This window comes from Pedobacter sp. WC2501, assembly GCF_052682415.1.
Window position 1 is genome coordinate 2073610 of record NZ_JBQZFI010000001.1, and the last position, 57671, is coordinate 2131280.

Consider the following 57671-nt stretch of genomic DNA (forward strand, 5'->3'; position numbering starts at 1 on the left):
GGAGTTCTTACCACTATTCTGCTTTGAGCGTTCGTAAGTAAGACACTTGAAAATGCAATGCTGATCATTAAAATGAACTTTTTCATCATGTGTTTTTTATTAAACAGACAGATTAATTTAATGCGTGTTTCTGCTTTTCGGCGAAACAGAAAGATGCGGGGTTGAAGTGTGATTACCTTGGGTTGAACTTTCTGGCTTAAACCAGTTGATAAAGCCCTGAGCCACCAGGCGGAATGGATTATAACTTAAAAAACCGGTAGTCAGACCATACCGTACTTTCTCTGTTTCCGGTTGATAAGTGCCAAATAGTTTATCCCAGATAATCAAAACACCACCAAAGTTTTTATCGATGTAAATGGGATTACTTCCATGGTGAACCCGGTGCGATGATGGTGTATCCATTACATGCTCAATCAGGCCCAATTTTCCAACGGCTTCAGTGTGTAGAAAAAATTGGTAGATAAGGTTAAGCACATAAGAAATCACAATAAAATCTGTAGGCAAACCAAATAATGCAGCCGGTATAAAAAACAATGGACTCACAATTGCTGAAAACCAGTTAAGGCGGTAGGCTGCCGTTAAATTCATGTGCATGGCCGAATGATGGACCAAATGAAATGCCCAAAGCGGTTTCCAGAGGTGTGAAAGGCGATGGAACCAGTAATAAATAAAATCTGCGGCGATAAATGTTAAACCGAAAACCCAGGCATTATGCGGCAGTTTAATTGGTGTCAGGTTTGCAAAGAAACCCAGAATGGTTAATTGATACCCAGCAAATATGAATTTTGAAAACTGAAAGCCTGCAAAAATAGCGAGGTTGGAAAAAGTTTCCTTAACGTCATAAGTGCCTTTTTCTTTCTTCCAGCTCCAGATAATTTCGGCAAGAATGAACATAAAAAGGAATAACAAGATGTAAATGCGATATGGACCGAGGTGATTTTTCATTTTTATCTAGGTTAAATGCTGCCTTGTTAAGACAGTTAAAGTTGACTAAAAAAGAATTATGATGTAGCCAAAAAACAGGCGAAGCTGAAAAAGAAAGGGGTGAAACGATTTAAGTGTTCATCCATTTTTTAAACTCGGGCACACGGGCTTTGCTGATCAGGATTTGCGTTTCTGCTATTGGTTTTACTTTAACCAACAATCTTCCATTGAAATAAAATTCAACTTCGGTTATGGCCTGGCGGTTAATCAGAAACTGGCGGTTTGCCCGGAAAAAAGTATCCGGGTTAAGCTGCTGCTCCAGCTGTTCCATGGTGAAATCCATCACAAATTGCCTGTCGTCGTTTATTCTGGCATAAACGATTTCATTAGCCGTATAAAACCACGAAATTTTAGCCGTTTCTACCGGTATCAGTTTATCGCGGTAATGAATAAGGAAAGACTTTTTGTAAGATTTTGAAAGGTTGCCAATTTGTGCGGCTAAATCTGTAAATACAGGCAAAACCTGTGGTGTAGTACTGCCAATCCATCTTTTGTATTTGTTAACAGCACTCGAAATTTCTTCCTCGTCAAAAGGTTTTAGGATGTAATCGATACCATTGTTTTTGAAAGCTGTGATGGCGTAATCGTTATATGCAGTTACAAAAATTACAGGTTTATCGATGTTGATCCGTTTGAAAATATCAAAAGATAATCCATCGGCAAGCCTGATATCCATAAAAATTAAGTCGTACATGTTTTCACTGCCAGCAAGCCAGGTGGTTGCTTCTTCAACGGTGCTTAATGTTGAAACAATATCAATATCATGCGCTATTTCTCCCAGTAAATGGATTAAGTTCCTGGCGGTAACGGCCTCGTCTTCTACAATAACAGTACGAATGGTTCTCATGGTTCTAATGGGATTTTTACCAGAAACTCGTTTCCGCTTTTACTTATTTCGATTTCCTTTTTCACCATAATCTTAAAACGTTCATTCAGGTTTGCAAGTCCTATACCGTTGCTGCTTTCGGGCGTTGGAATTTCATTGAGGTTATTGCCCAGCACCAGCAAGTCATTATCCATATACAGCTTTACATTTAACGGCTTTGTTAAGGTTGCCGCATTGTGTTTCACGGCATTTTCTAATAAAGGCTGTAAAGTTAAATGCGGTAATTTATAATTCAACACTTCAGCGGGAATATTAATTTCCATTTTAAATGCATTTTCCAGGCGCATGGTTATGAGCCGGGCGAATGCCTTTAGCATTGTTAATTCATCGCTAAGTGTTACAAAATTATTTTTGGAACGGTTTAAAGCATAGCGAAAAACGGTAGACAAATCTCGGACATATTTTTGTGCCAGGGCCGGGTTTTCCCTGATGACACCTGAGAGGCTGCTTAATGAATTGAATAAAAAATGTGGGTTCATTTGCTCTTTCAAAAGCTCCAGTTCTGTTTGCATGTAGGCCATTTTGAGCTGCTCATTTTCTACTTCTTTATTTTTAGAGGAACGGACAAGCAAGACAATTTTAATAAGAATGGCCATTAAGATACTACTCAAGAATAACCGTACGAAGTTGCCGACTATATAAGCCTTAGGCCATTGCGGCGTAAGGAATAATTTGTTTTGGAGTACACCTCCCAAAAAAACAGCTAAAATGAATATTGATACATTTGAAATAACGTACAGACTAATTTTATTTTTTTCACGGTAAACGCTCAACTTTGAAAAGGGATTCAGGTTTAAATGGAATATCAATCCACAAAATACCAGATTGAATAAAAACTGATAGAGTAGTTCCAAAGGATTAAAATGCCAGTATTGCGCTACAATTCCCTTTTCGCGTAAAGCCAGCAGCTTCGGTGTATTTACTAATAAAGCAATTAACAGCGAACTATACCAGGAAATTCGTCGCTCATTTTTATCCATCGTTTAAACTTATGAAAAAAATATATAAAACAGTTTTCAATTATGGTGAAGCTGACAGATTTGGCGGTCAGTTGACTAAAGTATGCTTTGTCCTTATTTTCTATGCCCGGTGGAAGTTTATGTTACCATCCATTTCGAATGTTTAATTAAAGAAATAGCTTGTCCCAATTTATATTTCTAATCAGGGCTTTCGGATCTTAGATTATCTACAATTTCTTTATCAACAGGTCATTCATAAGATGAAGTAAAGATGGCCGGTTAATCGCCATGTCTCCTGTCCTGTACATCTGTCAATTTTTTCCTTAATTTAAAGATATGATTCGTATTAAACAGATTTTCTCATTCTGGTGGTAGCGCTCGCTAAGGCCCTGGTAAAATCAATTTATAACAAAAAAAGCCATCTTTCGATGGGCTTTTAATCAATAGAGTCAAGCTTCGAATATATCTAACTTTCATGAGCATTGTGAGGCGCGTTAATTAGGGAACTGTATTGTTAATATTTAATGTGGTATTGAGTAGCTTATTTGCAAGAACAATGACTGAAGCTTAAGCATTTTTTTATTTTGCTGCTTTAGGGAAATTTAGAAGTAACCAGGGAAACGTATGCTCACATACAATTATAAAAAATGTTAATAATTTAATATTCTTTATAAAAAAAAAGTTCTACACTTACATTACAATAAACTAACACTCAAAATGGGATTACTACAAATTAGATATCAGCCTAACAGGTTCAATTTTGATATTCCAATACTTTTTCGGTCATTTATCTTAAATAGACTTCTTAAAACAAATAATTTTTTATGATAAAGAAGCTGAAATGTGCAATTATTGATGATGAGGCTTTCGCAATAAAATTACTCGAAGAACAGTTAGCGCTTATTCCCAACCTATCAATTCATAAAATATTTACTAATCCTATAAAAGCACTTGTTGAGATTAGTCAGGAAGACGAAATTGATATTCTTTTTCTTGATATAGATATGCCTGAATTATCCGGTATTGATTTGGCGGCAAAATTAGTCGGGAAAGTCAGGTTTATTATATTTACTACTGCATATTCACAATATGCCCTCGAAGCTTTTGGTGTTTATGCTTTCGATTATCTCCTGAAGCCTATTGAGCCTATTAAATTAATTGATAGTGTTAACCGGGTTCTTCAAAATTACCGGCAGCCTCAGCAGTATTCATTAAGTAAAAATATTTTCTTTATTAAAGGTGAATTCAAAGGGAAATATATAGGCATTAAATCGGATGATATCATTCTCTTTTACACCAAAGAGCACTATATAATGATTGAAACAACAACAGGACAGTATCGAACCAATGAATCCCTTCGACACATTGAAGAAAAGCTTGTAAACGATGAACGTTTCATACGTGTTCACCAATCAAATATTATTAATATGGAAAAGATTCAACATGTTGATGGCAATACAATTTATTTATCTAATAAGTGGAAAGTACCAGTCAGTGATTTTTACAAGAAAAAATTTATGGAGTTATTGTCAAAAAACCTACTAAACCCAAGATAAATCTAAGGTTTAGTAAATGCTTAATAAATTACTGTTGTAATTGTGGCGCCTGTGATTGTGGGATCAGTGCTTCTTTTCTTTAATGATGAATTGATACTTTTTTTAAAAACAAATACCGTAGTTTTTTTAATTTTAGAGTGTTTCATATAAACGTTTTTTTCGAAACTTAGCCCAGATACAAATCTATTTATAATATTTAGCACAAACAGGATGATCCCTTTTTCAAAACCACGTATTGTTCCTGTATTTTATTTTAAGAAGTTCTTAAAAAAGAGATGGATTCATATAACGGGCTGGCTAATATTTATAATCTATGAAGCAATTATAGTTGGACTTATTAGAGGTAGTTTCGGAAAGTTTTCAAACTACATTATCCATTATAGCTTTAACATAAGCTTCTTTTATTTTCATGCACATCTATTATTACCCTACTCATTAAAGAAGGGAAAACATACCTTCTGGTTTGTGCCACTTTGCATACTACTCGAGATCTCGTTGTATATATTTATAGTATCATCCTTAGATGAGATTTTAGCTATTGATACTAATGTTCTTGGCATCCATGTTTTAGTTCTGGACAGAACTCAGCTTCTTGGTTACCTTTGGAGGGGTCTATATTTTTTAATTTTCTCTACCGGGTATTTTTTTCTGATTCAGTATTTAAAAGAACGAGATGAAAGAGAAAACGAACAAAAATTAAATCTGGAAGCCATAATTGAAAAATCGAGAATAGGGAAGGAGCTTGCCGAGGCTAAAAATGCCTTTTTATTGGCTCAGATAAATCCTCATTTTCTTTTTAATACCTTAAATTATCTTTATTACGCAACATACAAATCATCTCCTGAAGGTGCTAATGGAATAATGGCACTTGCAAAAATAATGAGATACTCTGCTGATGGCACCAACGCTAAAGAATCCATTTATGTCAGGGAAGAAATTGAGTACGTTAAGACCTTAATTTACCTGCATCAAATCAGGTATGAGAATAAGATAGATTTCAAACTCATCTTTGATGATAAAGTTCTGGAATTCAAAATTATACCGATGGTTTTAATATCAATAGCTGAGAATATTTTTAAACATGGGGATTTAAAAAACAATTCTTCATTTCCCTATATCCGCTTAGAAATTGAAAAAGATGATTTTTTGATCATAGAATCTGGTAACCAAAAAAAAGCAAGTTCCAATTCCATAGGGTTGAGTTCGGGTTTGAATAACATAGAAAACCGACTGAACTTCGCTTATGGTAATCTAGCCTCAATTGAGTACGGCGTTAATGAGGATTTATTCTTCCAAATTAGAGTATGTATTCCAAAAATTATGTTAGCTAAGAGTAATAAATCTTAATCTAACGAAAGGTCCGCATGTTGATTAACGATATATGATTTTGCGTTACAATCCCCTCAATAAAAGAAGGGTAAAAATCCAAATGTGTGTTTTTTGTACTCGGTATATTTTGATCCAAAATGTTGGGTAAGTACCCGTTCTTCAACTTTAATGCGGTTAATGAAAACAACTATAACGGCAGTGCTTAAAATGGTAAGTGATATCCAACTATTTAGGGTAAGGCCCATACCGATAAAGGATATAAGTGACCCTAAATAAGATGGGTGGCGGACATATTTATAAATGCCGTCTGTTTTAAGTTCATGAGAAACCCTGATTGTAACATCAACGGTAAAATACCTGCCAAGAGCCAAAACAGCATATAATCTAAGGGCTATTCCTGAAAAAATGATATATACCCCAATATACCTTCCGACAAAACCGGAATATATAGGGTAAGAAAAATGGTTGGATATCCATATTGAGAAGACGATGGCTAAGATAATTGTTATCCAGATTGTATTAAGGGATTTTCCATCTGTATTTTGTTTATCATAACTTTTTGAACGCAGCAACCTGTTTAACAATAACTCTGATAACCCTAAAACAACATATGACCCATTTAAAATTAAATTAAGCATAATAGAAGAATTTTATTTATATATGGTTAATCCTAATTAATTTTATGATGATTTCTGGAGCTTAACAATAATCGATACTGTGCTCCAAAATATATTATCCTTTGTTGATAATAATTAAAAAAATGTGCTGAATAGTCTTTGCTGTAATTGATTGTAGCCTCATTTTTTGTATTCAACAAATTATTGATGGAAAGATAGGTTATTAATCCATTTTTTCTCATTTGAAAAGACTTATTTATCGTAAAATCCAATTTTGAATAGCTCTTGAAGCTTGCGTTATTCAAGTCACCAAATATGGGTTCGTATGAATTTGCATCTATATTAAAAACTTTATCTTGTAAGGCCGTATAAAAATTACCAGGTCTGGTTGAAAAGGCCAATGAGGCAGTAAATAAGCCTGGATTAAGGTAGGATACCTGAGACTTAATGTAATACTTAAGATTTAAATTGCTTTTATATTTCTCGGCTCCTGCATACATATTTTGATTAACATATAAGTTGGAAAACCCTATTGAAAAGCGATTATTTATATCATAATTGAGTGAAAACTCCAGGCCAAATGTATTTTTAGAATTAAAGCTTTCAATTTGAGAAACGACGAAATCGCCAGCGTCCTCTTTATAATAAATTGCAGAGGTTAATCTTAGTTTTTTTATTGTATAGTAATAATCAAGTGCTAACTGCTTGCTTGAAAGTAACGATATTTCATGAGAGATATAATTTGGGGTTTTGTAACTATGATAGTTGCCCATACTGAGGATAAATCGGTTGCGCTTATCAATTTCATAATGCATGGCTAATTGATAACTTGTGAAGCTTTGTTGATTCTGCAAAGGAACGTTTTTTCTTGCCGCCAAAGAAAATCCTAAATTATTTAAAACATCATAATTAAAATATAAATAAGGCTCCAGGTATTGAAGGACACTCACCTCTTTATTTGGATAAATTTTAGAATTATTCTGCAGTGAAAAAAAATAAATTGGCCGAATTTCATCGTAATTGTATCTTGAAATGGAGTAGTCCAAACCGTATTGAACCGTTGCTTTATTGCTTAGATAATATTTATGACTTGCGGTTAAAAAAAACTGAAAGTATTTAGTATCAGAGTTAATCACCCCGAAATTATAATTCTGATTACTAACATCAACCAGCGTTGATATTTTAAAAACAGATTTCCGCTTGATATAGTCAAAACTGTTAATGCTGAAAAATCTCTTTTGTTTGGCGGATGCGCTATCTGAAAAGTTTAATTGATAATTCTGAGACTTATACCATTCATCAATAAAATAATTATAAGAATTGATGCTTGCTTTTTCCGACAGGGCAATATGAAGATTTATACCAAGATCATTCGTAGAAAAATCATGTAGGTTGGGAAGGTTATTTTTATTTAAATTTAAAAACAAGTTAGAGAATTGATGATTTCCGTAAAACTGAATAAAACTATTTCTGGATAGCTTCTTATTCATTAGTAATCCTGCATTTGATAAGGAAAGAGATAGCTGAAGATTTTCCTGTAACAATGATTTGTTGGTTTCGATCTGTACTATTCCTGCACTTGAATTACCGAAAGTAAGCGGAGGGTTACTTGCGTATACATACTGATTATCAATCAACTCTGTGTTAAATAATGAAAAATTTCCCAAGCCATTATCTTGTCCATTCCTTACCGGGTTCAGTATAGGAGCCCCATTTATAAATACCCTCGACCGGTCAGCATCCCCGCCACGAAGAGTGGGGTTTGCAGTTTCACTAGTATTGGTAGATGCAGGTAAAATCGTAATTGCTTTTAAGGGGTCAGCATTTGACATTGGATTAAAATAGATGTCAAGCTTATCCACCTTTACAACTGAGAATTTTTCTGAAATGGGGTTTCTGGAAACAATATTGATCTCATTAAGGGTATGCTTAACTGAATCTTGTCGTATTGAATCTAAACTAAAAGGTTTTTTTTTATCATCCTGGGCAAATGCGTTGTAATGATAAAAAGTCACGATAATTAAGATAACGCATTTACTTAATACTCGCATAATATAAATAAGTTAGTATTGGTAAGAGCACCATACACCATGAAATCGCAAAAGACAAATAACAAATGCCTATGTACAACGCACATATAAAGTTTTTATAGCCAATCTGCTCTTTCCTAAGAAAAATGTTTTTAGTTTTTTTCCAGGATGATTCAAAAAGGTTGGGTTTTTTGATTAAATCAGTAAAAATAAAATAGCCATCACTGCCAGGCAGGAAAATATTAATATTAAAAAATGTTCGTATAAAGATAGAGATCATTAAAGAATAGCAAAAAAATGATATTATAGGAAAGTTTTGATGGTATACTTTTGTAAAATAAACTAAAAAAATAACCTGCAAAAAGTCAAACAGAATTCCTCCAGAATTTATATAAATGCGATCTTTTGATTTTTTTATCAGACCAATCAATACTTTATTAAAAAACACCGGAATAAAAAAGAACAATAGGCCAAAACCAAAAACTGACGTTTTCCCTCCAAGCCTTTTATAAATAAAATAATGGCCAAACTCGTGAATTAAGGTAGATATTATAGCTGCTAAATAAATAAACCCGAAGATAGAGGAGAAGGAAACTGGTATTTGATAAAGGGTTGCCAGATAGTTTTCTTTAAAATTTAGTGGCTCAGAAAAAAGATTATAGAGAATGTAAGAAAAAAAAGTAATCAGTATAGCGATTAAACCGTTTGAAAAAAACCTGTTCTCAAAAATTCTTTCCAAAACATTATTGGTAAAGTCAAAATTTAAAACTTCGAACATCTTTTTATTACGCTTTAGGATAAAGTTTATAAAACCTCCTTTTTCTATTTTGGAGTCATCATTTATAAAAATTTTACTTTCATAAGCTTTCTTAATTAGCAGGTCCATTTGTTCTTTAATTATAAGAACATCATTTCTGAAATATTCCTGTACAATATAAAAATCGGGAGTTTTACTATAATAATTAATAATATCATATTCAATGGCTGACATTTTTATAAAGCCACCATTGCTCCCTATCCTGAGGATTACAAGCTCATTATCATTTTCTAAAACTGATAAATTTGGATTAATTTTCATCAAAATCTTATTAATTTACCCTCTAAATAATATTAGGCAAGTGAAATATCATTGGCTACTTCCTGAACCTTGTTTCCAATAGCCATATAAGTTAACGGAATGTGGAGAGGATTTTTTAGATCCAAATAAGCACTCATTTTATCATTGATCATACTGCCATAGGTACAGCATGCGATATCCAGCGCCGATGAAGCCAAATAGGCTGCATGAATAAACTCTCCTATTTCAATCAATGAAAGGGCTAAGCCAAAATCCTGGTATTTGAAAGAATGCTTATTCAATACGGAAGTGAAAATTAAAAAGACAGAGGCATTTTCAAAATCGGTTGTTGTACTCTTACCTTCTGTTTTCATTAATATCTTATGCAACTCATGCATTTCTTCCTCCGTCTCTATTTTATGGATAAGTTCTAACTGAAAATTAAAGACATTATATCGATATGCACCTTTTGGAAGCTCCGTTATTTTATTATTAATCATAAAAATCTCTGTAGGATACATGGAGCCTCCTGATGCTATATTCCTCTTTTTTCGTACAAGTGTCTGCTCCCGCATAGATTTTATCTCTTCTCCCGTTATGGTATAAAAAAGTCGAAAAAAATCACCTAGAATCTCCTGGGAAACCGGCTCACTGGAAAACTTCCTAATACTTTGGCGTTGTTCATTTATTTTCTCGAGATTGATTTGTTTCTCTGTTTTTTTATCGGAAGTTTTTAGGTTATAGGTATCACAAAAGCCAACTTCATAATAAGATTCAAAAATCTTCCTAGCCATATCAGGACTGTTGTTGACGTATGAAATAATTTCAAAACGTTCTGGCGTGTCTTTGTGAAATTCCTGAAATTTGATTGTTTCCAAAAAATCAAGTGAACTGTTGCTTAGCCTATGTTCAGATAGGAGATTTGATAGCGTTTCCTGGTTCATAATTAAAATTGATTAGGGAACTCATTTTTGGCAAGTTTTCTATATTTGTCTGCATCATCCTTTCGATTTTCGGCTTGCAGATACCTGATGAGGATTGAGTAAAGATGTGGCTTACCCCAGTAAGGGCTATAGAAATTCTCATCTAAACTATTTGGACATGCTAAGCCTTTGATTGCATACTCCTCTACCTTTGTCGAGCCGCCAAACATTTTTGGAGTGTAAAAATTATTTGAAGCTAAAACATAATAAGCTCTTATGTTTTTTACATTCAGTTCCAAGGATTTATTAGCGTTCTCACTTACTTGTGCGGCAATCTTACCTAACTGTGTCATATTTGCAAATTGCACAGAAAACGACTTACAGGCTGCGTAAAGTGCATAGTCTTCTGAGGTTTTAAGATTTTCCTCTAGCTCCTCAATTGCCTTATCTATTAATTTACTAGCTTTATCACTGTCCTTTAAAGCAGACTTATAATAAAGAGATTCATTATATAGGAGATAACTCTTCCAATACCTCTTTTCTCCCGCATTTATTTTAGGATCTTTTTCTATTTCGGATATTTTATCATCAACGTCTTTTGAATTTTTATTGCGGAACATACTGGCAAGGCTTTCTTCTATCCCATCTTCAAAATAAGCTTTATCGGCAATGACAGGGATGTCTCTCTTCAAATGTTGTTTTATCTTTGGAGTTTCTACTTTTTGTAGACTATCTGAAATTGACCTCAGTTGTTTGTCATTGTTAATTGATTTAACAATAACCTTAGGTCTGTCATGGCACGCTGTATTAAGGTTTAATAAGCCTAGTATAATAAGAAGTTTCATAATTATGTTTTTCATTAATTATTTAAATATCGATTGGTTTCATTGTAAAATTTCAGGGAAATGGATGTGGCATTTCTGTCATTAAATCAAGGCCTTCCTCAAATAAGCCCAGGTATGGATAATTGTAATTACCTGTAAGAAGGTGAAGTTTAGGCGTAATAACTTTTACAACCTCTAAACCAAATTGCTTTACGTCTTTTGTAGTGAGATCTGCAAAATAGACTTCATTTAGATTCTTTTCATTGAGTTCATCCTGTGAAATGTTTTTTAAATGGTGAGGATAGAAATCCTGCCACTCATGGCAAAATCCATCCTGGGTGAAAATACCCTTTAACAGGGTAGATTTATCAACCAATTCAGGATGAACATTATATAGGGCGTAGTGTCTCCTGAATGAATCAACGGTCTGAAAATTTAAATTTTCTATATCATCGGCTGCGTAAGTATTCTGCTTACAAACAAGCTCTATATACTCAATGCCCTGATAAGCTTCTATACAAGACTTTATCAAGGCCTCCTTGTGGATTAAACGGGTTGCCGAGCCAATACTTTGGTATACCCTATTTCTTTTTTTGAAAGAGATGAAGGTTACAAATGTTGGACAGTAGGCAAATTCACTAATATCAAAAGTTACAATCCTGATTTTTTTATTATCAAACAGTTGTTGAATTCTCTTATCCCCACGAAATTTATCAATAACAAATTCTGACGAAAATTTTCGAAACTTCTTAATTTTCTGGAGATACCAGAATTTACAGAAAGCATCTCTTTCTATACATTCCATTAAACCACTTTCAATAACCTTATCAGTTGAAATGTGGCAGGCCGTGCCAGTTGTAGTATTGATGTGAAATTTACCATCGGTACTTACATTTTCAACATTTGCCATAAAAAATGGCATTAAAATCCGCTCTGATGTTATATAATTTGTACACCAGATCCAATGTATTTCGGTTTCTCCATCCAATTTCCTGAGCTTGAAATTTGGATTTGAATATTGTTTTTCACTGAAATAATGAATTTGTTTTGGCGAATAACAATTGTATATTTTACTCAGTTCATTGAAGCTGCCAAATATCAAATTCTCATTACTTTGGAAACTCGAGGAATATCTTTCAACGTATTCTCCAAATGCCGAAATTTCAGCTTCTTTAAGATTGAACGAAATACCTCCTCCAGAAATATCTTTTTTGTTATTACCAACAATCAAAAGGTTGTTTGTTGTGATAACCCTCTCAAAAAGGTTTTTTGGCATGTAGATATTACTTGGCACACTCATCAGGGGCTTATTGATAAAACCAAAGTGGCCGTACAGACTCGAAATCATAGTGGATTATATATTATTTTAGGATTACATACTTCACAATTTGGAGCCTTAATAATCCGAAATTGGCTATTTTCGTATTTATCCAGATCAATGAATATCGATTTATTATAAGCAGACTTATTTTGTTTTAATAGAATTTTTTCCAATTCATTATAGATTAAAACATTGTTTGTCTTTGAATGTCCAATTTGAAGGACATTGACTAGGTTTTCATTTTTAATACCTTTATTTATAATATTTTCTAAAATGAGAGCTGGATTTGAGGAATTAAATATTTTTCTTTTCTCGATACAGTTTAAACATGCTGTACCTTTTGAACTATTCAGCAGAGGACCTAGAGCAAGTCCATTATTGTATAACTCCACATAAAAAAAATCATCTTCTGATTCCATCATCAACTCCGATATGGCAATTATTGTCTCCTGGTTGTGCCAAAATGGGGCTATTAATAAAGTCGTTTGACCTTCTTTAATAGTGATGTTTTTTGTCTCAGATAAGTTTACATAGTGATTTACCTCAATTCCGTCGGGGAGGTTATTTATAAAATCTATAATGGATTCTTCCTGATCTGAGAATTCACCAATAATATTGATGTATACAATCTCTTTTGTTCTAATATTATCAATGAATTTATTATATTCAAGCCATTCTAAGACATTTTCTATAAATTCATCATCATATTTGGTTTTCAGCTTAAGTTTAGCTTCTTGAAATGAGTGATTTGACTGTATCTCACTTAATATTTCAACTATACCAGGCGCATTGTTACCTTTAATTTTTTGACTATTGAAGCCGCTGGATAGCAATATATATTCAAGTTCTTCAGTTTGGAAGATTTTCCATTTTTCAGGTGAGATATTCATACTTTTTATTTAGGGTTAGCAATGATCTGCATTGCAGTTAGCGCAACACAGATCATTTGAAATTAACAGCAGCAGCAGCAACAGGCATATACAACGGTACTGCCATCACCACCTGATGCGGTACCACATTGATCAACTACAGCTGCTACGGTTGATAGTTCTTTGGTTTCAAGAACTTCTAGGGTTACTTCTAATGTTTTCATTTTTTTAAATTTTGTTGTTAAGTTTTGATTAAGGGATTATCTCCCGTTAGGTTGCCGGAAAAAATTAGCAGCAACAGCAGCAACATGCATAAACTACAGTTCCATTATCACCAGTAGAGGCGCTACCGCACTGGTCTACTTGTGCAACTACTGATGAAAGCTCTTTTGTTTCAAGAACCTCTAAAGTCACTTCTAAATTTTTCATTATAGAAAATTGGTTTTTATTAATCGTAAATCTTTATTCGTAGGCCTTTACACATTCCTCTTAATACTTTAAATGCAGCAACAAGTGCAACAGGAAGCTACTGGCGGTGGGTCGAGCGATGTCTCTCCTCCAGGATAATAAACTGTTCCGCATGCATCAACAATGGCCATTACTGTAGAAAGTTCTCTGGTTTGTAGAACCTCTAATGTTACTTCTAGTGTTTTCATTTTGATTTTTGAGTAAAAAAAATGCAAATCTTTATTTGTAGGCATTTGCTTCTTCCTTTTATTTAACTGATAGGCTATGCATTTGATCCTTTTGGGGTACATTTACTATTACATAAATCCTAACTTAAATAGCTATTAATGATTCTATGGGAAATTATATCTTTAATTATGCTGACTAAATTTTTTTTCTCACACAGGCTGATTCTTTCTTTAAATGAGTCAATTGCATAAGGACTTTGACTCTCTACACACTGTGCCAAAATTTACCTTTCAAAAAAGGCGAAAGGCCAATTGGCGTAACTAAATAGCTGTGTAAGTTTCCTCTGCTTATTTTGAGTTTATGAGTTATTTAAATTTTTAGAAAAGTAGGAGGCACTTTAGCCAGGTGTTAAATCCCCACTTTTTTCCGCATGAATTTTGATTAATAAAACGATAGGTCTTTGATATTTGGGAATGAAGCATTATCGGGCGGAAAGCCGGAAACCGAATAGTAAAGTTCAATATAACGCTGTGTATAGTCGATGGTAGTTTTGTGCCAAATATGAAATTTTAGCATTCTCAGTGTTAAAACAAAATTTAGGTGCTTATAGATCCGTCATTCACAATACACAGACCATTAAATCTGATAGTTAAATTTATCAAATTCCCCTTGTTAAATGATGGTATGTTGTAAGCAAAGCAACGTCCCTGATGTTAAGGCAAGTCCTTGAATATTTGGTATTAAATATCTTTTTTACTGGTTATTATAAACGCATTCCACTATTCAAATCAATTTTGTGGTTTTTGATGATGATTATTTGGTACTTTTTATAAGTAAGAGCCTGTTTAAATTTTATTCAATTACATTACTTCTCCTAGTTTGTCACAAGAGCGAAGTCGATTGCTTCTCTTAACTATAAAAAATTGTCTTCGACTACGCTCAGACTGACATACGAAATAAATTTTATATGCATTTCTTTAACAAGACTTCTGCTATTCAACGAATAATATCGATACTTATAGATGTTTATTCAATTCCGCTTCGCATTTGCTCAAAATCTTTAAGAAGGTCATCGATCGTTTTTAGCTGTTTTTTTTGTTTATAAAATCTGTTCCATAAAGAGAATGCTGCAATATAAGCGGTAGTAATGGCCAAGGCTGTCAGGGTAAAAAATAAACTTCCTCTTCTTGTGATTTCGACAATATATCCAACCAGCGCCAGATATAGCAAAACAGAATATATCCACATATATTTTGTCAGCATTTTCTTCTGCCATTTGAGTTTTCCAATCTGGTTGTTCAGGTATTCAATACCCGAAATATCGCGCTGATCTTTTTTGAAGTCATAACTTTTCCAGCTTAAGACGGCAAAAACAACCATCAGGGTAAAGGCCGAAGCAATGCTCATATCAAAAGGCCAGTTGTATTCGTTGTGGTAGGTAAAATATACCCAGGTAATTACCGAACCTGCAATGATAAAGCCAATACTCATGCAGATGTTAGATCTGCGCAGTTTGAGCTGATGTTTTTCCCATTTATCCTGGACAATATGAGCGGCATGGTCTATGGTATTGTTTTCAACCGGCTGCGATAGCCAGCTGTTTTGAAGCTCCTGAAAATTTGTCATTTTTTATTCTCCATGAGGTTAAGTAAACGTTCTTTAATGCGGTTTATCCGTACACCGGTATTGGTTAAACTTGCACCGATAATCTCGGCGATTTCTTTATAGCTTTTCTGTTCGAGTACAAGTGAAATGATAATGCGGTCCTGAGCGGCAAGCTGACTTATACAGAACCTGAGTTTTTCCAATTTTGCTTCCTGTTCCATCTTTTCGGGAATTTGTTCAATATCAGGAATTTGGAATGCTTCAGGAATGGGCAGATAATCATGGCGCTTGTTTTTGGAATTGAAACCAATGGCAGTATTCACTGCAATCCGGTATATCCAGGTGCTCACTTTTGATTTCCCTTTGAAATTCTGAATGCTCTTCCAGATCTGAAAAAGGATTTCCTGATACAGATCGTCTGCATAAGAAATATCGTACAGATAGGCTCTGCAAATCCGGTAAATACTTGCATGATTGGCCTTCACCAGCTCATTAAAGTATCCCTGCTGATCGCGATTGTTCTCTGGCACAGTTTTATTTATAATTTGGTTATAAAAGTATCCATTTCGGCTAACATCCAGTTTGGCTCATCAAACATGATAAAATGCCTGGCATTATTGCTCACCTTTATTGTACAGGTTTTGCATTTAGCATACTGCTTTTGAAAGGTTTTGCTAACATACTCACGGGTAAAGCCAATAAACTGGGGAGATTCTTTGAAAGCAGCAAGTACCAATACCGGCACATGTATTGATGCAATTTTGTCCTGAATGTCCTCGCTCATCATTTCTGTAAAAGTATAAGCCATTGTTTTCCGGTCTGAGTTTGCGCCCCATGTCGCGATTGCATCCCATCTGGTTGAATCTGCACACAGGCTTTTTGCAACATTCAACTGGTAGGCTTTGAGCTGTGCATCGTTCATCTTATTGTATTGCGCCAGCAATGTTTTTGCCTGTGTCTCGTTAAAACCACTTTGAGCATTGGGGTTCATCGCTGCAGCATAAAAAGGCATCGCATCAATCACGATAACCATGCTTAATGCATCTTTCATTTCGGCTGCAATATTGAGTGCAAGAAAGCCACCAATGGAATGTCCAACGAGAATGACGTTTTTAAGTTTATGGACTTTGATATAATTTATTAATGCCGATTTAAAAGTGCTAAGATATGGACCGCCACTTAATGGTGGAACACCTGCATATCCTGCGAGTGTGAAAACATGACACTCATATTTTTTATTGTAATGCGCTACTGTACTTTCCCATTCCTCACCACTGCAGGTTGCACCAGGTATAAATATCATGGCTTGCCCTTTGCCACTTACCTGTACTGTAAATGGTTCGTTTGAGCGGTTCGCATGTGTAGAAATGGCCGAGACTAAAATAAAGGTAAAAATCAAAAATGCTTTTTTCATAACCGGGTCTTTTCTTCTTTAGTAGACCATAACTTTAATTTCTTACATTAAAATTCAAATTTTATGAAAATAGGCTCTATTTTATCCATTTGGATGATAAAAGAATAGTGAGGAGTGCTAGATCAGAAACGGGCAGCACAGCGGCATGAAATCTTTCGTGAAAAACTTTCGCGCCCGGAAGCGGCTTATGTCAGCAACCGTAAACTGTGGCGTTTGCTTAACGAATTGAAAACAAATTTGAAAGGTAAAGCAGCTAACCCTTATGCGGCTGTGCTCGAAATCAGATGTTTAGCGAAACATAAATCATGTGGTTTGCATCAATAAATTTTACTGCGCCATCAACTTACTGTTTTGGAAGGTGAAATGGCTTCTGCAAAACAAATTGCGGAGGAGTGTGAGGGATGATGTTGGTGGGGTGAGTATTAGAAATAAAGTAAAGAATAAAAAATAGTAGACAATTGAGGATAAATATTGATGATTACAGTTTACCGTATTTTCAATTTACATTTTGTCTTTACTTATTGAATAAATAAAGACTATCTCAGTCTATTAAAAATTAAGGTATTACCTTTTTTTACCAAAATCATCTATCTCTCTTCATTTCTCAAATTGAAAATATTTTTCTATTTTTGCAAATTAAAATAAACATTTAATGTTTCTAAAAGCTCTCAAAAACACCTTTAAAATCGGATGGTTCAAAACTAGTATCGCAAGTACGATTGGAGGTATATTTTCGTATTTTACTTTTTTGAAATCACTAGGTGCAAGTGTGCCTATATCCATAGCATTTGGCTTTTCAACAATTATCGTTATTCTTATTATTAAATTCTCTTATCACTTAGGAGAAGAGAATAAGCAGGAAGAAACAGTTGTGATATTAGAAGAGAAAACAAAAGAACTAGGGAAGGATAAAACAGAATTAACTAATTCTTTGTTTAATTTAAGGAAGCATTTTACTAAATCAATGGAAACGCTAAATGAGTGTTTTAATTCCATTAATTATTTAAGGAATATGAAGTTTGCATCTCTTATTAAAGATGATCAGGAAAATCCAATTGAGGCAGAACTTTCCGAAGAAGAGCCAGTTAATGAATTTATGGATGTTTTAGGAGAACTTTGTGATCATTTAAAACTAATTTTTGATGAAAAGACAGGAAAAATTTATTCAGTATCCGTTAAACTACCTGTTATAGTAAAACAGCAACTTAATGCTGACTCTCGTGTAATGAATGTTTGCAGAGATAGGCATTCTGCATTATCAAGAAGTAATGATGTTTACAAAAGTACGGTCCACACTATATCTGGTAACACCTGCTTTAACAATATTTTTCAAAGTGTATTGAACGGTGAAAATATTGTTCACTATATAAATAACGATATTACGAAATCGTCAGATTACAAAACAACAAGTATTAGAAGTTATGCAAATAACGTTTTACCTTACAAAAGTGAATTAGTTTTGGCAATCAAACCACAAGCAAGTGAAGATTCGGAAATACTCCGAGTGCTTGGCTTTCTTTGTATTGATTGCAATGATGTAAATGGTTTTGAGGAGGATATAGACGTGGTAATGATAAATGGAGTAGCCGAAGGTATATTTGATGTGGTAGAACACTATTCAACCTTAATAAATTCTGCAAACCATATAGTTCCACAACGGCAAAAAAAAACAGGAAAATTACCTAGAAGAACACAACTGAATAGAAAAAAATGACAAAAGAAATTAACGATACCGAAATTGGAAATGAACTCCAAATGACAGTTAAAGGAAATGTTATGGAAGTAACAGTAAAAAATCAACCGACTGTATCGGCCAGAAAAATTGTTATGCACTTATTTAGCGAAGAAACAATCAATGCTATGAGTGATTACCAGGTCAAAAAATTAACATTAAAATAAAACTAACATTGCATGCTATTTTTATGCTGCTTTTTCAGTTACTCGAAAAAGAGATTTGATAACCTGTCAGTTTAAAAGCATCTTTAACAACCCCCATCTAGGTCGATTAAAAGCTAAGCTTTAGTTGAATTTTTTTTATCTATTTATAAACTATTCTCCAAATTTGCACCTTTGCCTTATTTGGTCCGGTTTGCAAAAGCATGACCCCACTATCCGTAGAGTTCCGCAGGAGTTCTTCATCTTCGTTACCCGGCTTGGTATCCGATTTCTAATCTTGTCCTGAAGTCGGTTGGCGTTTGGCCCAATAATTTCTTAACATACCGTGTAAAGAAAGAAGTGCTGCTGAACTGCATTTCTCCGGCAATTTCGGCGATATTCAGATGCCTGTTTTGTATAGCAGAATGATCCTTTCTTTAGCGTGACCATGTATCTCCCTTCGCTAGCACAAGCGTGCCGTGGCTGTTGCACAACTCACAATTGTTGAAAACGAATACCTTTAAAAAAGGTATTATTCGGTAAATTGATGGTATGCAAGGAAGAAAAAAATATCAGGAAAAGCTGTTCATGAGTTTCCAACTTTCAGACCATGTTCCTGAGGATAATTTTTATCGCAGGCTGAAAGATATTCTGTCTTTGGATTTTATATATAAAACAACTGCGGGATATTACGGATCAGAAGGCCAAAAAAGCATAGACCCAGTTGTGTTTTTTAAATTACTGTTAATTGGCTATTTAGAAAACCAGCCAAGCGATAGATGTATAATAAACACAGCCTCTATGCGCCTTGACATACGCTATTTTATTGGCTATGATTTGGATGAAGAATTACCCTGGCACAGCACATTAAGCCGCACCCGACAGCTATATGATGAAGATGTTTTCAACGCACTTTTTAAGCAGGTGCTAAAGCAATGTATCGAAAAGGGAATGCTTTCCGGTAAGAGACAGGCAATTGATAGTGTTTTAGTAAGGGCAAATGCTTCTATGGATAGCATTAAAGAAAAAGAGATTATTGATGATATGGCTTTATTCACTCAAGAGCTTAAAGACAACAATACAGAATCAAAGCCTATAGCTAAAGAATCCGCTTATAGAAAATATAGCAATAAGTGCCGTTCAAGCTCAACGGATCCAGATTCGAGAATGGCTACCAAACCAGGTAAGCCAACTAAGCTTAATTATCTTGGACAACTCAGTGTAGACACCTCAAGCTATGTCATTACCCATATCGAAGCTTTCCATGCGGATAAAAAAGATAGCCAATGCTTAGATGCCGTATTAGAAAAAGCCTCAAATAATTTATCAGAAAACCATCTTTGCATTGAAGAAGTTGTTGCCGACACAAACTATAGCAGTTCAGAAGCTTTAAAGGCATTAGAAAAGAGAAATATAAAAGGTTATATACCCAATACAGGAACTTACAAGCCAGAAAGAGAACACTTTACCTTTGATCCTGAAAATGACCAGTATGTGTGCAAGGAAGGGAAAGCGATAAAATTTAAAGGTTACAGAAATCATCACGGCATAACGAAAGTTTATTTAAGTAAATCCTCAGACTGTAAATACTGTCCATTCAAGAGTGATTGCCTGGGAAAATCTAAACAGAAAATGATCACTAACTCACTCTCAAAACCTTTGTTTGATCAGATGCACCAACGGATGCAAAGTCCCCTGGGCAAACAGATGATGACTATAAGAAAAAGTACCGTCGAACCTATAATCGGAACCTTGGTCGAGTATCTGGGTATGAAAAAGATTTATACTAAAGGCATAAAACTGGCCAATAAATGTATGTTACTGGCAGGAATGTGTTACAATCTTAAAAAATTATTAAAACATACTTTTAAAGAAATTATTCACAAAATAAATCAGGCTGAAAACTCAACAATATCTATCAGATTAGTATTCAGAATCCTTTTAGTTACAAATTAGGAATAAACAACCTCGAGGCAAGACTTAAGGTATTCTCTTCGGATAAAAAATATATATCCGAAGTAGAGAAAAACTGTTTAAATATATAAGTTGTGCAACAGCCACGTGCCGCGTGTGCAAATAATCTACCCCTTAAAAAAAAGCCCATCTTTCGGTGAGCTTTTACTTCGCGCCATGGAAATATATAGGAAAACTATTCAAAAAAAGATAAAAAATCGGTTCATAGCTAACGATGTTTTTTAAACAAAGGTTGTATAGCAAATATCCAGGCAATATCAATTGCCTGGATTGCGGTTTACTTAATCATTATGATCAGACCCTTGAGCAACGTCCTCATTCTTAATATTAAAATTCCCTCTTATCATTTTTGACACTATGCCCGGCTCACCGCCAATATCAGCAAGAAGAACACCACCGATATGCAGAACGATGAAGGAAAGCATATAATAAAGCGATTTTACATGGATGGCCTCCATAATTTCCTTTATTTCCTTCGGGCCGTTTACCACCATAAAACCGGTGAAGAGTGAGGTAGCAAAAAGAACATAAAAAATAATGTAGAGCCATGACTTGAACTTATCTTTAGGAGAGGTTTGTTTTGAAAAAGGGTTTTTGAAAGCAATTCCCTGAATAAAAGTAATGCCCATCCGAATCAAATATAAACCTATCAGAACATACCCGGTAATGACATGATAGCTCCACATCGGCCTGCGGATTTCTTTCCCGATTGCAGCGGCATCAGCTTGTGAAAGCTGAATTCCTTTTTTCTGGAGCGCTTCCCTCAAAATCTCTCCCATAGCATCCTTATTCATCCATCCAAGCCTTAAAAAAACAGTTAAAAGCAGGAACATGATGGCAAAGGCAATGGCCCAGTGGATCACACGGCTGGCCAGATTAAATCTTTTTTCTCTCATAACAATTTATAAATCATAAGGTTCAACATGAATGAGCGCATCTTTGATGTGCAACTCTGACGCCAGAAGCTCATCTTTAACCTGATGGGCGACCGAATGGGCGTGGAACACATTGATATTGCCATCCACCTCGATATGCATATCTACATAATAGTCAAGGCCCATTTTTCTTACAAAACACTTCTCCACTCTTTTCACTTCTACATGCAGAGAGGCAATATGGCTGATTGCCGAAACGAGTTCATCAGCAGGCGCCTTATCCATAATTTCCTCGAAGGCAGGGCGGATGATCTTAAAAGCGTTATAGATGATAAAAAGGCAGGCGATCAGTGCTGCCCAGTCATCAAGGCCTTCATAACCTTTTCCTAAGAAAATGGCTAAAGAAATTCCTATGAATGCAGCAATTGAAGTAATCGCATCACTCCTATGGTGGTAAGCATCGGCAATTACCGCTTGGCTGCCTAATCTCTTGCCAATTGAATAGACATAGCGAAAGAGGAACTCTTTTATTAAAACAACAATTCCAAGTACAATAAGGGTATATTTTTTGGGAATATCATGTGGCGTGCGAATGAATTCAACCGAATGGTAGGCGATCCAACCTGCAGCTGCAAGCAGAAAAAATCCGATAAGGATGGCTGCCACGGGTTCAGCCTTACCATGTCCGTACGGATGTCCCTTATCAGGTGGCCGCTGTGCATATTTAAGTGCAATCCAGAGCAGCCCTGAACTGATTACATCTGCTCCAGACTCGGTGGCATCGGCAATAAGTGCATAAGAATGGCCCAGGTGGCCAGAGATCCCTTTGAAAAAAATCAGCACAATACTGATGATAATGCCCAATTGGGTGGTGCGGATAGCTTCCGCAGATGAGCTTCTTTTTAAAGGCTCCATAGAAATTTAAGATAAATTACAAAACAGAAATACACCCAGGTGCATAGCTGAGCTTAGTACCAAATTGATGAACGATTAACTGAATAGCGTGGCTTCAGGTTTTGGTGGCCTGAAAAGTTTAATCGATGAGGCAAAAGCGAGTTCATCATCATATGGAAAACCTGATACAGGATGTACACTTATTGCGGCCAAAGGCAGATTTGCTTTCACCGGATGCTGGAAAAGCGTTTGATGGGAGCCATGAATAATCTTTTTGAAAGGTAGTTTGAGGTCCTTATCGGCATCATTATCCCTTATGTCTTTTCCAAGGTAGTGCATGGAAATAAAGTCTGCAAAGCTAATCTTATGGTTCAGGGCACGGTGTTCGAGGAAATGGATCGCGATATATGGCGCCTTTAGTAATTCCATCGTTCCGGGATTACTAAAAGAATAAAGAAAGACCATCAGGTATATCCAAACATTTCTCACCGGGCAAAAATAACCATTTTTATCCGGAGATAACATACCCAAAAAATCGATCGGGTAATTGCGCGCAAATAAAAAACAGCCGGAGCCCTTGAGTTTACCTGGTAAATGCTCTGCCACTTAAAAAGCGAAGCGTTCAAATGTTGATAAAAAAATCCTCCTCTTCGTTACCCGGCTTGGTATCCGATTTCTAATCTTGTCCTAAAGTCGGTTGGCGTTTGGCTCAATAATTTCTTAACGTACCGTGTAAAGAAAGAAGTGCTGCTGAACTGCATTTCTTCGGCAATTTCGGCTATATTCAGATGCCTGTTTTGTAATAGCAGAATGATCCTTTCTTTAGCGTGACTATGTATCCAATCGGAAGCGGTGCGATCCGAGTGGATTTTACAAAGATGGTTTAGGTATTTTGGAGTAATGTTTAATTCATTGGCGTAAAACTGTACTTCCCTTTTGGTGAGGCAATGCTGTTGCAGCAAGTTGATAAACTGTTCATATAGCGTTCCGGTTTGCAAACTGTGGCGGCGACGTTCATATTCGTTTGCAAAGCTATGCCACATCTCTAAAATAAATAGACGCATCTGTAATTTAAGGGCTTCCTCATAAAAGCGGTGATCAGTCTCTTGAAAACGGAGCAGTAGCCAATTGAAATTGTTTAATATTTTTTCTTTTTCAGCCTCAGTATTAATGTCTTTAACAGGGTGTACCCTGGAATGAAGCTGGGCATTGATGCTCCAACCCTGATCAGGAACGTTATCTATCAGGAAATTTTTTTCTACCAGTAAAACCGTTGCCTTAAAATCTCCCGATACTTCTATTAAATCCCATCTGCTATCGGCAAACCAGAATAAAAACTGACCAGAATTACAGGCCATAGATTGGTCATTGAAAATGAAATCCAGCCTCCCGCCATGACAATACAGGTGGACATGGTACTTTTTTAGCAGGCTTTCAGTCGCATCATCAATATTGCAAAGCGATAAGAATAATACTCTTGGAACAGGGGTTTCACTCATCTATTAAAATTTCATGTTAAATTAAGTAATATTTGACATTTTTGGCGTCATTAGTATCATAAATCAGAACTAAATTGGTCGGAAATTTGGTGTTGTAAAAACATGGAAAATTTAGATAATTCAATCTTTGATGATTTAAAAAATGGCGAAATGATAACCCCGGCTCATCCCCAAAGAGCCGAACTCAGGAAATCATCATACGCAACTATTCAACTGGTACAGCAGATGAATAGTAGTGCCGATCCCTTTACCATTAATGAAATTTTAAGTAAAATAATCGGGAAAAAGATAGACGAGACGGTAGCCGTTTTTCCACCGTTGTACATTAATAATGGCAAACAATTAAGTATCGGAAAGAACGTTTTCATCAACTTCGACTGTACTTTCCTTACTTTAGGCGGAATCGTTATTGAAGATAATGTACTCATCGGCCCAAAGGTAAGTTTGCTTTCCGAAGGTCATCCATTGGCACCTACAGAAAGAGGTGCACTAGTGCCTGGTAAAATCCATATTAAAAAAAATGCCTGGATAGGTGCCAATGCAATCATTTTGCCGGGAGTAACCATTGGTGAAAATGCTGTGATTGCCGCAGGTGCAGTGGTATCTAAAAATGTTGAAGATAATACGGTTGTAGGTGGGGTGCCTGCGAAGTTTATAAAACAAATCGATGCAGTTGATGATGAAAAAAATGATCATAATGGGCTTGATCACCTCCTTTAGTACGCTCCAGATGAAAGCACAAACAAAACTTGAAAAAACAGAAAACAAGATGAATATAGACATTCCAAAAATAAGCGATTTCCCAACGGGAGAAGAAAACACAGGCTTTGCCAAATATTTTACAGGCAAATCTTATCTGGCTCCATTAACCAGCAATAAAGATCTTAATGTTCCATTAGCAAATGTAACCTTCGAACCTGGCAGTAGAAATAATTGGCACAGCCATACCGGCGGTCAGTTGCTAATCGTAATTGGTGGCGAGGGCCTGTACCAGGAGCGGGGGAAATCAGTGAGACATTTAAAGGCTGGTGACCTAGTGGAAATTGCACCAAATATAGAACATTGGCATGGCGCCACAGCCAACAGCTGGTTTTCACATCTTGCCACCAACGGCAGTCCTGCTTCAAACGAAAACAAATGGCTGGAGGCTGTTACCGACGCAGATTATAAAAAGGCTAACGATCAAATCTTTAAATAATGAAAGTTATCAGCTGGAAAGTTGGATTGCTATTGGTGCTATTCAACATCATCATTCCTAAAACGAAAGCACAAGAAATGGCAATATTAACTAAACAGGAAAAAAGCCTTGCTGGTATTTCTGCTACAACGGCAACCGGCAAGTTAGACTTACTTAAAATTCAATTAATTGAGGGATTGGACAACGGACTAACGGTTAATGAAATTAAGGAAACACTTACGCAATTGTATGCATACTGTGGTTTTCCAAGAAGTTTAAATGCCATCAATACGTTTTCTGCCGTTTTAGCCGATCGCAAGGCCAAAAATATTATTGATCCTGAAGGTGAAAAGAATATCCAAAATACCGTAGAGGATAAATATGAACAGGGTCGCAAAACTTTGGAACAACTAACCAAAACACCACAAGCCAGGCCCGCGCCAGGTTTTGGCGAATTTGCCCCGCGTATCGATGCTTTTTTAAAAGAACATTTATTTGCTGATATTTTTGCAAGTAAAGTGCTCGATTTTCGCAAGAGAGAATTGGTTACCATTTCTGCACTTGCTGCTATGGAGGGTGTAGAAAGTCAGTTAAAATCCCATATCAGTATGGGCAGAAACACGGGAATTACAGATGCGGAACTGAAAGAACTAAGTATTATTATCCGGAAAACAGTGAGTACGACCCAGGCGAACACCTTATTAAAGAGTATAGATCAACCTATGCTTGCCGTAATCAGCCCCGGTATGATGATCCGTATTTCTGAAATAGAAATAGTTCCTGAACATTTGGAAGCGTATAAGGCCATCTTAAAGGAAGAAGCAACTGCATCTATAGCTAAAGAGCAGGGCGTGATTGCTATTTTTCCAATGCTGCAAAAACAACATCCTTCGCAAGTCAGGATTGTAGAGATTTATGCAGATAAAGCCGCCTACGAACAGCACTTGCAGACACCTCATTTTAAAGAATATAAAACTTCCACATTAAAAATGGTGAAAGAATTAAAATTAATAGATATGGAGCGCCTGGATCAGGAAACCATGAAATCGATATTCCGGAAGTTGGAATAAGTCTGTATTACAAAAATAAGATAACAAACCAATATCAAAGGTAAAAGCCAGCGTGATAAATAAATTGCGTCAGTGCATCTCAATTTTGATTTCTGTTTTGTGGGCAAGTATCCTAACTTAAACATATTCGTTTAATCAAACGCTTATCGTTGCTTTAAAGACTGTTGTAAACTCCCTCTAAACAAAAAAAAGCCCATAGTTCGATGAGCTTTTAATGAGTAGCCCTTACTGGACAAATTTCGAATTTTTTCTTTTCTGATTTGCAGGAATTGGTGAAAGTTGCGAATTATTTCAAAGAGTGTTGCTGGACAAATATCTAACTGCTTTAATGCGGTTTCTAATTTGACTACGTTTTACAAACTTTAAATATTTGCAGCATCATTCTTGAATAGAGATTTATGATTTCAATATTTCGGTGAAATCGAATCAATTGACTTTGGTTTAATGCGGTAAAACCTTTCGAATGGGAAAATACTTGGCTGCTAGCGTAGTTTTATTTCAAAAATTGTATTTTAGCTAAAAAAATATGTATGTCTGACGCTCAAACACAAACTAAACAATCAAAACTAGTTAGCCAATTTTCAAAGTGGTGCGTAGAACGACCACTTCTAGGAGTTCTTTTAAGTCTTGCACTTATTATGCTCGGCCTATACATTCATGACCAGCCAACAGATGGAGAGTCTTCCACGGGCTTACTGATGAGGGTGCACTGGTCAACTGTTTTTTATCACTTTTTCGTGATATTGGGAGAAGCTATCTTTGTAATGCTTGTTCTACATGTATTTATCGAAAAGGCAAATGCCGATGCACACATGGAACACAGTCAAGTTGCCGTTAAAAACATGGAAGTGCTAAGTGCCGCGCATATAAAAGAGTTAATGAAAACATTCAAAGATGAGGGAAATAAAACAATTGAAACACTAAAACATAATTTGTTTGCCGCAATACTTGAAGATAAAATGCCAGCAGAGGTTGTACAGGTAGTTTTAGAGAATGAGTTTTTTAATACAAATGTTCTAAGAAGAAACCTTAAAATTGAATTTCTCTTCCAATCGGAAAAAGAAAAAGAAATTATTATAACCCAGCGCATCACTTTTGATATGCAGTATATTTCTGGAAAGGACGATACAATTGAATATTTTATGCCACTTTCGCTTAGTGATACCCCAGTGGCTGAATATGCTTTTGTTGAAGCTAATTATAAAAGCCTTTCCGGCCCTCCAGAGGGGGAATACATCAAGCTAACTAAGGATGAGAATTTTAGGGTAAGGGAATATGGAAAAAATAATGAAAAAGATACCTTTGAACTGATAGAGCCAATAGTTTTAGCTAAAGGAGAAACTGTAAATGTAGAACAAGTAATCGAGGCAACTTATAATCTTGACGATAAGGGGATGTTCGACAGCTATTATGTGAATAACCATACTATAGACATAATAGTTGCTTTTGATTTGCCAAAGGATTATGAAGTTGGAATCTATCCAACTTTTCCCGAAAAATTATTGCCGCCAGTCAGAACATCTGCGAATAGAAGGACTTATGACAAAATACGGTTTTTAGTTCCTGGTCAGGGATTTGGATTTTCAATAAAAAAACAATAATTTTATACCAATGTTATAATAATATCTATTTATATTAGATAACATCTAAAAATTGAGATCATGCCAGTAGGAAGTTAGACAGTTATAGCGGGTCGTATCCCGTGAGTAAGCAGGAGGTACCATGTATCTCCTACTTATTTTAAATATATTTTAGTTCGCTTTCGATTTTTTCAAAAAAGGTAATACCGAATTTCTCATTTCAAAACTATATCTGCATCTTGTAAAAGGACTTTCAGGTTTGAGTTGCATTTATAATATATATCAGAGAAAATAGGCTAGTTGATCCTCCACGCACATGAAATAAGTACGCTTTAAAATTTACTTTTAATGTATTAGTAGTTCTGTAATAATATTTACAAATGAAATAGGCCGCCTTTTTCCTACTTCTTTGATTAATAATATTAGCATGATCAATAAGGTAAGATAAAGTCAATCGACTGTTTGCTGGTAATTGAAACCGTTTGATAACCAATAGCTTTATCTACAAAAAAAAAATCATCTGAAGTGAAGTCTTTAGATAGAGAAACTAGAGTTAATTAATCGCCTCTCACATAACCTGCAGCTTAAGTGCTGTAATCATTCAAGTTAAAAATGCAGCGACAAATAGCCGGTTTTTTAATTGCTAGTTTAGTCTTGGTATTAATCGACCTTTACATATACTCTGCAATAAAATCGTTTAGTTTCACCTATAAAAAGCAATTCAAAACTCTATTTTGGTTTTTTTCGGCATTAATTATCCTTGATGTTTTCTGTAATGTGTTCCTTGAACTTAAGGAAGGGGTCAGGACTGTGCTGACTGTAGCCATTTTGCTTAGCACGGTTTCTAAAGTCTTTTTTATCCTGTTTGTTTTAATCGATGATCTGAGAAGAACAGGCCTAAGACTATATAACTGGTTATTCAATCAGCAAATAAAAAAAAGGAGTTCTGAACATCTGGAAAAAAAACAGCCATTACAAGGTCGGCGTTTTTGACTAAAGCCGGAATATTGGCAGCCTCCGTCCCCTTGGCCGCTTTAAGCAAAGGCATGGTTTCAGGGGCATACGACTATCAGGTTAAATTTCAAAAACTATGTTTAAATAATCTGCCAAAAGCATTTGTTGGATTAAAAATTGCACAGATCTCGGATATCCACTCGGGCAGTTTCTTCTATAAAAATGCGGTCAAAGGAGGGATTGAAATGCTGTTAAGGGAAAAACCTGACTGCGTTTTTTTTACCGGCGACCTGGTCAATGATTTTGCGAATGCAATGAGGGATTATCAGGACCTTTTCTCCAGGATAAAGGCGCCATTGGGTGTTTTTTCAATTCTTGGAAACCATGACTATGGAGATTATCATTTTGGCCCCACAAACTCGCTGAGAAAGGCCCGGAATCTAGCGGACATCAAAAAAACACACGGAAATATGGGCTGGGATCTACTGCTTAACGAAAACCGGATCTTGAAAATAAATAATGAGCAACTGGCTATTATAGGGGTAGAAAATTGGGGTGTGGGTGGATTCACAAGGTATGGCCAAATGGATTTAGCAGTAGAAAATACAGATGACTGCCCTATTAAGTTACTCCTGTCCCATGATCCCTCTCACTGGAGAGCTGAAGTTATTCCAAAATATCCCCAGATCGACGCCATGTTTAGCGGACATACCCATGGGATGCAATTGGGGGTGAGGACCGACGATTTCCAATGGAGTCCCATTCAATACCGTTATAATGAGTGGGCAGGCCTCTACAAACAAGATGCCCAACAACTTTACGTCAATGTTGGATATGGCTTTTTAGGGTATCCAGGCCGAATTGGGATTTTGCCGGAAATAACCATATTCGAGCTGGCGTCTGTATAGTTTCCTGTAGATAGCATTACTTGCCAAAGCTTTTGCGAGCGAGAGATCTTGTTGGAGATCGATCTGGGTTACTTGTCCTCCTAACGATGGCTCGTCAGTTTTTAGGGGCACCGCGAGGATATGGTCGCCTCTGTGTTTGATTAAATGGCTTTTGGCATTTTCATCCCGTAATTCCTGTAATTTTTCATCAGAGAAGGGGAAAAGTTCAATTGGTATTCTAATACCTTCATAAGAGATTGGAGCAGCGTTTAATATAAATGACATAAAAAATAATTAGTCAGCAATTTAGTAAATAACGGGAAGAAATCTATAATAATTGCTATCGAAATCCTATAAACCCATATCACTACCAAATGGCTATAGCTAATTCTAGGTCAATACGAGCAAGCAATGAATTTCAGATAATATTAAATATGACTATATTGGGTGAAATCAAATAGTATTGTTATAAAAAAGCTAAGGGTGCTAAAAAGTAATCTAAAAGTACCCAAACGATAAACATGCTCGAAACCCGCCTCTCAATTTCCGATATATCAAGGGTCATCCCGACAACAGGAAGCTTACCCGTAGTAGTCATGGCAGATGACATTAATGACTACGTCTGTAAGTATGATTTTGGCTCCAAGCTCATCAACGAATACCTAGGGCATCAATTTCTGGGCTTATGGGAAATCGACTGTTTTGATGCCGCATTCGTCAATATCAAAAGAGAACACATACCAGCAAATATATTGACAGGAAGGATTAGTGGTCATTTGTTTGATAAACCCTGCTTTGGGCTTAAATATGAAAATGATGCATTAGGTGTGAATGACATCCTGATTGGTCTTCACGGAAAACGACATGAAATCCATAAACTGGAAAACCGTTTTGATCTGATAAATATAGCGTTATTCGACCTGTGGCTAGCAAACGATGATCGGAATCATAACAACGCCAACCTGCTGATTCTGGATAAGAATATCGTTCCAATAGACCACTCCAATCTCTTTGATGGAGACGGACTCGGCCGCAATCTTTCTCAGCTCACTTGGGAAGATAGCATCCTTTACTCAGATGTTGCAAAAGTGCTGCTCAACAGCAAGCCCAAACGTGAGCAGAGACATGCAGAATTAATAGAACAATTTCCTATCTTTGTAACCCGCTGCAGACAGGCATTACCAGGGCTAATTGAAGCGATACCCGAACGATGGTGCAACGATAAAGAAACGCTTCGAGAAAACATACTATCCAGTGTAATGGACAACCAAGCTTGGTTGTCTCAAACAATTTTTACATTTTCCGAACTAATTCATAACTTTAATCGTTAAGAAATCAATGAAAACCTTTTATTCCATACTATACAGCACAATTCGACCTAACCTTGATGAAAAGGTAAGTATTGGACTTTTTATGGGAGATGGAGAACGTTGCATATTCCAATATTCGGCAGAAAAACTCCTGATAATTAAAGACCTTTTCAGTAACTCAGCTTATCAAAATATCAGGACAAGCCTCAAGTCGCTATCCAACCTAGCCGAGGAATGCTCAAATGATCACTTGAAATCCCATAGAAGCTTTAGGATTATGGAAGTGGACTATTTTGATTACCTATCAAGATATGCCCAGAACCTGGTTACATACAGCCCACCTAAGAGCATCGATATACAGCTCACAAAGGATAACTTTGAAAAACTTTTTGAGAAATTTGTCTACGACCTGCCAAGAGAAATTGTCCATAAGCTAAAGCCAATAGAAACCGCACGCCGAATGCTGACAAAATCTATTGCCTCCCACGTCAACTTTGATGTAGAACTAAACGGCTCGGATATTCCAGGTCTAGTTGTGCCCGCAAAACTATGGTTCATAGGTAAGAACGAGGTACAGGTGACCGGGGAAAGCAAAGACTTTAACGGAGTGCCTCATTTTATACAACAACAAGTCAACGCCCATTTATACCTCATTGATAAGATTAAGGAAACCCCTAGCGGCAAGAATGGCCACTTCTTCTTCATCGCAGATGAACCCGATAAGAATCTTCATGAAAATCACAAATTATGGAAAGCGGTAAGAGCTTCCAGGTTACTAGACATTGTACCTACAAAAGAAATCGACAAAGTGGAAGAGTATATGGTTCGACATGGAGTTGAACCATTATTCCCATCGGAATTTCAGAACGAATAAAAGTCAACCAATTTTCGCTTATCTTGATCAAAAAACGATACCCACGATCCGTAGCGTTCCGCAGGAGTTTTACGGATGAGTCGATAAAAAGGAGTCTCCGACTCGGCTTAGACAATGAAATGGCTTTTCTGACCTCTAATTTTCTGTATTTTCATTAAGTTGAGACTTTGATTGCGTTATAGCTCGTTTATGATCAGGACTTTGTTTATTTTCTTTATCTTAGATATCTAAAAACGCTAAATCTAGTTTTAAATCCTTTACTAATTGAAATTGCTTTTGATAGCCTTTCGAACTTTGCCTTATACCACCAGAAAGATTTTCTTCGTGTTCTAATTTTCTTTTTATATTAAATTCTTCCAGCATTTACGGAGGATCTTTTGGTAGAAAAATCGAACCTTTTATTGACAGATTTGAAACTATTAAATGATCTTTCGATAATTTAAATCTACTTACATCTGAAATAATGAATCTTTGTTTACTTCTTGCAGATGATTCCTTAATCGGACTGAAAAATTATCAACTGAAGACAAAACTGTAATCATAGAAAAGGAATTATAAATAATAAAACCTGCTGCTAATATTTGCCAAAGAAGGTTAAAGCACTTATTGAACTTTTTTGCTTCGACCAAAATTTGTACTTTGGCTAAACTGAAGTATATCAAATCCTGCCTTTCGGTAATACACAAACTCTTAGTGGTAATTTTACATACCAAAACGCAAATGAAAATAAACATCAAAAAAATATTTTTATTCTCAATAATCTTAATTGTGATTGTAATTCTCCCAGACATTAATATGTACCGTGAGAGATATAAATTACGTTCTCAAAAACTGACTGAAATTTATAAAAATCAAACAGAATTAGATAATTTAAAAGATGATTATTACGAAGTCCTTAAAATTAAGGAAAACTCTACCGAACCAATTCTTCAGGTAAATGACAGCACTACAGTAATATTCACAAAAAACAGTGAAGATTCAGAAAAGGGAGGGGTGGATTATGAAAATATATGGTACAAAATTAATCTGAAAGGACAAATTACCGATTCCCTAATATATAGTTGTAATAGCTTAAATAATGAACATAATTACAATACTTTTAACGACTACATTATAGACACAAAGCAAAACACCTACAGCAATTGGATTAAAAATAATGATACCAAGCATTATGCTTTTAAAAATATAAATGAAAATAAAATATTAACAAAAGAAGAAGCAGACAAAATAACAAGTGATGGAAAAATAATGCAAATCGATTACATCTATTTGGGAGATAATGGAATTGATTCAAAAAATAAAGTAATTATCTTTAAAAATAATGTTTGGAATTATTTTTATACTGAAAAAAACTGGCACAAATCTGCTAATTATACAACTAACGAATCTCAAGCTCAATCTTATTATCCCATAGACAAAGAACCAGATAGAGCTCCTACAGCGGGAGGTGAAGAAAAAAGCAAACAGATTTTTTTTGACATTAATAATCCCAAAAGTATAATTTATAGAGAATATATATTTAAGGAAAAATGGAATGAAAACTCTTTTTGGTATGATATTATTAACTGGCATTGGGGTAGCGGAAATACTTCAAATTCAGGCGGATGGACTGGAAGTAGTTATTTTTCGATAAAAATGCCTAAAACAACTTTACATTATAAACAAGTTGTCTATATAGATTCTCCTGATGAATCTTTGCGGGATATTGCTTCTTATTCTGTATTTAAGCCAAAAAATGGGGAATATATTTTACTTGATTCTTATTTAATAAGACCTAAACAGTAAAAAACTACCGCCAGCACACAACAAAGAACTATAATCAGTGGCCTCGCTGATTTCTCATTCAAAATCCATTCTTTTTTTCCAGTCATATTTATTTTTATTGGCGGTATTTCGTTCTGCCACAGCACTAAGCATACTATCCATTATCTTTTTATCTATCCATTTGCCATTCAAGAATACACCAGCTATTTTTCTTATGTTTCGTATATCCTTTAGTGGATTAGCATCCAGTAATACAAGATCGGCATATTTTCCAACTTCTACAGTTCCGATCTTGTCTTCAATTCCCAGCCATGTTGCAGGTAATCGTGTGGCCGATACCAATGCTTCTTCCGGACTAAGACCGGCTTTCACAAGGAGTTCAATTTCGTCGTGAAGCGAGAATCCCCAAACGACGCCAGGATTCCCGGCATCTGTGCCTGCGACAATAGGTACTCCAGCTTCCTTAAATGCTTTAACTAAACGCATGTTAAATTTAACCATTTTCTCAAAATAGCGAATGCGTCCAGTCGTACTTTCCTGGTTGTAAGAATTTGAATATAACCATCTGTTTTGTATGAGCGGATGCACATATTTAAGACTGGAAAGATTACGAACACCTTCAAGCGAACGCGACTGGCTGAGAATCCACTCCATTGTAGTTAAAGTCGGTGTAAACCAGGTTCCATTTGCTTTAGTGATCTTCGCATAATATTGTGCGTCCTGATCAGTGAAATCCTCGCTTTGTTTAGCATATTCTTCCGCATGAGCAACCATAGCGAAATTAGGCACAAAGGCGTCATCTATGTGGCCCTTAAATACATCCGGAATATGACCAACAACCTTCATTCCCAGCTTGCTGGCTTCATCAACGATCGCTTTATACGTTTCTACGTTCAGGTGAGAGTATACTTTTACAAATTCGTACCCCTGGGCTTTGGCCATACGTACTGTCTGTCGACCGTCAGCGGCTGTATTGGCCTTATTACCAGAACCCTCTCCTCCATCTATCAGAATTGCCAGCGCCATGCGGGGGCCGTACAGGTTTCCTTTTAAGATTTCATTTCTCTGTCCAAAATGCTCAACCCTTGCATTTAACTCAAAAGCTGTCGTAACACCGTTTACGACATATAATAACATAAAATCCTGTGTGTCTGTAAAAATTGTGGCTCCTTTGGTTGGATAACTTGAGCTTAGATTGATGTCGGCCAAATTGTGGACATGCATATCAATTAGTCCCGGAATTAGCCATTTACCTTTTCCGTTAATGATCTTAGCCTTACGTGGAACTGGCTGGTTAATGGAAAAGATCTTCTTATTTTTAATGATCACCGTAGCATTACTAACGATCTTACTTTCCATTGTCATCGGAATAATGTTGACATTTTTGATGACATATATTTCTTCCTTCTCAATATTTTCCTTTGGTGATATATGTCCAAAGGATCGATCTAAAACAGTGCATTGGCAGAATATCAGGCTAATAGAAAATATTAAAGATAGATGGGATATCGTTCTTTTACTCATTGTTGACATAAAGATAATAAAATTCTACATTCCTGAGTTGTTAATCAGTTTGTGGTGTTAAAAATCTAGATTAGAGATAGTTGATTACATGTAAACCTTCGTAAATTGCTACTGTAAGTCAGAAAAGCACATTTTGCCTCATAATATGGTGGTTAGGCTAGAAGACTCATAATCTTTGAGCGAGCATTGTTGATTTGAGTTATGATGAGAATTGTTTCCAGAGTTTGCTTTCGTAATAACAATCTTTTACTGCGACAGTTTGTTATCTCCTCTCCCTATCATTATCTTAGTAAAATGAATTACTATCTTAAATCTGTTATTTGGATTCTGATACTTATAGGTTTAGCGCTTGTAGGTATCACCAAGCTGTGGGAATTTTGGTAACCAAATCTTCGTTTTTTGTGAGATAAATGTTAATATTTATTGAAATTAACTATGCGTAAAATTGTAAATACTCTTATCTGCCTCCAATCCAAATTGTTCCCTGTGGAAATGCATTAAAGGTTCTTTCAATACCATTTCTGTTAGCGTAAATGTACGGTGAGGTTTTTTAAGTTTTTTAGCAAGCCACTTTTTCGTTTCAATGTAATCCTTTAGGTTACGATAGTCTTCTGGCTCACCTAAGTGATCATCTTCTAAAGTCATTTCATGTTCAAAAGATTTCCATTGGTATTGCTTTATTCTTTCTTCTAATTCACCATAACTTTTAAATCCAAATGCCTTTGGAAGATTCGATTGGTGAAAGTATTATCATAAAAGTGCAGCTTCTCATCCATCCTAGCGATGGCTATAACATACCATAAATCTTTTTCTTCGATTTACCAGGATTTTCCCAAGGTTGATAAGGACATCATCAGGCTTCAGTTCTGAGATTGGTTTAAAAGTGATGCTTTGTGAATTTGTTTTTGATATGGTAGGTGATAATAAGGATCTGGTTTTTAAATGATATCTTCTTTGGCCGTCTCCCTTGCAAAGGGATTTCGCTATCCGCTGTATCTTCAGGCCTGAGGGTGAAGGATGCCGCTGCTATCGCTGACGGGTTGCCCTTTCGCGCCTTTAGATATCCAGCCAGCGGAGTCTTGAGTTCGTTATTTTCTGTGCTTTGATCATTTCTCTGTTTTGCTGTATAATATGGTTGTTTTGCTGGATATGGAGCTGCTGATTTCTCAACTGATTATGTTTGTGCAGTTCGTCTTCGTAGAGGTTGATGGCTTCTTTAAGTGTGTCCGCCCGTTTATTTACAATGTAGTTCCCAATGGTATCAACAGCGTGGATCGTTCTGTATCTTTCAGGCAGGATGGTAAAGCTGTCGAGCTCGTCGGCAATGGTATTCATTTTTGCGGATAACTTTCTCAGTTCAGGCAAGATCTGTTTTGAGAGCCGCTTGCGTTTGAAGTAATCCAGCACGTTACCCACGCCGAACCTAAAGAATAAGTAGGTAATCGGTGCCATGTATAGAATTACGCCAATAGGAGCAGCCGGGGTAGAACCCTCGGAAGAAAGGATTAACGCCAGTAGAACAGCGGCAGCCAATCCAATGATATTGAACAGCTTTCTTCTATTGTAATGCTGGGCATTAAATTGAAGATGCCAGATTCTGGAATCTAAATCTGCATATTCGGTAATGAATGTTCTTGACCGTTTTAAGTTGTTATAGATTTCTTGAATTTCCATAGTAGATCAGCTTGTTTATTTTGCGGTTATTTATTTCATCTGTTCTTTCAGTTATTCTTTGTCGTCTTACGAATTGGTATTCTTCTGTATCAATCCATTGGCTTAAATTTAAGAATTTTCTTTATAAATGAAGTTCATTTGGCTCTTTGCACTTTTGATAGGGGGTAATGGTATAGTTAATTGAACGGTCATACAAAAAGCGTTCAGTTATGCTAGACAGTCTAATCGCATAATAAAGTCCCGCTCTCTTTTTCAGTCTTTTCTCTGTTGATAAAATAGGATCTCACTCCTTGTTATCGCATTTTTTTTGGGAGGAAAGAAGTGAGGAACGTTGATAAGGAGATCACTTGCAAATATTTTTTAGATTTGTATCGAGAGCGTTAATAAGCGGGGGTAAAGTCGGAATGACTTTTCCTCCGCTCCTTTTTATTAGCGGGATCTGCTTCTCAATTAGAACAGACATAAAAAAAATCTGCGTTTTAATTTAATATTTACCAGATGTCCTTTAACCGGTAACTTGTACTTCGTCCACCACTTTCCTCCTGTTCGAGCACACCTTTTTTTACCAGATCCTGTATGTCCCTTAGTGCAGTATCTGTAGATGTTTTGGTCATTGTCGCCCATTTGGAAACATTTAGTTTCCCGAAAAAATTGTCAAGCAGGACCTGCAGCATTTTTTGCTGACGCAGGTTGAATTCCTGTCCGCTATGGTTTTCCCAAAACCTTGCTCGTTCTAAAATCCTGGATATGGTTTGCTCTGTTTCCTCCATCGAATGATAAAGACAGTCAAGGAACCATTCCAGCCAGGGTGTTATATCTAGCTCACCCCGCTGAGTGGATTCTAAGATCTCATAATAGCCTTTCCTTTCTTTGAATATTTGGGCCGACATAGAATAAAATCTTTGCCTGCTTTTATCTGCACGAGCCAGTTGCATATCGGCAATAGCTCTCGCGATACGCCCATTTCCATCATCAAAAGGGTGAATGGTTACAAACCAGAGATGCGCTATCGCTGCCTTAATCACCGGGTCCAGTTTCTGCTGATCATTCAGCCAGTGTAAAAAGCCGTCCATCTCTACTTGAACTTTTTCTGCTGCAGGGGCTGTAAAATGTACCGTTTCCCGTCCCATTGCACCCGAGACAACTTCCATCGGGCCGTCTCTCCAATCGGCCACCTTTATTTTATACATTCCGCTGCGTCCGGTTGGAAACAGTGCCGCATGCCATCCTAAAATTCTGTCCTGACTGAGGGGCTCGTCGTATCTTTGGGTAGCGTCAAGCATCATTTCAACCACGCCTTCCACATCCCGCTCGGTGGTTACAGTACCCGCAACCTCTATACCTAAACGCCTGGCAATAGAAGACCTAACCTGTTCCTCGCTGAGCAGTTTGCCTTCAATTTCACTAGATTTCACAACATCTAAGGTCAATGCCTGAAGCATTGCTTCCTCCTGGATCTTGAAACCAAACGCCTGCATCTGACCTAAGATTTTGCCTTGCCGATGCCTGACTTCGCCTAATTTTGCGAAGAGTTTCTCCCGATCCCAGTTAAAATCTGGCCACTTTTCTCGCTGATGAATAAACATAATTACCGCATATTTGCGGTGAATATAAGTTTTAATTACCGCATATTAAAATTTTATCTATTTCTTGCGGTGAATAATTGTGCTAATCGCCTTATTTTTGCGGTGATTAAAGTTTCATTTACCGCACAGAATAAATTTAATTTATGGCGTTTGAGAAACGCGAGTTATGACAATATTTACCATTCCTGTAGACTTCTCAGATCATGCATTGGTATATTCGATATCCAACACTGGCGAGTTATTTGATAAGAACTATAATCCATACAAAAGCAGTTTCAAACAGAATTTTCAAAGAGTACAAAGTCAATCAGAGAATTATTTTCATTAAAGATGTAAAGGATAAGCATCTTAAAGTCAATGATAGTGAGGGTATTGGTATTAGTCGGGATTTCGCTAAAAGTGTGCACCAGATTTCATTCCAAGCTGTGCACCCGGCTTTTTACCATCCGGTCTTGATGGAATCGTAAAGACTGAGCCAAATATATCCAATCTTCCCAGATTCCTTCCCTTCATTTTCCAATCTATCTTTCCTGCATTTGTTCTGTCAATCCTCCACAGAAGATGGTTTTGCAAGAAAAACGGCCTTCCAGGACACGATTTACAGAAAATCAACCCACTTTTAAAAACACATCAGAATAAAAAATATTTTTTTTAAGGCTATTAGAACATCTCCATTTCAGTTTCTCACGACGAAACAATCATTGAGTTCAACCCCGCTTTTCAGAAGCTTAAAGCCGCTTAAAATGAGCCGATTGGCCACTTTCAAGCGAAATCTAGTGAACAATATAGGCCGAAAAAGATGGCCACGATGGATAAAAACCAGTGGCCACTTTTAGCGGAACTCCCAGCTCTAATACGTGTTTGAAGCGAATGGAAGGTTTTCACCCAGGTTCTCCGGGAAAAGTAACCAGATCCGATCCAGTAACTGCGATCAAAGATAGAATCTAGATCAATAAATCAAAAAAGTGCGTCAGTATATGCGTCAGCAGATGAAGTATTGAATCGGTTTTTTCTTGCTGAATTAGGCTAAAGTGAGTATATTAGTTTAATCAAATGCTTGTAGTCATTACTGCATAAACACCTGCCTAATCACCCTTTAAACAAAAAAAGCCCATCTTTCGATGAGCTTTTAATGAGTAGCGGGGAGCAGGATCGAACTGCCGACCTCAGGGTTATGAATCCTGCGCTCTAACCATCTGAGCTACCCCGCCGGGCTTAATATTTACTAAATAATGTAAATATCGATGTGGTTATTTTTAAGAGTTGCAAATATAGAATAAATATACATTCTATTAAAAAGAAAAGTGAAAAATACTTTAAAGTGCTATTGCTCAGTAAATTTGATTGCTTTTGGTAGGCTCTTGTTACCATTTTACCCTTGAGAGCGATGTTCTTTAGGAATAAATAACGCAACGAATTGCCGTAAATCGGCAGGCATGTGCCAAAATTAAATTCATTCCTGGTCTTAACATGTTATTTAGTCTATCGGTTACGGTCAATGTCATTAAGTTAAGCATACGGCACAAGAAAATAATTTAACCACAGATAGGAAGGATGCACACAGATTTGAAAATCCATGTTTATCTATACTCATCTGTGGTTAACAACCCTTAACTTAATGACATTGCGGTTACGATAGGTGTGGGGCGTATTTCAGCAGGCCATTTGCGCTGATAAATTAATGCGTTCAATAAGATTGGTTACCCCCTGGTGCTACCAGCTCCTCACCAAAGTAACCCTTACTATAGCTGATGTTCGGCAATCCTTTACCCTTTAGGTAATAAATGAGGTAACGCCAGGGTAAAGAATAGGTAAGCAAAGGGTAACGCTGGGGTTAACCTGGTATAGAGAAAAGGTAAACAAAAGGTACAGGATGGGTAAAGGAATTTGGTGTGTCCTATACTGAAGCCAATTAATCAGTCCGGAGTCTTATTCGAAGTTACTTAACAGATTTCAACAATTACCGGCCTTTCTTAACCATATAAGACATATAAGGTTCATATAAGTTCAATCGAAAACTTAAATAGACTAATATTCCTTATATAGTGAAAGACCTGTATGCCAGTTTTTTATAGCAGATTTAGTGATATTCTTTATCACCCAGCTCGGCGACTTTTTGCCTTCTATCGGTGTGCTTCGTGGTTAAATAACCATATAAGACATATAAGTTCAATCGAAAACCTAAATGGACTAAATTCCTTATATGGTGAAAGGACTTTATGCCCGCTTTTTATAACAGATTTAGTGGTATTCTTTATCCCACCAACTCTGCGGCCTTTGTGCCTTCTCTCGGTGCGCTTTGTGGTTAAGAATATGGAGAATATAAGATAGATGATGGAGCTTTTAGTCAGAAGCCAGTTAACCGATGAAATCAGGCCGGAGTCCAGAGTCGGTAGTTTTGAGTTGATTAACCGGTTTAAACAATTCACCTCAATAATCGGTAAACCAATGGCAAATGAACCACTAAACCTGCACCATGAACCAATAAAAATTATATTGTTGCAGATATAGAATAAATTACCTTTCTTTAGAAAAATAATATTAAAAAATAGTCCGGAAATTATCCTGGTAGTGTACTAAAAATGGCAGAAAAGAAAAAATTTACACTAGAGTACGAAGTTAGATCGTCACCACGCATATTGTATAGTTTTATAAGTGAGCCAAACGGCTTATCGCAATGGTTTGCGGATGATGTAAATTTTCGTGATCAGGTATATACTTTTACCTGGGATGATGAACAGTTAAAAGCCAAACTGGTTTCCATTAAAGAAAATAAACTGGTTAAATTTAAGTGGCTGGATGATGAACCTCAATGTTATTTTGAGATGGAAATTGTACAGGACGAACTAACCAACGACGTTGCCCTCTCGATCACCGATTTTACTACTGATGAGCTTCTTGCAGAGAAAAAATTAATCTGGGATAACCAGATCGATTATCTGATTAGCGTTTTGGGTGCGTAATATTATCTCCGTATTGTTTACCTTTGTAAGGTGAAAAAAATACATCTTCTATTAATAAAAGCATTTGTGAAGCCATTCATAGCAACATTTTTTGTTATGATGTTTATTCTATTGATGTTTTTTCTGTTTAAATGGATTGATGATTTAATTGGAAAAGGTTTCGAATGGTACACCATTCTGGAGCTAATGTATTATGCTTCGGCCGCCAACGTATCCATGGCGCTGCCTCTATCGGTATTACTTTCTTCTATCATGACTTTTGGTACACTGGGCGAAAATTATGAGCTTGTTGCCATTAAATCGGCAGGTATTTCTTTGCAGAAAGCCATGCGCCCCTTATTTGTGGTTATTTTAATGCTCACGGTAGCCTCTTTCTTTTTTGCCAACTACATGCTGCCTAAAGCCAACCTCAAATTTGGCTCGTTGCTATATGATATCAGGAATAAAAAACTTTCATTTTTAATTAAACCAGGGGTTTTTAATAATGCCATTCCGGGTTATGCCATCCGTGTTGATTCGAAGGAGGAAGACGGTACGCTACACAATATCATGATTTACGATCACCGTGAAAATAACGGTATTCCGAAATTAATTCTGGCAAGAGAGGGGAAAATGAATAAAACCGCCGATGGTAAGTTTTTGGTGCTTAACCTTAAAAATGGTGTACAGTACGAGGAGCAGTCTTCCAAAAACGGCATGTACAACCCCCGGCAGATTTTTACACGGAACCGTTTTAAAGAAACCTCACCGCGTTTCGATATGTCATCTTTTGATGGCAATACCACCGACCCTAATGCTTTCGGAAACAGTACGCCCATGTTAAACCTGAAAGGGATTGTAAGAAAACGCGATTCGTTGACGAAGCAACTGGATACAATGAAAATGCGTACTATTGCTAACCTCAGCAGTAACTTTAAGCAGTTTAATGTGGCCAGAGGTTATACGAAGATAAAAGCCGCGCCGAAAGAGATTGATGATGTAATATTGAAAAGCATTCCTAACGGATCGCGGAAACTGGCCCTTGATAATGCAAGCAGTACGGTTGCAAATATTATGCAGCACGTACCCAACTGGGGGCCACGCCAAACCGATTTAACCGGCGAAATTATTTTTGCCACAATAGAATACCAACGTAAATTTACCCTGGCTGCATCTTGCATCCTGTTGTTTTTTATTGGTGCGCCATTGGGCGCCATTATTCGAAAAGGAGGCATGGGTTTACCTGTGGTGGTGGCCATTTGTTTTTTCCTGGTGTATCACATCATTACCACGGTGGCCGAAAAATCGGCACGCGAAGGTAATTTAAACCCTATACTGGGGATGTGGATTGCCGTAATTGTTTTATCGCCGCTGGCTGCTTTTCTAACCTATAAAGCTACAGTAGATTCGGCCCTATTTGATGTAAATTACTACAAGCAGCTCTTTCTTAAATTGTTTAAAAAGAGGAAAAAATAGGCCTTTTTTCCTTTACTTACAGATGATATTTTAATCCAAATATTGCTCAATAAGGTTGTACATTTGTATGGGTTATTGTTTGTGGTATAAATTGATTTAAATACGTCTCACACACCATTTGCCCCATAATGTTTATAAAATGCAAACAAAATTAAACACAATAGAAGAGGCCATCGCAGATATAAAAGCTGGTAAAGTGATTATTGTTGTAGATGATGAGAATAGAGAGAACGAAGGTGATTTTTTAACGGCAGCCGAAAATGCAACGCCTGAGATCATCAACTTTATGGCTACTTATGGCCGCGGCTTAATCTGTGCGCCTCTAACAGAAGAACGTTGTAAAGAATTAAACCTTAACCTGATGGTGGGTAAAAATACAGCAGCTTACGAAACTAATTTTACCGTTTCGGTAGATCTGGTTGGACATGGTTGTACCACGGGTATTTCGGCAAGCGACCGTTCTAAAACGATGCTGGCTTTGGTGAATCCTAAAACTGATCCTGAAGAATTAGGCAGGCCAGGACATATTTTTCCACTAATAGCCAAAGATGGTGGCGTAATCCGCCGTGCAGGTCATACAGAAGCCGCAGTAGATTTAGCACGTTTAGCTGGAATGAAACCTGCAGGTTTGTTGGTAGAGATTTTAAAAGAAGATGGCGAGATGGCCAGACTTCCTGATTTATTTAAAATTGCCGAGCAGCATCAGTTAAAAATTATATCAATCGAAGATTTAATCGCCTATCGTTTAACCATGGATAGCTTGATTAAACAAGAGGTTACCATTGATTTACCTACTGCCTGGGGTGATTTTAAAATGACAGCCTATACGCAGTTAGATAATAATGCTACACATTTAGCCATTTCTAAAGGCGAATGGGATAGCAAGGAGCCTATTTTAGCACGTGTACACAGCTCTTGTGTAACGGGCGATATCTTTGGGTCTTGCCGTTGCGATTGCGGCCCGCAGTTGCACAAAGCATTAGAAATGATCGAGAAAGAAGGAAAAGGTATTGTGGTATACATGAACCAGGAGGGTAGAGGTATCGGACTGATTAATAAATTACGTTCGTATAACTTACAGGATGCCGGTTTCGATACTGTTGAGGCGAATATTAAGCTAGGATTTAAAGGCGACGAACGCGATTATGGCGTAGGAGCGCAGATCCTGCGATCGGAAGGGGTAACTAAAATGCGTTTAATGAGTAATAACCCAACCAAAAGGGCAGGTTTAATTGGATACGGTTTAGAAGTGGTAGAGAATATCCCGATCGAGATTGCAAGTAATGTACATAACGAACGTTATTTAACCACCAAAAGAGATAAAATGGGCCATTCGATTATGAAAGGATAGGTTTTGAGTAGGGCGTTTTGAGTTGAGCGTTTGGAGTCAGCCAAAGTCTGAGTAACAAGCAAAAGCCAGTATTGAACTTACGTTTGATATTGGCTTTTTTGTTTAATGTTGCATCAAATGCTAATCTTTCCCTGAATAATTTTGTCATCCTGAACGCAGTGAAGGATCTTTATAACTTCAGTTCGATTAATATTGATTCATACTGACTAATTTTAAGCTCGTGAAACTAGCGCGATCGTCATGCTGAATTTATTTCAGCATCTTTACTGATAAATAGACCCTGAAATAAATTCAGGGTGACGGCTATGAACGAAAAATGCCTGCAGTATGCCTTTAAAGGATATTAATAATCGAAACTGAGGTTTATACTTAACCAAATAGCCACCGATCGGTTTTTAACCATATAAGAAATATAAGGTCATTTAAGTCATTCGTGTCGATTAATCACTCTGCGGTTCGTCCTCCTGAACTTGTTTCAGGATCTATTAGACGTTTAGCCTGTGGCCTTTTGAGAAGATTGCTTCCCTAAAATCAAGGCGTGCTGTCGTACCTACTCGCCATAGCGAGTGAGGGAAAATGACGCCCTTGCCCGTACCAATAAACTATTGACCAATGAACAAATGAACCAACCTCTACCTCCTCTGGTTTCCTTTACTCTGGTTAATAATCGCGTCTTTGTTAAAAGATTTATTTGTTTTAACCGGTGCCTGGCTCTTTCTTTTCAGGTTTCGGCGGTAAGCACCAGAAATTTTCTGAACAAACTCTTTAAAAGTATCAAACTGCTGGGTATACACCAGGCCGAAAGATGTAACGTTTGCAGTTGAACTAATTCCGCTGTTTAAGAATATACTCTGTTGCGTGGGTGGTTTATTTGCCGCTTTTACTGTTAAGCTTCCGTCTTTTTTAATCAAGAACAGTGCCTCAACCTCTCTACCCACATTATCTTTAGAGAAATCGATCACAGTAAAATCGTTCGCACTGTTTCGGTCTACAATACCCGCATTAATAATTAAACGATCGTTAAAGAACTTAAACGATGCATTGGCCTCGCTTAAGGAGCGTACGTTTAAATCGACAAAATTTAAGTTTAACGAAGAAAGTACGTTGTTAAACTGGTTAAAAACCAATTCCGTAGCCGTACTCGTAGCGGTTGAGCTCAACTGGTTGCCAATCGACTGCCCACCATTTCCAGGAGCGAAACTTCTTCTGATAATTAAACTGAATGCCTGAAGGTTCAGGTTGTTCTGATCGCTCAGATAGGTTTGCAGTTCTTCTTTGATTGAAGGTTGTGCCGGGAAATTGATATCGAGCTTAATATCCGGCTGTAACAGTAAGCCCGTTAAGCCCATTTCTACCTCGGTATTAACCCTTTGGTTGGCATTACTGCTCGCGTCGCGGTTTGCTGCCTTGTAAAGGTCGTTTAAGCTTGCCCTTAAAGCATATACCGCTTTTAAGTTAATCTGCGCGGCAGTAGGGTTACCCGTCCAGCGGATGGTTCCACCTTGCCTGATGTCGAATTTTTTGTTGATCACCTCCTGGGCCGTAAAATCGAAACTTCCGCTCTCAATAATATAATCGCCAGACATTTCGAAATCACCAACACTATTGATGTTTAAGGCCAGCTCCGCATTACCCTTTCCACTTAAATTGCCGAGGGTGGTATATATGTTCGCTGTGGTATTCGGATCAATGGTTAATTTGAAACTTAAGGTTAAACCATCAAAGTTTGTTCTTTTCTTAACCACAACGGTCGAATCGCGGCTCACGAAATTAATGAAATCTTTATCCGATATGGTTTCAGAACTGTTTAGCGGCAGGTTAAATACAGTTCCTTTTTCCGTTTTCGCCTTAATATCGATCTTCATCTTGTTGGTTGGCCCCGTAAACGTAAATACACCTGTGCCATATGCGCGGCCATAGTAGATGGAATTGTCTTTTGAGGTAGTGTTCAGGGCCATTAAACTATTGGCATTCACCTTCACATTCAGTGTCGGGTAGTTAATATCATTTAAATCTACAGTGCCGTTTGCGGTAGCTTCGTGGCCTTCCAGATCGCTTAAGGTGAAGTTGTCCAGTTTAATCACACTATTGTTTACCTCTACTTTGTCGGTAATTACATAGGTGGTTTTAAGGTAGTTTACCATCAGCTGTCCCTTATCTAACGATAAATTACCATTAATTTCTGGCTTGTCTAATTTGCCTTTCACCGTTAAATCGGCTGAGATATTTCCTTTTAAGTTAGATACCAGTTGTTTAACGAAAGGCTCAATTACAGTGAGCTTGCTGTCATCCATTTTTACGCTGAGGTCGATTTCCTTTTCTTTCAGATCAACATTTCCAGTCAGTTTAAAATTCTCCGAATTGTCGGCTACAATGCGGGTAAATACATTAAGCTTTTGGCTTTCATTGCTGTATGATGAAGTATCGGTTAAGGTACCGATATAGATATCATTAAAGTTTAACGAATCGATCTTTAAGTCGTCTGTTACCCTAAGTGTTTTTAATATGCCATACAAATCAGTCTTCCCGTTAAGGTTTCCACCCAATTTAACACCAAAACCTTTGGTAAAAGGGTTCAGGGTTTTTAAGCTAAAATCTTTAAAGCCCACACTGATTAAATCTTTGGGATCTTCTGAAATTAATCCATCAATCACAACCTGTTGCTTTCCGTTGGTTAAATCGAAATTACTGATCTCTGTTTTACCATTGTTCAGCACGATCCGTACTTTCTCCTGGATGCGCCATTCTTCGTTATTGATTTTTAAGATAGAAGGCAATACGCTTAACCTTGCCGTTGTATCCTGGTTTTTGGTGAACTCTACCAATCCGTTTAAATCGAGCTGATTGTCTTCTTCAGCGTTCGACATTTTTACGTTGAAGGCCAGACTGTCGTTCCGCAGGATGTTGGAAACGTTTACATCTTTAATAAATAAACTGTCGTTAATCTGCACCCGATCAGAGGTTACAATCAGTTGAAGTTGTTGTGTGGTGGTATTTTCATCGAGGATGATGTTGTTTACCACAATACCACTGTATTTTAGTTTCTTCACAAAACCGTTTAGCGTTGCAGTATTGTTGCGCGAATCGAAATCTCCTGTTAATGTAGCGCCTTCTTCTAATTCCAGGCCTGGTGCAAATATCTGCGCCAGTGGTTCGAACTTTTTAACCTTCAGGTTAAACTGAAAAATCTGGTTTTTGTATTTTATAATATCGGCCTTTAATGAAGGAATATACGTTTTGGCGATGGCTTTGTAATAAGAAGCAATAGAATTGAGATCATATTCGCCTTTAATACTGGCATCTAAAATATCCGACCGGATATCCAGTACGCGACTTGCGCCCGTGCCATTGGCTGTTAACTGTACCGAATCTACGCTGTAAGTGCCTTTTGGGTTTTGCATCCTGATCTCTTCGATCAATAACTTACCCGATATGTTATTCAGGTTGGTACCCGAAAAATTAGTGGTAAATTTAGCATCCACCATCAACGAATCTTTCAACAGTTTTAAGGATTTTAAACGTGCCTTGGAAATGGTTGCATTAAAATTGAATACCGGCAGTTTAGGGTTCAGGTTAACACCTCCATCAAATACCAGTTTAATGTTCCGGTCGTTAATGCTCAGCTTGCCATCAAAATATTTTTTATCAAAAGTACCATCAATCTTTACGTTATGGTACCTGTATTTGTTAAAGTCGATATAATCTACATCGCCATTTATTTTTTCGGTTAAATCTTTTAATTCCGTTCCACGGCCTTTCACATATAAAGAAGAACTGATCCGGCCCAGGCTCTTTTCACCTAACAGATCGCCGATGTTAAAATCGTAGGTTTTTACGTTTCCGGTGTAAGATGGGACATCCTTTTTATCGATTTTCATGTTCACATCCGAAACGATGCGACCCAGTTTGGTTTTAAATTCGCCATAGGCAATAAAATCGTTCTGAAAACCCGTAAAACTTCCGTTAAAGTTGATGTTGCCAAATTTGTTTACAATTACCGGAACAATTTTCTTTTTGCTGTTGGTAATGCCCGCCAGCACTTCCTCAAGATCGGTCTTGTTTGTTCCTGCCATCTCGATGTTCAGGTCCATAAAAGTTTCTTTCCATTTCGGAAGCCCTTTTAAAATAAAATCGCCTTTAATGTGTGTGGCCTTTCCAGTTCTTAATGATAATTTTTTGGCTTTAAGGTTATTCACTAAACCTGTAATCTGACCATCAACATCGAGGTCGAGTTTCATGGTATTTAGCTCAGGGGCAAAAAATGCAACATCTTTCGAGGTGATATGGCTATCTTTAAAAATAGCCTTCATCCGCACATTATCTATGTAGTGGTTAAAATCTTTATAGCTTTTAAACCGCATTTGGTAGTAATTGGTTAAACGGCTCTGATTGGTTTCGAGCAACAGGTTTTTCAGCTCTATCGCATTACTGTCTATCGTGGTTTGTGCCGTTAAGTTTTTTAGGTAAAATCCGCTACGCTCTTTAAAAGTGAGGTTTTTGATATTGGTTTTAAGCAAATGGTTCTTGGTGTCCAGTCCTTCAAAAATTCCACTCAGCTGTTTAACGTTTACGTTATCGAAGTTTACACTTTTACCCTGCACGGTATCTTTTGCCCTGTAGTTGATGTACCTGAAGGCAAACTTATTTAAAATAAGGCGGCCTAGACTTACATCAAAAGGCTTACTTTTCTTTTTCTTTACCTTGGGTTTACCAGAATCGAAGTAGTTAATGATAAAATCGAGATTAGAAGACTTATCTTTGAACTCCTTTAGGAAAAACTGGCCATCGTTAATTTGAACAGTACTGATATCAATGATCTTTTTATCAATGGATAATTTAGTGATATCGACCATAAATTGAGGCGTGCTCAATAAAGTGTCTTTTTGTAAATCTAAAACCAATAAATCTTCGAGTACAATAGATTTAAAAGGCTTGATATAAAGACTCTTGATTGATATAGTGGTTTTAAGCTCTTTAGATAAATATGCGGCAGCTCTCTGCGCAAAATAAGTTTGAACAGGCTTAAATTGTAGCGAAAAAACAAGAAGCGCAGCCAGCAAGATTATTGATGCGATTACCCAAAGGAGTATTTTAAATAGTTTTTTAATAATTTTGCAGCTTAAATATTAATAATTTGTCTGTTATACTTGCTATTGAGTCTTCTTGCGATGATACATCCGTTGCTATTTGTAACAACGGCAAAATTACTGCCAATGTTATTGCAAACCAAACAATTCATCAAAATTATGGTGGTGTTATACCTGAATTAGCTTCAAGGGTACATCAACAAAATATTGTGCCTGCTGTGCAACAAGCTTTAATTAACGCTAAAGTTACAAAACAGGACATTAATGCGGTAGCTTTTACACGAGGCCCAGGTCTTTTAGGATCTTTATTGGTTGGTGTTTCTTTCGCAAAATCTTTTGCATTAGCTTTAAATATACCTTTAATTTCTGTCAATCATATGCATGCGCATATTTTAGCACATTTTATTGATGATCCAAAGCCGGTTTTTCCCTTTATCTGCCTAACGGTTTCTGGCGGACATACACAAATCGTGCTGGTAAAAGATTACTTTGATATGGAAATCGTAGGCGAAACATTGGATGATGCTGCTGGTGAAGCTTTTGATAAAACGGCTAAGTTACTGGCCTTGCCTTATCCCGGGGGACCACTGATTGATAAACATGCACAGCATGGAAATCCTTTGGCGTTTAAATTTGCAGAACCCCAAATCGCAGAGCTGAATTTTAGCTTTAGTGGTTTTAAAACTTCTATTCTGTATTTTATCAGGAAGCAGGAAAAAGATAACCCTAACTTTATTGCCGAAAATTTAGATGATATTTGTGCATCGGTTCAGCATAGCATTGTACAAATTTTGCTGAACAAATTAAAGAAAGCAGCAAAGCAATACGGAATTAAAGAAATTGCTATTGCAGGTGGTGTTTCGGCAAACTCTGGTTTAAGAAATGGCCTGCAACAAACAGCCGATGAATTGGGCTGGAACATCTATATACCGGCGTTTCAGTATTGCACTGATAATGCAGGCATGATTGCCATTGCAGGGTACCAAAAGTACCTGAAACAGGATTTTGTAGGGCAGGATGTTTCGCCAATGGCGCGGATGGAGTTTTAGTTTTGGGTCATTGGTTCAATTGTTCAATTGTTTGATTGTTGAATTGTTCATTGCGATATTGCAAACTGTTAACTGGACATGGTTAATTGTTGAAATTGCTTAACTGGTTATCCTTTGTTCGTCATCCGATAGCTATTGGATGCGAGAAGGCTTTTTCAGCCGACGAAGCAATCTTACAACGATAGCTCGTTGCGAGTTGATGTAAAGGACTCCAGGGTGATTAATTATCCGGATAAGATCCTGACCACGAAGTAGCTATTAGACCATTGAAAGCAATCAATTCAACTAATAAAACAAGTTCAGGATGACGACTGCTTAGGGGATTATAGCCCTTAAACCGCCAATTGAAAACTGGCAACAAGAATTGTTTAAATTGAATTTATATATATGACTGGAGCATCGTTAATATTTTGGATTGTTTGTGCGATACCGCTAATCGGTATTTTATATTGGTTAATCAGGAATGACAAAAACAAACTAAAAGGAAGCTGGGGCGTGATTATTTTAGGTGCTCTGATTATTGCCGCACTTTTGGTAATTGTTTATGTAACCAAAGATTTCGACACAGTTTTCAGCCAGAATTAATTAAGGTATTCTAATTCTTATTTAGACCTATTCTTATTAGTGTATATTTTCTATCTTTGCCGAAAATTAAAGATAGATGAAAAAAACTATACTAATCGTTACCATATTGATGTGTAATCTTCTTTTGGGGTATGCCCAAAACGTGAAGGTTGAAGGGCACATAAAGGATCAAAGAAATGAGGTTCCATACTCCACCATTTCTTTACCAGGTCAGAAAATCCAGGCGGATAGCAAAGGTTATTATACGTTATATATCAAAAGCGGTGTTTCGTTTAGTATTCAGGTAAATGCTGTTGGATATAAATCATTTACGCAGCAAATTGCGGGCATAAGGGCTGATACAATTATTAATTTTGTATTGGAACCAGTAGCCAATACGCTGGATGATGTGTTAATTTCTACTTCGAGAAAACCGGAAAACATTAGAAATATTACCACTTCAGTTAGTATTGTAAATAAGAAAAAACTGGAGAGAGAAATGGCCATCACGCCGGATTTGAGCACTATACTGGCCAATCAGGTGCCGGGTTTTGCGCCTACAGCACAAACAGGGAATAATGTAGGGCAAAACTTAAGAGGTCGCCCAATGCTGGTGATGATAGATGGTGTTTCGCAATCTTCGCCATTAAGAAATGCAGAAGTAGATTTAAGATCGATAGACCCCTCGGTACTTGAACGTATAGAAGTGGTAAAAGGTGCCACAGCCATTTATGGTAATGGTGCTGCGGGAGGTTTAGTGAATTACATCACCATGGTTCCGGATACTGCAGTAAAGTTTAGCGGTAAAACCCAGCTTAATTTAAACGGATCGCTGGTTAAAGTTAAAAACTCTGAAGGGGGTAGAATTAACCAAATGTTCTATGGAAAACTGGGTAAATTTGATTACGTGGTGAGTGGAATGTATGAGCAAACCGGCGAATATAAAGATGCAAAAGGTGATGTGGTAGGGCCAAACTACAGTTTAGGTGAAACCGATAGCTATAATGCTTTTGCCAAGTTAGGTTATGTACCGGCAAAAAATCAACGTATTCAGCTTACCTATAATACATACAGCAGTTTGCAGAACAGTAATTTTACTTTGGTAAACGGTAATCTGGCAACTGGTCAGAAAGCAACCGGTGTTTTAGGAAAACCGCTTGGTATCCCAACCGGAGTAGATTATAACCACAATTTAAATCTATCGTACAAGATTGACAGTACTTTTCTTAATTCGAGTTTGAATGCGGATGTTTATTACGAAACCCGTAAAGATGTTTTTTATGTTTCTTTAGGTCGCTTTGATGGGGGCGATGGACAATCGCTCGCCAAAAATGATAAAAAAGGAGCACGTTTGTTTTTGGAAACACCAATATTGAACCTCGACTTTTTGAACATGAATCTGGCTTATGGTGCAGATTTCATGAAAGATAAAACCGCACAGCCGCTGGTTGATGGGAGGGTATGGGTACCAACAATGGATATGACCAATATTGCACCTTTTGCGCAGGCAGATTTTAATGTCTTAAGTAAGCTTGTATTTAAAACTGGTTTGCGTTACGAAAATGTAAATATAGCAGTTGATGATTACCGGACTTTAAGGACTACCGGAGCAAACAATACTACCATTACGCCATCTTTTGATGTAACCGGAGGTAATTTAAAATATAGCACTTATCTTTTTAATGCAGGTTTAAGGTATAATCAATTTAACGTTTTTAGTCCTTTTGTAAGTTTCTCTCAGGGTTTTTCCGTAATGGATATTGGACTGGCTTTACGCGACGCCAAAGTAAACAGCATTGATAAGATCAATACGGATGCGGTAAAGGTTAATAATTATGAGGCTGGCTTTGAAAGTAAAATTGCCGGATTAACATTTTCTGCGTCGGGTTATATCAGTACGTCTAAGTTAGGTATTGAAGTGGTTTATGACCCTGCTACCGGTTTGTTTAATACCGCAAGGAACCCTGAAAAAATTTATGGTTTTGAATTGGCGGCCGATTACCATTTGTTTGATCAGCTGGGTTTAGCTGCAAGTTACAGTTATACAGAAGGCAAGCGTGATATCGATAAAAATGGAAAGTTTAACGATGCCGGCGACTTATATCTCAATGGCCGCCGTATTTCGGCGCCAAAAATTACTGCTTCAGTAACCTATAGTCCATTAAAGGTGTTGGATTTAACCCTAAACTATACCGGTATCAACTCGCGCAACAGGTTTGAGAAAAATGCGAACGGCATATATAATGGAAATGAGGGTGCGGTAAAAGCATATCATTTATTCAGCTTTGCGGGAATTTATCAGGTGAAGAAGAACACGAAACTTACCTTAGGTGTAGACAATATATTTAACCAGGATTATTTCCCGGCAAGGGCACAGTGGTTTATGCAACCGGGCTTTTATTCAAAGGGAAGGGGTACTTCGGTAAACTTTGGTATCTCGGTTAGTTATTAACCAGATCTAAAATAGAAAAAGCGCACTAATTTAAAAATCAGTGCGCTTTTTTATGTTTAACAGAATTGATCCGGCTTATTTTTCAGCCAATTTTTCGCCTGTTACTTCGGCTTTAATTTTAATTTCTAATTCTTCTGCAAGTTCAGGGTTGTCGCTTAACAATTGTTTTACAGCATCTCTACCCTGACCAAGTTTAGTGTCTCCGTAAGAGTACCAGGATCCTGCCTTTTTAATGATGCCAAAGTCAACACCTAAATCAACAATTTCTCCGTTTTTAGAAATACCTTCACCGAACATCACATCAAATTCTGCGATACGGAAAGGTGGGGCCACTTTATTTTTAACAATTTTTACTTTAACTCGATTACCAGAAACTTCGTCTGAATCTTTGATTTGTGAAATACGACGGATATCTAAACGTACCGATGCATAAAATTTCAATGCATTACCACCAGTGGTGGTTTCAGGGTTACCGAACATTACACCAATTTTATCACGTAACTGGTTAATGAAAATACAGCAACATCCGGTTTTAGAAATTGTTCCGGTTAATTTACGTAAGGCCTGACTCATTAAACGGGCGTGTAAACCCATTTTACTGTCACCCATTTCGCCTTCAATTTCACTTTTAGGAACTAAAGCCGCAACAGAGTCAATTACAATTACATCAATAGCGCCCGAACGGATCAGGTTATCGGCAATTTCTAGTGCCTGCTCACCATTATCTGGTTGAGAGATTAAAAGGTTATCCGTATCTACACCTAGTTTCTTTGCGTAAAACTGATCAAAAGCATGCTCTGCATCGATAAAAGCAGCAATACCACCTTTTTTCTGTGCTTCGGCAATAATGTGTGTAGCTAAAGTTGTTTTACCAGAAGATTCTGGTCCGTAAATTTCAATTACACGGCCTTTTGGAATTCCGCCAATACCCAAAGCAATATCTAAACTGATTGATCCGGTAGAAATAAAATCTATTGGTTCAATGGCAGAATCGCCAAGTTTCATAATGGTACCTTTACCGTATGATTTCTCTAACTTATCTAAAGTAAGTTGCAGGGCTTTTAATTTATCTGGATTTGCAGTGCTCATTTCTTTTTTCATTGATTGCGTAAATATAATTGATTATCGGCTAATATGCTTAAATGTTGATATTTATAATGCTAAAATATTTAGCTAAGTTAAATGTTTTCTGGCTAATGTCAATAGTAAAGTGAAAATATTTTTTAAGCTTTTAATTTGTCTCTTTCGTTTTGGGCGGTTAACCGTTCAAAGTACCTGCACATGTAGGTAATTTCACAAACATCACATTTGGGGTTTCTGGCTACGCAAACGTAACGTCCGTGCAGGATGAGCCAGTGGTGTGCAATATGAATATCGTGTTCGGGAAGGTTTTTGACCAAATCCTTTTCAACCGCCAATGGTGTTTTACCATTGGTTAATCCCAAACGGTTGGCTACACGGAAAACGTGGGTATCAACCGCCATGGCCGGTGCATTGTAAATTACTGAGGCAATTACATTGGCAGTTTTGCGGCCCACGCCAGGCATTTTCTGTAAATCGTCAATCCCCGAAGGCACTACATCGTTAAATTCATTAACAAGAATATTAGCCATGCCCACCAGGTGTTTTGCCTTATTGTTGGGATAACTGATGCTTCTGATATAATCGAAAACAATATCGGGCGTCGCTTCAGCTAAAGCCCTGGCATTGGGAAAGCGCTGAAAAAGTGCAGGGGTTACCATATTCACCCTTTTGTCGGTACATTGTGCAGAAAGGATTACCGCTACTAAAAGCTGGTAAGGATTATTGTAATGTAACTCGGTTTCTGCATCAGGCTGCTTGGCCGAAAAATGTTCTACAAAAAGTTTGTAGCGTTCTTTTTTAAGCATGTGCAAATATAGGTTAAAGATGGAAAATTAATATGCTTAATAGATATGGAAGAGGTAGGTTGATGCAGATATACAAGTGGTGTCATTTCGACCGCAGAGGAGAATTTACATAGTTCAAAGATCTCTCCATTTCGCTGCGCTACAGTCGAGATGACGACCATTCTTTTGGAGCCTGCCATTGATTGCGTAGTCAAAGGATCTTTACCTGGAGAATTCGTAACTGTCGCCAAACGCCAGATTCGAAACGCAAGACTGAACAATCGACTCAAGACTAAGGACTTCAGGTTAAAGGGCTAACTCATTTCCCTCAGTAACTTATCGCATTCGGCAAAGGCATTATACAGGTATTTATTGCGGTGTTTTTCTCCCTGGCCGCTAAAAGAAACTGATTTCATAATCAGCCCCTGCATCCATTGTTTGGTTTGCTTGCAGTAAGACTGGTCTTCGGTTTTTAAATAATTAAAAGTATTAAACCTATTGTAGCAGGTCATGCGGTCTTTAAAATCAACCAGATAGGCAATGCTCCCCAGTACATCACAACTATACCAATTAAAGGTATGGTCGGGGTCGATGGTTTTTTTGCTGCTAATGGCATACATATTCATATCGGTTAGGCAATACCTTACCTGTTCTACAATTTTTACAGCCAGTTCATTATCAGTAAGATGTCCAGCTTCGAATGCATACCTGATCTGTTCGAGCGTGCCGGTTACCGTATCTTTTGACCATATTTCGGTGCTTGGTATTTCCAGGTAGGCAGCGTGCAGCTCCTGCGAAATTTTAATAATTTCGTCGGATATATAGGACGAACTAAAAGGTATTCCTGTGTTATTGGTGCTATTTGCCCAAAAGAAAAGTTTAAAGCTGGTGAGTTCCGGGTACTTGAAAAAATGAAATAGCGGAATATCATCAGTGGTGATGGTGATATGTTTTTTATTGCTGTTTTTAATGGCTTTTATATTGTCCAGTAAATTCTGGAGATAGCCAATCATATCTAAATCTTCATTTACACTTAAATAGCTAAACGTAACAGATAACGATTGTTTCGGGTTGTAAAGAAATGGGATATCAAAGCAATCGGAAAGCTTGATGATTTGCTGAAAAGTAAGGTTGCTGTCGCCCCTGATTTTCTTATAGGCCTCATTGGTGCTTATCCCTAACTCTTCAGCTACACTCAATGCCAGGTTCTGGTATTCGGGCAATGCAGTTCTAATGGCTTGAAAAAATAGTGCTTGCTGATTATCCATAAAGATTAATTTTTTAATTGAATATACTGTTTTTTAATAATCAAATGGATTATTGCAAAAGATTAAATTGCAAAATATAATTTATAAACTTTATATGTGTTGTTTATTTTCTTTAAACGATAATTATTGAGGTTTTTGTAACCTTTAAGATTTATTACAGTTTGTTATATGCTTTAGATTTGGTTAAAATTAAAACGCACTGTTATGAACAAATTAAGATTTATAAAAGATGAAGGCTCTGAATTCTATAAAGAATTGAATGAGCAGATTGAACGGTATTTTATTGATAATGGGTTAAAGAAAACCGGGAACACAAAAATGTTCTTCAAGATTTTCCTTTACTTCGGTTTGGACATCCTGTTCTACACCTTAATGATTACCAGTCATTCGGTATTTGCATTTTATGCTTTTTACCTGCTAATGGGACTTTCTGTTTTGTTAACTGCTTTTAATATTTCGCATGATGCGGCCCATGGTGTAGCAGTAAAAAGTAAATTCTGGAACCGGATACTATTTTCGCTGAGTTTTAACCTTCAGGGAAATAACGCCTATGTATGGGGCAAAAACCATAACGAATCGCACCATTTATATACCAATATAGAAGGCAGTGATATCGATGTGCTGAATAATCCATTATTCAGGATGACTGAATCTCAGCCTTTGTTATGGTTCCATCGGTATCAGTTTATTTACGCACCGTTTCTTTACCTGTTCTATTCCATTAACTGGTTCTTTTTCAGGGAAATATTGATGCTGTTCAATTTATCGAGCCGCACCATTAAAGTGGAGATTCCCCGAACTGAAGCTGTAAAGCTGGTGATATATAAACTCTTATATATCGGTTATATGATCATTTTGCCTGTTTATCTGTTGCCTTTCGGCTGGCAGACGGTTTTAATGGCTTTTTTGTTAAATCATTTTATCATTTCGCTATTGTTTGTGGCTGTATTAGGCGTGGCACATTTATCGGATTATGTAGCTCACCCGGTGCCTGATCAGGATCATAAATTGAATATGAGCTGGCCAAAGCTGCAATTGCTTACCTCAATAGATTATCACGCAGAAAGCAGGTTTTTAAACTGGACAC

52 protein-coding genes and 1 tRNA gene (1 of these 53 running past the window's edge) are annotated in these 57671 nt (G+C 36.8%); 21 read left to right on the top strand and 32 right to left on the bottom strand.

Features of this window, described 5'->3' with window-relative positions; translation table 11 throughout:
* Positions 1–117 precede the first annotated feature (117 nt).
* The 3 genes from ACUN24_RS09045 to ACUN24_RS09055 all read right to left on the bottom strand — a co-directional run bounded on the left by ACUN24_RS09045 (position 118) and on the right by ACUN24_RS09055 (position 2850).
* Positions 118–945 carry a sterol desaturase family protein gene (locus tag ACUN24_RS09045; protein ID WP_445562193.1) on the bottom strand — a complete coding sequence of 276 codons (828 nt, stop codon included), beginning with the start codon at positions 943–945 and terminating at the stop codon, positions 118–120.
* A 109-nt stretch (positions 946–1054) separates the two neighbouring features.
* Positions 1055–1831, bottom strand: a complete 777-nt coding sequence (locus ACUN24_RS09050; protein WP_445562194.1) for a LytR/AlgR family response regulator transcription factor — start codon at positions 1829–1831, stop codon at positions 1055–1057.
* Positions 1828–2850 carry a sensor histidine kinase gene (locus tag ACUN24_RS09055; RefSeq protein WP_445562195.1) on the bottom strand — a complete coding sequence of 341 codons (1023 nt, stop codon included), beginning with the start codon at positions 2848–2850 and terminating at the stop codon, positions 1828–1830. Before ACUN24_RS09055 ends, ACUN24_RS09050 begins: the two co-directional genes overlap by 4 nt.
* Before the next feature lie 803 nt (positions 2851–3653).
* On the opposite strand from ACUN24_RS09055, the gene ACUN24_RS09060 reads away from it, so the two are divergent.
* Together ACUN24_RS09060 and ACUN24_RS09065 are read left to right on the top strand one after the other, a co-directional pair.
* Positions 3654–4385, top strand: coding sequence for a LytR/AlgR family response regulator transcription factor (locus ACUN24_RS09060; protein WP_445562196.1), 732 nt, complete (start codon positions 3654–3656; stop codon positions 4383–4385).
* A gap of 210 nt (positions 4386–4595) precedes the next feature.
* Entirely contained in the window at positions 4596–5732 is a 1137-nt protein-coding gene (locus ACUN24_RS09065) for a sensor histidine kinase (RefSeq protein ID WP_445562197.1), read from the top strand.
* Between the two features lie 56 nt (positions 5733–5788).
* Here ACUN24_RS09065 and ACUN24_RS09070 read toward each other — a convergent pair whose 3' ends face one another.
* The 13 genes from ACUN24_RS09070 to ACUN24_RS09130 form a co-directional block, all read right to left on the bottom strand.
* Positions 5789–6352, bottom strand: a complete 564-nt coding sequence (locus ACUN24_RS09070) for a methyltransferase family protein (RefSeq protein ID WP_445562198.1) — start codon at positions 6350–6352, stop codon at positions 5789–5791.
* A gap of 32 nt (positions 6353–6384) precedes the next feature.
* Entirely contained in the window at positions 6385–8382 is a 1998-nt protein-coding gene (locus ACUN24_RS09075) for a hypothetical protein (protein WP_445562199.1), read from the bottom strand.
* A complete protein-coding gene (locus ACUN24_RS09080) occupies positions 8366–9439 on the bottom strand; it encodes a hypothetical protein (protein ID WP_445562200.1) in 1074 nt (357 codons plus the stop codon). Before ACUN24_RS09080 ends, ACUN24_RS09075 begins: the two co-directional genes overlap by 17 nt.
* Positions 9440–9471: 32 nt before the next feature.
* On the bottom strand, positions 9472–10362 hold the full coding sequence (locus ACUN24_RS09085; RefSeq protein ID WP_445562201.1) for a SagB/ThcOx family dehydrogenase: 891 nt from the start codon (positions 10360–10362) through the stop codon (positions 9472–9474).
* Between the two features lie 2 nt (positions 10363–10364).
* Positions 10365–11201: a hypothetical protein gene (locus tag ACUN24_RS09090; RefSeq protein WP_445562202.1), complete on the bottom strand. Its 837-nt coding sequence runs from the start codon at positions 11199–11201 to the stop codon at positions 10365–10367.
* A gap of 37 nt (positions 11202–11238) precedes the next feature.
* Positions 11239–12513, bottom strand: coding sequence for a YcaO-like family protein (locus tag ACUN24_RS09095; protein WP_445562203.1), 1275 nt, complete (start codon positions 12511–12513; stop codon positions 11239–11241).
* Positions 12510–13376, bottom strand: a complete 867-nt coding sequence (locus ACUN24_RS09100) for a hypothetical protein (RefSeq protein WP_445562204.1) — start codon at positions 13374–13376, stop codon at positions 12510–12512. The genes ACUN24_RS09095 and ACUN24_RS09100 overlap by 4 nt, the downstream gene beginning before the upstream one ends.
* A gap of 62 nt (positions 13377–13438) precedes the next feature.
* Positions 13439–13579: a hypothetical protein gene (locus ACUN24_RS09105; RefSeq protein ID WP_445562205.1), complete on the bottom strand. Its 141-nt coding sequence runs from the start codon at positions 13577–13579 to the stop codon at positions 13439–13441.
* Between the two features lie 64 nt (positions 13580–13643).
* Positions 13644–13784, bottom strand: a complete 141-nt coding sequence (locus ACUN24_RS09110) for a hypothetical protein (protein ID WP_445562206.1) — start codon at positions 13782–13784, stop codon at positions 13644–13646.
* A gap of 68 nt (positions 13785–13852) precedes the next feature.
* The gene (locus ACUN24_RS09115; protein ID WP_445562207.1) at positions 13853–14011 is read right to left on the bottom strand and encodes a hypothetical protein; all 159 of its coding nucleotides are present in this window, start codon (positions 14009–14011) and stop codon (positions 13853–13855) included.
* A gap of 1006 nt (positions 14012–15017) precedes the next feature.
* Positions 15018–15617, bottom strand: a complete 600-nt coding sequence (locus tag ACUN24_RS09120) for a hypothetical protein (protein ID WP_445562208.1) — start codon at positions 15615–15617, stop codon at positions 15018–15020.
* The gene (locus tag ACUN24_RS09125; protein WP_445562209.1) at positions 15614–16126 is read right to left on the bottom strand and encodes an RNA polymerase sigma factor; all 513 of its coding nucleotides are present in this window, start codon (positions 16124–16126) and stop codon (positions 15614–15616) included. Before ACUN24_RS09125 ends, ACUN24_RS09120 begins: the two co-directional genes overlap by 4 nt.
* 8 nt (positions 16127–16134) lie before the next feature.
* Positions 16135–17010, bottom strand: coding sequence for an alpha/beta fold hydrolase (locus ACUN24_RS09130; protein ID WP_445562210.1), 876 nt, complete (start codon positions 17008–17010; stop codon positions 16135–16137).
* A gap of 114 nt (positions 17011–17124) precedes the next feature.
* Here ACUN24_RS09130 and ACUN24_RS09135 point away from each other — a divergent pair, with 114 nt between their 5' ends.
* The 3 genes from ACUN24_RS09135 to ACUN24_RS09145 all read left to right on the top strand — a co-directional run bounded on the left by ACUN24_RS09135 (position 17125) and on the right by ACUN24_RS09145 (position 18909).
* Positions 17125–17334, top strand: coding sequence for a hypothetical protein (locus ACUN24_RS09135; protein ID WP_445562211.1), 210 nt, complete (start codon positions 17125–17127; stop codon positions 17332–17334).
* A 328-nt stretch (positions 17335–17662) separates the two neighbouring features.
* Positions 17663–18724 (top strand): hypothetical protein, encoded by a 1062-nt coding sequence (locus tag ACUN24_RS09140; protein ID WP_445562212.1) that lies wholly within the window; start codon positions 17663–17665, stop codon positions 18722–18724.
* A complete protein-coding gene (locus tag ACUN24_RS09145) occupies positions 18721–18909 on the top strand; it encodes a hypothetical protein (RefSeq protein WP_445562213.1) in 189 nt (62 codons plus the stop codon). The genes ACUN24_RS09140 and ACUN24_RS09145 overlap by 4 nt, the downstream gene beginning before the upstream one ends.
* 245 nt (positions 18910–19154) lie before the next feature.
* Here ACUN24_RS09145 and ACUN24_RS09150 read toward each other — a convergent pair whose 3' ends face one another.
* On the bottom strand, positions 19155–19262 hold the full coding sequence (locus tag ACUN24_RS09150) for a hypothetical protein (RefSeq protein ID WP_445562214.1): 108 nt from the start codon (positions 19260–19262) through the stop codon (positions 19155–19157).
* Positions 19263–19437: 175 nt separating this feature from the next.
* On the opposite strand from ACUN24_RS09150, the gene ACUN24_RS09155 reads away from it, so the two are divergent.
* Complete coding sequence (locus ACUN24_RS09155) at positions 19438–20841, top strand: transposase (RefSeq protein WP_445562215.1); 1404 nt, start codon at positions 19438–19440, stop codon at positions 20839–20841.
* Positions 20842–21140: 299 nt separating this feature from the next.
* Here the strand turns inward: ACUN24_RS09155 and ACUN24_RS09160 are convergent, their stop codons facing one another.
* From ACUN24_RS09160 to ACUN24_RS09175, 4 genes are all read right to left on the bottom strand, one after another.
* Entirely contained in the window at positions 21141–21755 is a 615-nt protein-coding gene (locus ACUN24_RS09160; RefSeq protein WP_445562216.1) for a cytochrome b/b6 domain-containing protein, read from the bottom strand.
* Positions 21756–21761: 6 nt separating this feature from the next.
* The gene (locus tag ACUN24_RS09165) at positions 21762–22649 is read right to left on the bottom strand and encodes a cation diffusion facilitator family transporter (protein ID WP_445562217.1); all 888 of its coding nucleotides are present in this window, start codon (positions 22647–22649) and stop codon (positions 21762–21764) included.
* Positions 22650–22724: 75 nt separating this feature from the next.
* A complete protein-coding gene (locus tag ACUN24_RS09170; RefSeq protein ID WP_445562218.1) occupies positions 22725–23234 on the bottom strand; it encodes a hypothetical protein in 510 nt (169 codons plus the stop codon).
* Positions 23235–23281: 47 nt separating this feature from the next.
* Positions 23282–24127, bottom strand: coding sequence for a helix-turn-helix domain-containing protein (locus ACUN24_RS09175; protein ID WP_445562219.1), 846 nt, complete (start codon positions 24125–24127; stop codon positions 23282–23284).
* A gap of 102 nt (positions 24128–24229) precedes the next feature.
* Here ACUN24_RS09175 and ACUN24_RS09180 point away from each other — a divergent pair, with 102 nt between their 5' ends.
* From ACUN24_RS09180 to ACUN24_RS09200, 5 genes are all read left to right on the top strand, one after another.
* The gene (locus ACUN24_RS09180; RefSeq protein WP_445562220.1) at positions 24230–24847 is read left to right on the top strand and encodes a DapH/DapD/GlmU-related protein; all 618 of its coding nucleotides are present in this window, start codon (positions 24230–24232) and stop codon (positions 24845–24847) included.
* 10 nt (positions 24848–24857) lie between these two features.
* Positions 24858–25325: a cupin domain-containing protein gene (locus ACUN24_RS09185; protein ID WP_445562221.1), complete on the top strand. Its 468-nt coding sequence runs from the start codon at positions 24858–24860 to the stop codon at positions 25323–25325.
* A complete protein-coding gene (locus ACUN24_RS09190) occupies positions 25325–26374 on the top strand; it encodes a carboxymuconolactone decarboxylase family protein (RefSeq protein ID WP_445562222.1) in 1050 nt (349 codons plus the stop codon). The genes ACUN24_RS09185 and ACUN24_RS09190 overlap by 1 nt, the downstream gene beginning before the upstream one ends.
* Before the next feature lie 530 nt (positions 26375–26904).
* Entirely contained in the window at positions 26905–27975 is a 1071-nt protein-coding gene (locus tag ACUN24_RS09195; RefSeq protein WP_445562223.1) for a hypothetical protein, read from the top strand.
* Positions 27976–28961: 986 nt separating this feature from the next.
* The gene (locus ACUN24_RS09200) at positions 28962–29816 is read left to right on the top strand and encodes a metallophosphoesterase (protein ID WP_445562224.1); all 855 of its coding nucleotides are present in this window, start codon (positions 28962–28964) and stop codon (positions 29814–29816) included.
* On the opposite strand, the gene ACUN24_RS09205 is transcribed toward ACUN24_RS09200, so the two are convergent.
* The gene (locus tag ACUN24_RS09205; protein WP_445562225.1) at positions 29751–30080 is read right to left on the bottom strand and encodes a hypothetical protein; all 330 of its coding nucleotides are present in this window, start codon (positions 30078–30080) and stop codon (positions 29751–29753) included. The genes ACUN24_RS09200 and ACUN24_RS09205 overlap by 66 nt on opposite strands.
* Before the next feature lie 236 nt (positions 30081–30316).
* Here ACUN24_RS09205 and ACUN24_RS09210 point away from each other — a divergent pair, with 236 nt between their 5' ends.
* Positions 30317–31126 (top strand): HipA family kinase, encoded by an 810-nt coding sequence (locus tag ACUN24_RS09210; RefSeq protein ID WP_445562226.1) that lies wholly within the window; start codon positions 30317–30319, stop codon positions 31124–31126.
* 7 nt (positions 31127–31133) lie between these two features.
* Positions 31134–31979: a hypothetical protein gene (locus ACUN24_RS09215; protein ID WP_445562227.1), complete on the top strand. Its 846-nt coding sequence runs from the start codon at positions 31134–31136 to the stop codon at positions 31977–31979.
* Positions 31980–32198: 219 nt separating this feature from the next.
* Here ACUN24_RS09215 and ACUN24_RS09220 read toward each other — a convergent pair whose 3' ends face one another.
* Positions 32199–32342 carry a hypothetical protein gene (locus tag ACUN24_RS09220; protein ID WP_445562228.1) on the bottom strand — a complete coding sequence of 48 codons (144 nt, stop codon included), beginning with the start codon at positions 32340–32342 and terminating at the stop codon, positions 32199–32201.
* A 357-nt stretch (positions 32343–32699) separates the two neighbouring features.
* On the opposite strand from ACUN24_RS09220, the gene ACUN24_RS09225 reads away from it, so the two are divergent.
* Positions 32700–33764 carry a hypothetical protein gene (locus ACUN24_RS09225; RefSeq protein ID WP_445562229.1) on the top strand — a complete coding sequence of 355 codons (1065 nt, stop codon included), beginning with the start codon at positions 32700–32702 and terminating at the stop codon, positions 33762–33764.
* Positions 33765–33818: 54 nt separating this feature from the next.
* Here the strand turns inward: ACUN24_RS09225 and ACUN24_RS09230 are convergent, their stop codons facing one another.
* From ACUN24_RS09230 to ACUN24_RS09250, 5 genes are all read right to left on the bottom strand, one after another.
* Positions 33819–35102, bottom strand: coding sequence for an amidohydrolase family protein (locus ACUN24_RS09230; protein ID WP_445562230.1), 1284 nt, complete (start codon positions 35100–35102; stop codon positions 33819–33821).
* A gap of 594 nt (positions 35103–35696) precedes the next feature.
* Complete coding sequence (locus tag ACUN24_RS09235; RefSeq protein ID WP_445562231.1) at positions 35697–35912, bottom strand: hypothetical protein; 216 nt, start codon at positions 35910–35912, stop codon at positions 35697–35699.
* 411 nt (positions 35913–36323) lie between these two features.
* Positions 36324–36941 carry a hypothetical protein gene (locus ACUN24_RS09240; protein ID WP_445562232.1) on the bottom strand — a complete coding sequence of 206 codons (618 nt, stop codon included), beginning with the start codon at positions 36939–36941 and terminating at the stop codon, positions 36324–36326.
* Positions 36942–37432: 491 nt separating this feature from the next.
* Positions 37433–38527: a Fic family protein gene (locus tag ACUN24_RS09245; protein ID WP_445562233.1), complete on the bottom strand. Its 1095-nt coding sequence runs from the start codon at positions 38525–38527 to the stop codon at positions 37433–37435.
* A gap of 1137 nt (positions 38528–39664) precedes the next feature.
* Positions 39665–39738 (bottom strand) — tRNA-Met (locus tag ACUN24_RS09250).
* A 1371-nt stretch (positions 39739–41109) separates the two neighbouring features.
* On the opposite strand from ACUN24_RS09250, the gene ACUN24_RS09255 reads away from it, so the two are divergent.
* The 3 genes from ACUN24_RS09255 (at position 41110) to ACUN24_RS09265 (ending at position 44296) form a co-directional block, all read left to right on the top strand.
* A complete protein-coding gene (locus ACUN24_RS09255) occupies positions 41110–41490 on the top strand; it encodes an START-like domain-containing protein (protein WP_055911440.1) in 381 nt (126 codons plus the stop codon).
* Between the two features lie 30 nt (positions 41491–41520).
* Complete coding sequence (locus ACUN24_RS09260) at positions 41521–42945, top strand: LptF/LptG family permease (RefSeq protein WP_445562234.1); 1425 nt, start codon at positions 41521–41523, stop codon at positions 42943–42945.
* Between the two features lie 139 nt (positions 42946–43084).
* Complete coding sequence (locus ACUN24_RS09265) at positions 43085–44296, top strand: bifunctional 3,4-dihydroxy-2-butanone-4-phosphate synthase/GTP cyclohydrolase II (RefSeq protein ID WP_445562235.1); 1212 nt, start codon at positions 43085–43087, stop codon at positions 44294–44296.
* Positions 44297–44928: 632 nt separating this feature from the next.
* Here the strand turns inward: ACUN24_RS09265 and ACUN24_RS09270 are convergent.
* The gene (locus ACUN24_RS09270) at positions 44929–49356 is read right to left on the bottom strand and encodes a translocation/assembly module TamB domain-containing protein (protein ID WP_445562236.1); all 4428 of its coding nucleotides are present in this window, start codon (positions 49354–49356) and stop codon (positions 44929–44931) included.
* A gap of 74 nt (positions 49357–49430) precedes the next feature.
* Between ACUN24_RS09270 and tsaD the strand changes: the two genes are divergently transcribed.
* From tsaD to ACUN24_RS09285, 3 genes are all read left to right on the top strand, one after another.
* The gene (gene tsaD, locus ACUN24_RS09275) at positions 49431–50432 is read left to right on the top strand and encodes a tRNA (adenosine(37)-N6)-threonylcarbamoyltransferase complex transferase subunit TsaD (RefSeq protein WP_445562237.1); all 1002 of its coding nucleotides are present in this window, start codon (positions 49431–49433) and stop codon (positions 50430–50432) included.
* A gap of 387 nt (positions 50433–50819) precedes the next feature.
* Positions 50820–51017, top strand: coding sequence for a hypothetical protein (locus tag ACUN24_RS09280; RefSeq protein ID WP_193424058.1), 198 nt, complete (start codon positions 50820–50822; stop codon positions 51015–51017).
* Between the two features lie 76 nt (positions 51018–51093).
* A complete protein-coding gene (locus ACUN24_RS09285; protein WP_445562238.1) occupies positions 51094–53448 on the top strand; it encodes a TonB-dependent receptor in 2355 nt (784 codons plus the stop codon).
* Between the two features lie 75 nt (positions 53449–53523).
* Here ACUN24_RS09285 and recA read toward each other — a convergent pair whose 3' ends face one another.
* From recA to ACUN24_RS09300, 3 genes are all read right to left on the bottom strand, one after another.
* The gene (gene recA / locus ACUN24_RS09290) at positions 53524–54537 is read right to left on the bottom strand and encodes a recombinase RecA (protein ID WP_121283406.1); all 1014 of its coding nucleotides are present in this window, start codon (positions 54535–54537) and stop codon (positions 53524–53526) included.
* A gap of 134 nt (positions 54538–54671) precedes the next feature.
* Complete coding sequence (gene nth / locus ACUN24_RS09295; protein WP_132403171.1) at positions 54672–55337, bottom strand: endonuclease III; 666 nt, start codon at positions 55335–55337, stop codon at positions 54672–54674.
* A 293-nt stretch (positions 55338–55630) separates the two neighbouring features.
* The gene (locus ACUN24_RS09300; protein ID WP_445562239.1) at positions 55631–56584 is read right to left on the bottom strand and encodes a hypothetical protein; all 954 of its coding nucleotides are present in this window, start codon (positions 56582–56584) and stop codon (positions 55631–55633) included.
* A gap of 204 nt (positions 56585–56788) precedes the next feature.
* On the opposite strand from ACUN24_RS09300, the gene ACUN24_RS09305 reads away from it, so the two are divergent.
* Positions 56789–57671, top strand: the 5' portion of a protein-coding gene (locus ACUN24_RS09305; RefSeq protein ID WP_445562240.1) for a fatty acid desaturase family protein. It continues 215 nt past the right edge of the window; 883 of the gene's 1098 nt are visible here — the first part of the coding sequence; it begins with the start codon at positions 56789–56791; the stop codon falls past the right edge of the window.

What these genes read in the sequence shown, in the direction of transcription:
- ACUN24_RS09080 (WP_445562200.1), bottom strand. Translation starts at nt 9,439, where the DNA reads ATGAAAATTAATCCAAATTTATCAGTTTTAGAAAATGATAATGAGCTT.
- ACUN24_RS09090 (WP_445562202.1), bottom strand. Translation starts at nt 11,201, where the DNA reads ATGAAAAACATAATTATGAAACTTCTTATTATACTAGGCTTATTAAAC.
- ACUN24_RS09255 (WP_055911440.1), top strand. Translation starts at nt 41,110, where the DNA reads ATGGCAGAAAAGAAAAAATTTACACTAGAGTACGAAGTTAGATCGTCA.
- ACUN24_RS09070 (WP_445562198.1), bottom strand. Translation starts at nt 6,352, where the DNA reads ATGCTTAATTTAATTTTAAATGGGTCATATGTTGTTTTAGGGTTATCA.
- ACUN24_RS09060 (WP_445562196.1), top strand. Translation starts at nt 3,654, where the DNA reads ATGATAAAGAAGCTGAAATGTGCAATTATTGATGATGAGGCTTTCGCA.
- ACUN24_RS09065 (WP_445562197.1), top strand. Translation starts at nt 4,596, where the DNA reads ATGATCCCTTTTTCAAAACCACGTATTGTTCCTGTATTTTATTTTAAG.
- ACUN24_RS09230 (WP_445562230.1), bottom strand. Translation starts at nt 35,102, where the DNA reads ATGGAAAGTAAGATCGTTAGTAATGCTACGGTGATCATTAAAAATAAG.
- ACUN24_RS09115 (WP_445562207.1), bottom strand. Translation starts at nt 14,011, where the DNA reads ATGAAAACACTAGAAGTAACATTAGAGGTTCTACAAACCAGAGAACTT.
- ACUN24_RS09120 (WP_445562208.1), bottom strand. Translation starts at nt 15,617, where the DNA reads ATGACAAATTTTCAGGAGCTTCAAAACAGCTGGCTATCGCAGCCGGTT.
- ACUN24_RS09110 (WP_445562206.1), bottom strand. Translation starts at nt 13,784, where the DNA reads ATGAAAAATTTAGAAGTGACTTTAGAGGTTCTTGAAACAAAAGAGCTT.
- ACUN24_RS09300 (WP_445562239.1), bottom strand. Translation starts at nt 56,584, where the DNA reads ATGGATAATCAGCAAGCACTATTTTTTCAAGCCATTAGAACTGCATTG.
- ACUN24_RS09095 (WP_445562203.1), bottom strand. Translation starts at nt 12,513, where the DNA reads ATGATTTCGAGTCTGTACGGCCACTTTGGTTTTATCAATAAGCCCCTG.
- ACUN24_RS09165 (WP_445562217.1), bottom strand. Translation starts at nt 22,649, where the DNA reads ATGGAGCCTTTAAAAAGAAGCTCATCTGCGGAAGCTATCCGCACCACC.
- ACUN24_RS09145 (WP_445562213.1), top strand. Translation starts at nt 18,721, where the DNA reads ATGACAAAAGAAATTAACGATACCGAAATTGGAAATGAACTCCAAATG.
- ACUN24_RS09075 (WP_445562199.1), bottom strand. Translation starts at nt 8,382, where the DNA reads ATGCGAGTATTAAGTAAATGCGTTATCTTAATTATCGTGACTTTTTAT.
- ACUN24_RS09180 (WP_445562220.1), top strand. Translation starts at nt 24,230, where the DNA reads ATGGAAAATTTAGATAATTCAATCTTTGATGATTTAAAAAATGGCGAA.
- ACUN24_RS09100 (WP_445562204.1), bottom strand. Translation starts at nt 13,376, where the DNA reads ATGAATATCTCACCTGAAAAATGGAAAATCTTCCAAACTGAAGAACTT.
- ACUN24_RS09130 (WP_445562210.1), bottom strand. Translation starts at nt 17,010, where the DNA reads ATGAAAAAAGCATTTTTGATTTTTACCTTTATTTTAGTCTCGGCCATT.
- ACUN24_RS09185 (WP_445562221.1), top strand. Translation starts at nt 24,858, where the DNA reads ATGAAAGCACAAACAAAACTTGAAAAAACAGAAAACAAGATGAATATA.
- ACUN24_RS09105 (WP_445562205.1), bottom strand. Translation starts at nt 13,579, where the DNA reads ATGAAAACATTAGAAGTAACCCTAGAAGTTCTTGAAACCAAAGAACTA.
- ACUN24_RS09140 (WP_445562212.1), top strand. Translation starts at nt 17,663, where the DNA reads ATGTTTCTAAAAGCTCTCAAAAACACCTTTAAAATCGGATGGTTCAAA.
- ACUN24_RS09245 (WP_445562233.1), bottom strand. Translation starts at nt 38,527, where the DNA reads ATGTTTATTCATCAGCGAGAAAAGTGGCCAGATTTTAACTGGGATCGG.
- ACUN24_RS09240 (WP_445562232.1), bottom strand. Translation starts at nt 36,941, where the DNA reads ATGGAAATTCAAGAAATCTATAACAACTTAAAACGGTCAAGAACATTC.
- ACUN24_RS09285 (WP_445562238.1), top strand. Translation starts at nt 51,094, where the DNA reads ATGAAAAAAACTATACTAATCGTTACCATATTGATGTGTAATCTTCTT.
- ACUN24_RS09160 (WP_445562216.1), bottom strand. Translation starts at nt 21,755, where the DNA reads ATGAGAGAAAAAAGATTTAATCTGGCCAGCCGTGTGATCCACTGGGCC.
- ACUN24_RS09265 (WP_445562235.1), top strand. Translation starts at nt 43,085, where the DNA reads ATGCAAACAAAATTAAACACAATAGAAGAGGCCATCGCAGATATAAAA.
- ACUN24_RS09225 (WP_445562229.1), top strand. Translation starts at nt 32,700, where the DNA reads ATGAAAATAAACATCAAAAAAATATTTTTATTCTCAATAATCTTAATT.
- ACUN24_RS09210 (WP_445562226.1), top strand. Translation starts at nt 30,317, where the DNA reads ATGCTCGAAACCCGCCTCTCAATTTCCGATATATCAAGGGTCATCCCG.
- ACUN24_RS09155 (WP_445562215.1), top strand. Translation starts at nt 19,438, where the DNA reads ATGCAAGGAAGAAAAAAATATCAGGAAAAGCTGTTCATGAGTTTCCAA.
- ACUN24_RS09175 (WP_445562219.1), bottom strand. Translation starts at nt 24,127, where the DNA reads ATGAGTGAAACCCCTGTTCCAAGAGTATTATTCTTATCGCTTTGCAAT.
- recA (WP_121283406.1), bottom strand. Translation starts at nt 54,537, where the DNA reads ATGAGCACTGCAAATCCAGATAAATTAAAAGCCCTGCAACTTACTTTA.
- ACUN24_RS09235 (WP_445562231.1), bottom strand. Translation starts at nt 35,912, where the DNA reads ATGACTTTAGAAGATGATCACTTAGGTGAGCCAGAAGACTATCGTAAC.
- ACUN24_RS09190 (WP_445562222.1), top strand. Translation starts at nt 25,325, where the DNA reads ATGAAAGTTATCAGCTGGAAAGTTGGATTGCTATTGGTGCTATTCAAC.
- ACUN24_RS09150 (WP_445562214.1), bottom strand. Translation starts at nt 19,262, where the DNA reads ATGCAGTTCAGCAGCACTTCTTTCTTTACACGGTATGTTAAGAAATTA.
- ACUN24_RS09195 (WP_445562223.1), top strand. Translation starts at nt 26,905, where the DNA reads ATGTCTGACGCTCAAACACAAACTAAACAATCAAAACTAGTTAGCCAA.
- ACUN24_RS09085 (WP_445562201.1), bottom strand. Translation starts at nt 10,362, where the DNA reads ATGAACCAGGAAACGCTATCAAATCTCCTATCTGAACATAGGCTAAGC.
- ACUN24_RS09205 (WP_445562225.1), bottom strand. Translation starts at nt 30,080, where the DNA reads ATGTCATTTATATTAAACGCTGCTCCAATCTCTTATGAAGGTATTAGA.
- ACUN24_RS09220 (WP_445562228.1), bottom strand. Translation starts at nt 32,342, where the DNA reads ATGCTGGAAGAATTTAATATAAAAAGAAAATTAGAACACGAAGAAAAT.
- ACUN24_RS09050 (WP_445562194.1), bottom strand. Translation starts at nt 1,831, where the DNA reads ATGAGAACCATTCGTACTGTTATTGTAGAAGACGAGGCCGTTACCGCC.
- ACUN24_RS09055 (WP_445562195.1), bottom strand. Translation starts at nt 2,850, where the DNA reads ATGGATAAAAATGAGCGACGAATTTCCTGGTATAGTTCGCTGTTAATT.
- ACUN24_RS09045 (WP_445562193.1), bottom strand. Translation starts at nt 945, where the DNA reads ATGAAAAATCACCTCGGTCCATATCGCATTTACATCTTGTTATTCCTT.
- ACUN24_RS09215 (WP_445562227.1), top strand. Translation starts at nt 31,134, where the DNA reads ATGAAAACCTTTTATTCCATACTATACAGCACAATTCGACCTAACCTT.
- nth (WP_132403171.1), bottom strand. Translation starts at nt 55,337, where the DNA reads ATGCTTAAAAAAGAACGCTACAAACTTTTTGTAGAACATTTTTCGGCC.
- ACUN24_RS09280 (WP_193424058.1), top strand. Translation starts at nt 50,820, where the DNA reads ATGACTGGAGCATCGTTAATATTTTGGATTGTTTGTGCGATACCGCTA.